Here is a 56,012-nt window from a genome sequence, read left to right on the forward strand (position 1 = left end):
CGCAGCCGTTCGTTTTCTTTCTGCAATCGTTTGAGTTCCCTGAGTTGGCCGGTTCCCATCCCGCCATACTGTTTGCGCCAGCGGTAATAGGTCTGCTCGGTGATGCGCACTTCGCGGATCGCATCCACCCGCGCCATCCCTTGCCCCGACAAGCACCTCAACCTGCCGCAGCTTCGTGACAATTTCTTCGGTTTGTGCCGCTTCGTTCCCATTCTGATCCTCCGTTTTCCTAAACATAACGGCGGACCACTTCACTGGGGGAGGATCAGCCCGCCGAAAACTCTCTACAACCGCTGGAAGCGATGGAGCGACAAGGGCGTGTTTGCGCGGATGATGGCAGGACTGGCTGCCGAGCACGCGGATTACAAGGCAGTCATGATTGACGCGACCTATCTGAAGGCCCACCGCACGGCGTCCAGCCTGGCAGTGAAAAGGGGGGCGTGGACGTCTGATCGGGCGAACCAAGGGCGGCATGAACACCAAGCTTCACGCCGTTACAGACGCCTCTGGCCGTCCGATCCGGGTCTTCCTGACCGCCGGTCAGGTTAGTGACTACACGGGAGCCAGGGCGCTCCTGAGGAGCTTGCCCGCGGCCGATTGGATGATTGCTGACCGGGGCTACGACGCCGACTGGTTCCGGCATGCCCTGAAAGACGAAGGGATACGTCCTTGCATCCCAGGCAGGAAGTCGCGTGACAAACTCGTTCGATACGACAAGCGCAGATACAAGCGACGCAACCGCATCGAGATCATGTTCGGCCGATTGAAGGATTGGCGGCGTGTCGCCACCCGTTACGGCAGATGCCCGAAGGTCTTCCTCTCAGCCATCGCGCTCGCCGCCGCCGTCATCTTCTGGCTCTGAAATTCAATGAGTCTGGAGCCTAGTCATCGGGATCGCACCAAGTTCCTTCCCTCTGCTCGCAGTGCGCAGCGGCTTGGGAGCCTGCAATGGAACCGCTGCGACTGGTGGGTTCCGCCTGCGCGGATTCTGTCTGGCGGCGGGATTCGGACTCGGAATCGCTGCGGTCGACGCTGTTCTGGGGGCGCTGTTCGGCTATGCCGGGGCGGGACTAGGTTGATGCAGATCGGACCTGGCAAACCTCGCGCCTTGATTATCGCAATCGGCACGTCACGGTCTATCGCACACCAAAACCCGTTCGGCCGAATGCAGACGCAGTTTCCGGGCAGCGCGGCAGACTCTTCCGCAAGAGCCTGTTCTGATGCGGAAATCCGCCGGAGATTTTGCCGCACGCCAGTGTGTATCGACATTGCCGTCAAACTGTCATATCGAGAGTGGATGCAGAAGTTTGCGCATATCCTTGCCATCATGTTTCTCGCCCTGTTTGCGGCGGGCAGCGTCGTGCATGCGGTCAGCGCGAATTCAATGGCGTTGGATATGGCTGCGGCAGCGGGGGAGGCAGACGTCATGCCCGATTGCCAAGGATGCGAAGCTGGCGACGCAGACACCGTCGACGCCGGCTCTTGTGACCTCGACTGCACAACGCCAGGCATTGCAGCGCTTGATACCGCTCCCGGGCCGCTGTTTGTGATGGTTCCTGCACGCCAAAATCGCCTGCTAGGCATGAGCCTGCCGTCGGGGCGGCGCGGGGCGCCGGACCCGAGTCCTCCAAGAACTCTCATCTGAGGTGACGTAGCGGTCGCGCTTTAGCGGGATCGCCGACGCGTACCGTTCTTTCCGGTCCCACTTTCAGGGCGCCGGAGCCGCATCATGGTCAAGCCAAGCAGACTTGGCCGTTTCAGACGGTAATCAGACGAGATTGAAACATGAAACCACTCCCCTGCTTCGCGCGTTCGCGCCGGTCTTTTCCTGCTGCGAGTGATGCTGCGGGTACCGCTCTCCCTTTCCGGGGCGTAACAGTCTTCGACCGTTTCTATGCCGAGAACAATTTGCAACAGGTCGAGACCTATGCCGATGAGCCGCTCCGCGACGCCTCACCGGATTGGCCGGCGCAGCTTCCTCCCAATGCGCCCCCCGAACCCAACCTTGTTGATGTCTGCCGCCACGAAGTGACCTTCACCGGCGGAATGATGGGCGGGATGACTGAGCGCCGGATGGGTTTTCCAGAGAGGGCCACATGATGGGCAACGGCATGATGGGGATGATGCATGGCGAGGGCATCTGGTTCGTCAGCGGCATCGCCGCGAAGGGCCACATCCTCGGCCCGGTGCAGGAGCCGGACCGGAGCCAAGTCGTCGCGATGACCAATGCCACGGCGTTCCTTCATCCGATCCACCCGCATTGCCATTCCTTCCGAGTGGTGAGCTGCAATGGACAGCCCATCCCCCACCGCGAATGGCAGGACACAGTGCTGTTGGATCCGCGCGATCGGGTCGAGATCGCCTTTGTCGCCGACAATCCCGGTGACTGGATCTTTCAGCGTCACATCGTCGAACACCAGTCGGGCAGGATGATGGAGGTGATCCGTGTTGCATAAGGAGATGAGCAGGGAACGATCTGGGACCTTCAAAACTCCCTCGGGCGCGGCTGGCGACGGACACCCGAGGAACCCCCGCCGGCGGGGGTTCCTCGCCATGGCAGGCGGTACTTGCATAGCAGTGCTTCTTCCGGGGCGCAGTGCGCAGGCCACCGGAAATGCGGCTCTGGCGATCGCCTTCAGCGGCCAATCGGTGATAGTGGCAGGGAACAGCGTTAGAACCGTTGATGTTTCAACGGGCACAGCTGCCGATCTCACGGCTCCCGAGCGGCGAATTCAAACGCTTGCCAATCACCCCTATCGCCCGGACCGGCTCTTTGCGGCACTGGAAAGTGGAGGCATCGCACGGTCAAATGACGGCGGGCGCTCGTGGCACTCCGCAGGAAAAGGGCTGCCAGAGGGGCAAGCCACTGCACTCGCCGTCGCTGCGGCAGCGCCCGACACGGTCTACGCTGCTGTTTCTGGCGATGGACTGTGGCGCAGCGAAGACGCGGGCAGGACCTGGAGCTTCGTCATGGACCGCCCCTGGATCGCGGAGGCCGAACAGGACGTTCTGGCGCTGGCCTCCGTCAATCTTGCCTCCGGCATGGGCGGGATTTGGCTCTATGCGGGGACCGAAACGGGCCTAACCCACGTGCCCGACTGCTTCTGCCGCTGGCAGGATGTGGTGGCGGGCGATGCGATGGATGCACTTGCCGCCGGGGCCGCACCGCCACCGGAAGCCCCGCTGCCTGAAGGTGAACCGGTTCTTGCTCTCGTTTCGGCTCATTCCGCGCCAGAGCAACTTTACGCAGCCCTGCCTTCCGGACTCTGGGCCTCCACAGACGGCGGCGTGATGTGGGAACGCAGATCCAGCCTGCACGCACGGGCGCTTGCCGCCGACCCTGCGGACCCGGGCAAAATCGCCGCCGCGACCGGCACGGAACTGACCCTAAGCCGCGACGGGGGCGCCACTTGGGCGACCCTTGCGGACCTTTGAGCAAAGGAAAGCTGGCATTGAAAAAGATACTTGCATTGACCCTGGGTGTAGCTGGCGCCGCCTCCCTCTTCACAGATCGAGACGCACCTTCACTATTTATGGCATCCGCTGCCACCCAAGAGGCTGAACCCGTCACTATCTGGCGCGCGCCCGGCTGCGGCTGCTGCGATGCCTATGCCGAATACCTCCGGAACAACGGCTTCGAAGTCGAGGTGATTGATGACCGGGATTTCGAAGAACGCTCCGTCCGGGCTGGGGTGCCTGATCGCGGGATCGGCTGCCACCTCGCGATGATCGGCGGTTATGCCGTCAGCGGGCTGGTGCCATCCGAGGTCATCGAACGCCTGGTGAAAGAGCGCCCGGAGATCACCGGCATCACCCTGCCAGGCATGCCCGCAAATGCTCCCGGCATGGCGCCGGAGAAGACCGGCACGCTGCGTGTCTACTCCTTCGGACCTGATGGCGTGGCGGTCTATTCCGATGAGTGATGCCGGGGAAATTTTGACAGAAACGATTGGCAGCGCGGCCGCTATCCTCGTGACGACGCTCCTGCCGCTGGCGGGGATCGCCGCTTTCGTCAGGGGCATCGTGGTCCTTTGCAGATATTTCAAGAGGTCGAAATGAACGGACAGGTTGGCGGACCCGGCACGGGTTCCATAGGCGACTGCATGGGCCAAATGATGGGTGGACAGATGATGGGCATGATGCTGGCAAGCGGCTTGGTCGTACTTCTCCTGATCACGGTTCTGGTGCTCGCCGCACTTGCACTCATTAAGTACCTGCGAGCGCCGTCGTGAGGATGCGTTTGCTGGCAATAGCGGGGCTGGCGATATCAGGCCTGGCCGCCGCGGCTGGAGCGGAGACCCGGCCGGCCGCACCGGAACCGGTCACTTTTCTCGGACAGATCATCGCCCCCGAACAGGTCGCGCTCGGCGAAGCACTTTATGCCGAAACCTGCGCGTCCTGCCATGGCTCCGATCTTGAGGGGGCGCCGGACTGGCGCCGCCGCAAAACAGACGGCCGCATGCCTGCGCCGCCGCATGATGAGTCCGGCCACACCTGGCACCATTCGGACCGGGACCTGTTCACTATTACCCGGCTTGGCGTCGGTGGAGTTGTTCCGGGCTACGAAAGCGACATGCCTGCCTATCAAGGTGTTCTGAGCGAAAGAGAGATTATCCAGATCCTCGCCTTCATTAAGAGTACATGGCCCGAGCATCAGCGTGCCGCTCAAGCCCGGGTCAGCGAGAGCGCAGGGGAGGGGTCATGAATTCGGACACGCAACGCCGGACCCGGCGCTATTCCCTAATAATGCTGCTGCCGCTGGTTCTGTTTGCCGGGCTTGGCTCGTTTTTCTCTTGGGGGCTCTTCAACAACGACGACCGGTTGCCGTCGGCCCTTATCGGGCGGCCGGCCCCGGAATTCACGCTACCGCCAATCGAAGGCCGGGAGGACGGATTTGCCTCGACCGACCTGGTTGGCCAAGTGTCGCTCGTCAATGTCTGGGCCTCCTGGTGCGTGCCCTGCCGGGCGGAGAACCCGCTGCTGGTCGAACTCTCTGAGACGGGCGAAGTGCCGGTCTACGGCATCAACTACAAGGATGCCGCTGACGAGGCACAGGCGTTTCTGGATGAGCTGGGCAATCCGTTCACCCGCATCGGCGCAGACCGCGACGGGCGCGTGGCCATCAACTGGGGGGTCTACGGCGTGCCTGAAACCTATGTGGTCGATGCCAGAGGCCGGATCGCGCGCAAGCATGTCGGACCGTTCAACCGGCAAATCCTGGAGACGGAAATCCTGCCGCTGGTGCGCAGGCTGCAAGAGGAGGCTGCACAATGAGACGGCGGCATTTTCTGACGGGCGCGATGGCACTGGCAGCCGGACCTGCCTTCGCACGACCCTTAATGCAGCTCCATGACAATCCGCGCCCGATGCTCTCGCCGCCTTTCGCGGATGGCCAGGGGCGTGCCCTCACGCTCGATCATTTCCGCGGCAGGGTTGTGCTGCTGAATGTCTGGGCAACCTGGTGCGCGCCCTGCCGCGAGGAAATGCCAACGCTTGACGCCCTCCAGGCCCGCCTTGGCGGTGATGACTTCCTTGTTCTGCCATTGTCCATAGACCGCGCCGGGATACCAGTGATCCGCCAATTTTATGAGGAAATCGGAATCCGGCATTTGGGCATGTATTTGGCCGAAGACATCCGCGCGATGATGGCAGTTGCGGCCTATGGTCTGCCGACAACTATCCTGATCGGCCGCAATGGGCGCGAGCTTGGCCGACTGGTTGGCCCTGCCGAATGGGACAGCCGGGACGCGGTCGCTCAATTTCAAACCATTATCGCGACAGGGGGAAACTGACCGATGAACGAAACACGTGATCTGACAGACCCGGTCCGGCCCAAAGGCTTCGGCCTGCCGCTTTCCCGCCGGAGGCTGGTGATCGCCGCCATCGCCGCCACCGGCGCTGGCATGGCTCTGAACTGGGGCTGGCTGACTGCGATCGGGGCAGCACCCCTGATCCTCAGCTTCGCCCCCTGCGCCGTGATGTGCGCCGCCGGGTATTGCGTCATGTGCAAGAGCAAGGGCCATGATGCGTGGAAAATGCCGAACGATGCGGCCAACGGCTGGAGCGACTGAATGCAGAAATCATCCGCCTCAATTCGCCACCGTCGCATTCGCCAGGCGCTTTGGGCCGCTATAGCCGCAGCCGTCGTTCTGTATAGCGGAGTCTTCCTCTGGCGCATGAGCTTTCCCCCCGGCCTGCCCGCCCCTGTTGTCACTGGCGAGGCCGCGATCCGCAACGCCTATTCCCTGACCGACCACACCGGGCGGGCCGTGACGGCGGAAAGTTATACCGGGCGCTGGCAGCTCGTCTTTTTCGGCTTTACCTACTGTCCTGACATCTGCCCGACGACGCTGGCCTATCTGGCCAGTGTCATGGACAGTCTCGGTCCGCAGGCCGAGCGCACTGTGCCGATCTTCGTCACTGTTGATCCGGCGCGGGACACGGCCGAGGTGATGGCCGACTATGTATCCGCCTTCCATCCGCGAATGGTCGGCTTGACCGGCACCGAAGCACAGGTAGCCGAGGCGGCCGGCAATTTCCGAGTCTGGTATGAACGATCCGAAGACGAGGCCGCGCCCGACGGCTATCTCATGGCCCATTCCGGCCACATTTATCTGATGCGCCCCGATGGACGTTTCGCGGACGTGTTCCGTGAAGGCGACCAGCCTGCCGAGGAACTGGCAAAACAGGTTCTTGCACGCATCAAAAACGAGGATCGATCCGAATGAAACAATTCCTGGGTGCGGCGTTCGTTGCCACTCTGCCAGCGTTGTCCTTGGCTGAGGTAGCTGTCACCGCCCCCTGGGCGCGCGCGACCATCATCGCCGGGCGGCCGGGCGCCGGATATTTGAGCCTGACAAGTGACATGGGCGACCGGCTGGTCTCTGTATCGAGCCCGATCGCAGGCGGCGTCATGCTCCACTCCGTCGCGTCGGGCGAGAATGGGGTCTCTCGCATGGTGCATCTCGACACACTTGACCTGCCCGAGGGTGAAACCGTGGTGCTTGCGCCCGGTGCCATGCACCTGATGCTGATGCAGCTCACGCACAAGCTCGAAGAGGGCACGAGCTTTCCGCTGACCCTGACTTTCGAAACTGCGGGCGAGATCACGGTTGAGGTGCCGGTTCTAGGCATCGCCGCCACCGGGCCGGAGGGCGCTGAATGAACCGCATGTTTTTTACCCTTGCGCTGCTATTTGTGCCGGCCATGGAGGCCGCCGCCCATCACCCCGGCGAGAAGATCGACAAGGTGATGGCCGAGCGGGAGCCTGCATTCGAGCCGGCTGACCTGCGCCGGACGCCGCAACTGGCATTGACAGATGCCAGCGGCGCGGCCGTCCAGATACACGATATGCAAGACAAGATCGTGGTTATTAGCTTCATCTCCAGGGCCTGCGGCGCCCCCTGCGCGGCGCAGCAGGCGCTTCTGAGAGAAGTTCAGGAGTCGGTGAATGTCACGCCAATGCGCGAGATGGTTGTTTTCCTGACTGTGGGCGCCGCCACTGATCCGGGCTGAGACGGCACGAACTGGAGCCGTGTCACCGCGGAAAACGGTACTGCGTCCGCCGCCGCGGCCTTCGCTGCCCTGTCAGAGGGTGGTAGAGATGCGCCTATGGTCCACGTCATCGCACGGGGCGGGCGTCATGCGGGCATTTTCCACGGAGTGGAGTTCGGCCGGGTCAACCTCGTTCTCTATATCAACGAGCTTACCAACGCGCCCTTGCCAGAGCCGGGTCTCCTGGACCGGATCCTTGGAATATTGAACTGATATCGGAGGCTGCACATGGCTGATCTGTCTCTCTTGGGAATGACCGCGGCCCTTCTGGCCGGAGCGATCTCCTTCGTATCGCCCTGTGTGCTGCCATTGGTGCCGGGCTATGTCTCCTATATTGCAGGGAGAACCACTGTTGAAGTTGCCGAGGAAGCCGGCCGCGCCAAAACGCTTTGGCTCAGCCTCTGCTTCGTGCTCGGGTTCTCGACCATTTTCATGGCGCTCGGGGCTTCGGCAACGGCCCTGGGCCAGGTGCTGCTGCGGTGGCGGTATGAACCCAATCTTGTTGGCGGCGGCATCGTGATCCTGTTTGGGCTGTTCATGATCGGCGCGGCGCGGATCGGTGCCATGGAACGGGATCTTCGGTTTCATCTCGACATCCCCGGCGGCAGGCCGACCGCGTCCTATCTGTTGGGCCTCGCGTTCGGCTTCGGCTGGACCCCCTGCATCGGCCCTATTCTGGGTGCGATCCACCGCCAGCGCGGCGAGCGCCACGGTTGGGCAAGGTGTCTTGCTTCTGGCGGTCTATTCTGCCGGACTCGGGGTGCCATTCATAATTGTTGCGGGTTTCACCGATCGGTTTCTCGGCCGAATGCGCGGCGCCAATCGGGTCGGCCGACGCCTGCATCAGGCCGCCGGTGCGGTTATGGTCGTGATGGGACTGGCGATGATGACCGGGAAGCTCACTGCTCCGTCCTACTGGCTGCTCGGTGTCTTTCCGGTCCTCGGGCGGATCGGGTAACTGCTAATTGATTGTCAAACGCCAATAGCCGACCCGGGGATCAAACCTGTTTGCAGCACAGCCACAAGTATCAGGCCGGGAACTCAGGTGCATTCGATTTGCATGAGGCGGCAGCCGTCCAGCCAGACAATCCATCGGTGATGGAGGGAAAATCCCGTGGCCGCCTCTGACTGAACCCCGGCTTGGGCTGGCAGGCGGATGTCAAATACCGGTGCTGAATAGAAAAAAACAAGAAGGCATCTTCCAGTTGCCGCCGACCCGGTGCACGATGGAGAGGCCTGGGGGACAGCCGCGGACTCCCCGCAGGTGCAGGCCGCGATTCTGCCGGACCCTTTGAAGGTGTCCGGCCGGCTGCCTTCATCCCCGCCCGGCAAGGAGTTTACCCACATGAAAATCGTGATGCTTGCGCGCAATTCTCAGCTCTATTCGCACAAGCGCCTGAAGGAAGCCGCCGAAGCCCGCGGGCATCAGCTCGACATGGTCGACACGCTGCGCTGCTACATGAATATCGCCACCCGGCGGCCGGAGGTCTATTACAACGGTCAGAAACTCACAGGGTATGATGCAGTGATCCCGCGCATCGGCGCTTCGGTCACCTTCTATGGCATGGCGGTGCTGCGGCAGTTCGAAATGATGGGCGTCTACCCCCTGAACGAAAGCGTGGCGATCGGGCGCTCGCGCGACAAGCTGCGCTCGATGCAACTGATGGCGCGCGACGGGATCGGGCTGCCGGTCACCACCTTCGCGCATGATCCCAAGCAGACCGAGGAGGTGCTGAAGCTGGCAGGCGGCGCTCCTATCGTGATCAAGCTTCTGGAGGGGACTCAGGGCATCGGCGTGGTTCTGGCAGATACCGACCGTTCGGCGAAATCGGTGGTCGAGGCCTTCCGCGGCGCGGGCGTCAACATTCTGATGCAGGAATTCATCAAGGAGGCCGGCGGCACCGATATCCGCGCCATTGTGGTGGGCGGCAAGGTGGTGGCGGCAATGAAGCGCACCGGCGCGGAAGGCGATTTCCGCTCCAACCTGCACCGCGGCGGCTCGGCCGAGGTGGTGCGGCTCACGCCAGAAGAGCGCTCGATCGCGGTGCGCGCGGCCAAGAGCATGGGGCTCAACGTCTGCGGTGTCGACATGCTGCGCGCCAACCACGGTCCAGTGATCATGGAAGTGAACTCCTCCCCCGGGCTTGAGGGCGTCGAGGTGGCGACCGGCAAGGATATCGCGGGAATGATTATCGAATACCTCGAGAAACACGCAAAGGAAGGCAAGACCAGGACGAAGGGCAAGGGCTGATGGCGGCACGCGAAGACTTCGCCATCGGCGGTGTGCGGATCGCGCCCGGCGGGCGCCAGACCGTGGACCTGCCGATCAGCGTGCTGTCTGACCACACGCCGGTCACCATGTCGGTGCATGTGCGCCACGGGCGCAAGTCCGGCCCGGTGGTGTTCCTGAGCGCAGGCATCCATGGCGATGAGGTGATCGGGGTGGAGATCATCCGGCGCGTGCTGAGCACGCCAGGGCTGGCTTCGCTCCGGGGCACGTTGCTGGCAGTGCCGATTGTGAATACCTTCGGCTTCCTTAACCATTCCCGTTACCTGCCGGACCGGCGCGACCTGAACCGGGTGTTTCCGGGCAGCACGGGCGGGTCCCTGGCGTCGCGCCTGGCAAATCAGTTCCTGAACCGGATCGTCGCCCGTTCAGATCTCGGAATCGACCTGCACTCTGCTGCAATCCACCGCACCAATTATCCGCAGGTGCGGATATCGCCCGGCGATGCGCGGATGGAGGAACTGGCCACCGTCTTTGGCGCGCCCATTGTGATGCGTTCTGCGCTGCGCGAGGGCTCGCTGCGGCAGGCGGCCAAGGACATTGGCAAGGACGTGCTGCTGTTTGAAGCGGGAGAGGGGCTGCGCTTTGACGAGCTGTCGGTGCGGGCAGGGGTGGCGGGCATCCTGCGGGTGCTGCGGCATCTGGGCATGCTGCCGGCAAAGGGCATTTCCAAACCGAAAGCGGCACCGCAATTCTGCCCCTCCAGCAAGTGGCTGCGCGCGCCAATGGGCGGGCTCTTGCGGATCTACAAGGCCGACGGTGAGCTGGTGCGCCGCGGCGAGGTTCTCGCCACGGTCTCGGACCCATTCGGCGAAAAGGAACAGCATATCGAGGCGCCCTTTGGCGGCATCATCGTCGGTCGCGCGGTGATGCCCGTGGTGAACGAAGGCGATGCGATCTTCCACCTCGGCCGCGTTGGCTCGGTCGCCCATGCGGAGGATGCGGTGGAGGATCTGAACGCGCAGCTCACGGATGATCCGATGTTCTACGAGGACGAGATCATCTAGCCACCTGCGGCTAACCCCATTGGCGACGCCATCCGGATTCCCAGTGGCTGTCCCCTTCTGCGAACGCACCGGTCGTCCGGCTCTCGCCAATGTTCTGCAAGTTCCGCCACCCCGCGTGCTGCCGCACTGTGTGGCCGCTCTGCCTCCACGGCGGGCTGCCGTCGCGCAGGTTCCAACCGCCGCTCCTCTGCGCAACCGGCCGCGGATGCCGTTCGGGAAGCCCGTGGAGGGATTCGCGGCATCCCTGCGGCGGCAGCGCCGACACCTGGCGCCGTCGCGTGTTGTATTTTGGCAACTATTCTAGTGCCGTGTTCGCACCCGCAATCGCTGCTGGGCTTCCCCGGCAGGAAGCGGGGCCGGGAAGTGCCTGAAAACGCTGGCAGCGATTTGAATTGAGCAAAACTTTTTTTATTCCCAAATTAAATTAATTATGCGCATTCATCTCATGCTCCTATCCCTCTATGCGGCAGCGATGCCTCCCTCCGGGAAAGAGGGATCCTCCAGTGGGAAAGGATGCACTCATGCACAAATCCAACATTTTGGCCGTGTCGCTTGCGGCGTTCATGGTAGCGACCCCCGTTTTTGCGCAGGGCACGATTCTCGGGATCGAGGATCTCGATGAACGTATCGAAGATATTCAGGAAGATGTCGCGGAGGAGCTGGCTGAAAGTGAGGACCGGGACCGTTTCGGCACCAATCAGTATGCGCAGGGATGGTCCGGCGGTTTCTCTTTCGGCTTCTCCGGCACTACCGGCAACACCGATACGGCGGATCTGGATCTTGCAGGACGGCTGCGCTACGGCAACGGGCCCTGGAACCATACTTTCGGGTTCGCCGGCGAATTTTCCGAGGACAATAACGTCCGCAACAAGGAAGAGGTCTTCGCCACCTACGACGTGAACCGCTACTTCACGGAGCACTTCTACCTGTTCGGTCTGGGCTCGGTGCGCTATGACGACTTCGACTCCAACCGGCTGGATGCCTTTCTCGGCGTCGGCCCTGGCTACCGCGTGATCAACCGGCAGAATCAGACCTGGCGGGTGCAGGCCGGCCCCGGCGTGCGCTACATCGAGGACCAGCAGCGCGTGGACAACACCGAGGCTGCAGGTATCGTCGGCTCCCGCTATTACTTCGCCTTCAGCGATAGCGTGAACGTGACGATGGACACCGATGTGCTGTTCTCCGACGAAGACACCGTGGTCACCAACGACCTTGGGGTGAACTTCAAGGTAACCGACAGGTGGGCAACCCGCGTTTCCTACCGCACCGATTGGGACAGCGATCCGCTGCCAGGTTTGAAAAGCACCGATAACAAGCTGGGTGTGTCCTTGGTCTACGGGTTCTGACCAGGCAATTTCCCGGGTTCACTTGGGGCGGAGCGATCCGCCCCCTTTTTTGCGGTGGGTACCGGCGCGCTCATGGGAAGGCTTCTATGCCGGAGAGCTTCAGTCTCGCATGCCATGTCCTCCGCCAGATCGCGCAAGGCGCGGGGATCCGTACCCTCATGCAATTCCAGCCGCAGCGCGGTGAGATTGGCCTGGTAGCGGCGGGCGAGGCGGGCGGGATCGGCATCTGCGGGCAGCTCACCCTCGGCCTGCGCAACAGCGAAGGCAGCGGTGATCTCCCTCAACATGCCGTCAAGGCAGCTCTGAGCGCGGGCCGCGATGGCCGGCACGGTGGTGCGGGTATCAAGCGCGGTGCGGACCAGCATGCAGGGCTGGTGGTTGCAGTCTTCCGCAGGCAGCTTGGCAAACTCCCGCAGGTTATCGGCCAGCCCTTGCAGGGGCGAGGGGGAAGCAGCGACGCGGGCGCGGAACTGGCTGCGGGCGGTCTCGAAATACCGCTCAAGCGCCAGCAGGCAGAGATTTTCCTTGCTCTGGAAGGCGGCGTAGATGCTGCCCGGTTTCAGGCGCAGCGCCGCTTCCAGATCCTTCAGCGAAGTTGCGTGAAACCCCTTGCGCCAGAACAGCAGCATGGCGGCCTCCAGCGCCGTATCGCGGTCATAGGGGGCAGCGCGGGGCATCTCGGGCATCTCCTTGACTGCTGGCGTGCGGCCCGTTCCGGGGCCGCCGCCATGGTCTTTGCGCCGACTGTCAGGCCGCTTTGTCTTCCTTCGACCAGGTGAATTTTTCAAACACCTTGTCCACCGGGGTGCCTGCCAGATGGTTGGTGTAGTTCGACATGATCTTCTGGCTGTAACCCAGGATCACTTCAAGGATGTTGCGCTTGCTGAAGCCTGCATCCAGGAAGTCCTGCACGTCCCTGTCTTCCAGGTTGCCCCGGTTGCGGATCACCTTCAGGGTGAAATTGCGCAGCGCGTCCAGCTTGGGGTCGGCCAGCGGCTTGCCTTCGCGCAGCGCGCTGATGATCGCGTCATCCACGCCCATGCTCTTGGCGATGCCGGTGTGGGCGGGCACGCAGTAATGACATTCGTTCTCGACGTTGATTGTCTGCCAGACCACGGTCAGCTCGTCTTTGCTGAGGCTGGAGTTCTGGAACAGCTCGTGCACGCGCTGGTAGGCCTCCAGCAGCTGCGGCGACTCCGCCATCACGGAATGCAGCCCGGGCACAAAGCCGAAGGCGGCCTTGCTCTTGGCCAGCAGCGGCTTGGCGTCTTCGGGGGCGGTTTCTTCGGTGTGCAGGGTGAAGTCCGTCATGTCTCTTTCCTTCGTGCAAGATTGCGCCCGGCCGGGCAGCTGGGCCTGGGCCGGGCGGGGGAATTCTCGGGTGCAGCCCGGGCGGGCTGCCCGCGCTCCCCGGGAGATAAGCAGGCATCGGCCCTGCTCAAGAGGGTGATTTGAGCGATAACTCAAACGTGTGCCGGAAGTGAGCGAGTGGCTCCCCAATCCAACCGGCCCGGGCGCGAAACAGGAATTTTCTCCCTCCCATAGCGTGATGGCCATTATGGCGCAGGCGCGGACCGAGACTATCGGGCGCAGCGGCCTCGGCGCGCCGGTTCAGCACCGGCGTAGTGTCAGCATCTGGTATGCCTTCCACGGCGACGCGCCCAGCGGCACCGTAATTGCCCAATATTCGGATACCTGCGGCAGGCGGGTGGGGGCATGAACCAAAGCGCCTTTACGCGGATTGTGCGGGAGGCCGCCACGCTGGACCCGTCGGGCGCCACGCGCGACGCGGCCTGCGGCACGCCGGCCTTTTTGGGGGGGCATAAGCACTGAACTCCTGCTGCATCCTGACCGGTTTGGCAGGGAGGAGGCCGCGCGCATCAACGTCCGCTTTCCAGCAGCGCTGTTTCCAGCGCATCTCTGGCTCGACCGGGGAGGCGGGCAAACGGGGCGGGCGTCAGCCGAGGTGTTCCGCCTGGGCCTGAAGCCAGGCACGCAGCGCGGTTGGATCGGGCCCACGCAGCGTGGCTGCGGTTGCGCCGGGGCCGATCTTGATGGCGATGCCGCCAAGCGCCTGCGCCGCGTCAAAAGCATCTTCGTCAGTGCGGTCGTCGCCGATCATCACGACGCGCCGCCCGGCAAAGGGCCGTCCGGACGCCATCCGGCGCAGTGCAACACCCTTGTTGGCGCCCTCTGGCTTCACCTCGACGATCATTTTTCCGGGCTGCACCACATAGCCGGGCACTGCCGCGGCAGCCTCCTCCGCGGCGGCAAGGCCTTGCGCCTCCGCTTCGGGTGCGCTGCGGAAGTGAAACGCGGCGGCGGGACCCTTTACCTCCAGCCAGGTGCCTTTGAATGCATGCTCCAGCGATCGGAACGGCGCCAGCAGCGCCTCCGGCGCGCCGGGAAGCGGCGGCGGCAGCGCGGCGTTGGGTGCGGCCTGCTCCAGGCCGTGCGTGCCCGCCCGCCACAGGCTGTCCGGGGTGCGGCTTGCCAAGTCCCGCAGGCTGCGTCCGCTGATGACCGCCACCGCGCCGCCCAGAAGGTCCGCGAGCGCCAAGAGCGCAGCGGCCGCCTCTGCCGGGAGACCCACGCTGTCCGGGTCGGGACGGATATCGGCCAGGGTGCCGTCAAAATCGACAAACAGCGCGTCGTCCCGCTTCAGCGCAAACCCCTCCAGCGCACCGCTCATTCCGGCGCCTCCCCGCTGCTGCCGGATGTGGTCACGGTCCGGTGTTTCACCGCGCTGGCCTCTTCCAGCGCGGTCAGGAAGCTGCGGCGCCACCAGGTGACATCCTTGCCGGTGACCCCACGGGCCAGCGCCGACCAGCGCTGCTTGCGCTCCTCCAGCGGCATGGACAGCGCACGGCTGATGGTCTCGGCCAGGCCTTCGACGTCATGCGGGTTAACCAGCAGCGCTTCCGGCATCGCCTCGGCGGCGCCTGCAAATTCCGACAGGATCAGCACGCCCGGGTCCTCCGGGTCCTGGGCGGCGACAAATTCCTTGGCGACCAGGTTCATGCCGTCGTGCAGCGGCGTCACCAGCGCAACGCGTGCCAGCCGGTAGAGGCCTGCCAGCACCTCGCGCGGGTAGTTGCGCGCGATGTAGCGTATCGGCGTCCAGTCGAGATCGGCATAGTCGCTGTTGATCCGTCCGGCGATGCGGTCGAGCTGCTCGCGCAGGTCCTGATAGGCATCGACATCCTCCCGCGAGGGCGGCGCGATCTGCAGCAGCGCGACATTGCCGCGCAGCTCGGCATATTCATCCAGCAGCCGTCCGAAGGCCTGCAGCCGCTGCGGCAGCCCTTTGGAATAGTCGATCCTGTCTGCGCCGATCACGAGCGCCCGGTTGTCCATGACCCGGCCCAGCCGTTCGGCACCGGAGCGCGCTTCCTCCGTCTCAAGGAAGCTCTCGATTTCCTCCGGGTCGATGCCGATCGGGAAGGCGGCGGCGCGGATTGTGCGTCCGAACACCCGCATCCAGCCATTGCCCAGGAGCTCAGCGTCGTGGAACTCGGCCATGTAGCGGGCGAAATTATCGGTATCGCGCGTGGTCTGGAAGCCGATCAAGTCGTATTCGGCCATCCCGTGCGCCAGCTGCGCGTGGTGCGGCAGCGCTGTGAAGACCTCAGGCGCGGGGAAGGGGATGTGCAGGAAGAAGCCGATCGGCCCGCGCACGTCATTGTAACGCAGCTCCCGGGCGAGCAGCAGGAACTGGTAGTCATGCACCCAGATGGTGTCATCCGGACGGGCGGTCTGTGCCAGAAGCCGGCCGAAGCGGCTGTTCACCTGCTGGTAGGCGTGAAAGGTCTCCTCCTCGAACTCCGCCAGATCGACCCGGTAATGAAACACCGGCCACAGGGTGCGGTTGGCATAGCCGAGATAGTAGTTCTCATATTCCTCTGCCGTCAGGTCGGTCAGGGCGAAATCAACGTTTTCTTCCGCGAACAGCCGGATGCCGCGCGGTTCTCTCACGGTTGTCTCCCCGGACCAGCCGAACCAGACACCGCCGCCGCTTTCGGTGAGTGCGTCCCAGAGTGCCACTGCCAGACCGCCCGCGCGCGGCGCGCCCGGGGTGGCGGTGCGGTTGGAAGCGATGATCAGCCGTCCCATTGCCCATGCCTCATCTTCAAAAGCCCTCCAAACCAATTACCTGTGCTTAGATAGGGGCGGAAAGCGCTTGCGTCACCCCCCGCGGTGCGCACAGCAGCGCGCGAGAATGCCGGCGCCGGTGCGACATGCTCGCCAGCGGGTGCCGGAATGGGCTAACATCCTGCCAGACATGCGGCAGGAAATCTGATGGTGAGACATGAAGAACCTTGGACTGATCGGCAATTGCAGCATCGCGGGACTGGTGGACGACAGGGGGGAGCTGGTCTGGCTTTGCCTGCCGCGGTTCGATGGGGTGCCCGTGTTCCATTCGTTGCTGGGCCACGGCAACGGCGCGCCCGGCGGCGGCGGTTTCGCCATCGAACTTGAGGGCTTCAAGTCCTCCCGCCAGAGCTACGACCGCAACACGGCGGTGCTGCGCACGGTGCTGAGCGGCGAGTCGGGCGAGGTGGAAGTCGTCGATTTCACCCCGCGCTTCGACAATTGCGGCCGCATGTTCCGCCCGCAGACCGTGGTGCGCCGGATCCGGGCGCTCTCGGGCTGGCCGCGCATTAAGGTCCGGCTGCGGCCGCGGTTCGACTGGGGGGCAACCGAGCCGGAGATCACCCGCGGCTCCAATCACGTGCGCTATGTCGGCAACGGCCATACCATGCGGCTGACCACCGACGCACCAATCGACCACGTGCTGGACGAGCATGTCTTCAATCTCGACCGGCCGCTGCATTTCGTGCTTGGCCCGGACGAAAGCCTGAGCGCGCACCCGGCTGAGCTGACCGAAAGCTTTCTGCGCGACACGTTGGACTACTGGCGCGACTGGGTGCGGCGGCTGGCGGTGCCCTTCGAGTGGCAGGACGCGGTGATCCGCGCCGCCATCACGCTGAAGCTGTGCAGCTACGAGCCGACAGGCGCCATCGTTGCCGCGGTGACCACCTCGCTGCCCGAAGCGCCGCACAGCGGCCGCAACTGGGACTATCGTTTCTGCTGGGTGCGCGACGCCTATTTTACCGTGCGGGCGCTCAATAGCCTGGCCGCAACCCGGACGCTGGAAAACTACTTCCAATGGCTGATGAACGCGGTGGCAGATGCCGGCGGGGGCCATATCCAGCCGGTGCTGGGCATCGGGCTGGAACGCCAGCTGAGCGAAAGCATCGCGCCCGGCCTGCAGGGCTACCGCGGGATGGGGCCGGTGCGCATCGGCAACCAGGCGCATGAGCATTTCCAGCACGACACCTACGGCGCGATCATCGTGGGTGCCGCGCCCGCCTTTTTCGACTGCCGTTTGCACATGCACGCGGGTGCCGATGCCTTCCGGATGCTGGAGGATCTGGGCGAGCAGGCCTGGAAGCTGCACGATCAGCCCGATGCGGGCATCTGGGAGCTCCGCACGCGTGCGCGGGTGCACACGTCCTCCTCGGTGATGTGCTGGGCCGCCTGCGACCGGCTGGCCAAGATCGCGGGTCATCTGGGGCTTTCCAGCCGCCAGACCTTCTGGCGCAAACGCGCCGATGCGATCCGGGATAAGATTCTGGAGCAGGCGTGGTCCGATAAACGCCAGGCCTTTGTGGAAAGTTTCGGAGGAGAGACGCTGGATGCCAGTGTGCTCCTGATGGGCGAGGTTGGAATGCTGCCGCCGTCGGACCCCCGCTTTGCCGCCACCGTGGACCGGCTTTCGGGCACGCTGGGGCGCGGCGCCTTCATGCTCCGCTACGAGGAGGCGGATGACTTCGGTGAACCCGAGGTCGGCTTTAACGTCTGCGCCTTCTGGCGGCTGGACGCGCTGGCCCGGATCGGCCGCACCGCCGAGGCGCGGGAGTATTTCTGCGACCTGCTCGACGCACGCGGGCATCTCGGGATGATGTCGGAGGATACCGACTTCCGCACCGGCGAGGCCTGGGGCAACTTCCCGCAGACCTATTCGATGGTGGGGATCATCAATGGCGCGATGCGGCTGTCGCGGCAGTGGGAAAACGAGCTCTGACAGTGATTCCAGGCGTGCCGCGCTCCTCCGGGTGCGGCGCGGCCGCGGGCCCGTGGCAAGGCCGGGCGGGCGCGGGCCTCAGCCCATCTGGCGGAAGTCGCCCGAATCCAGCACCGGCGCCACGTCCATCTCCTCGGCGTCGAGCATCGCCGCAACGCGCTCCAGAGCGGCCACCAGCATCGCCTGCTCCCAATCCTCCAGTGCCTTGAATTTGTTGACGTAGCGCTGCTGCAGAGGGTCCGGCGCTCCCTCGATCGTGCTGCGGCCCAGGTCGGTCACCACGATATTGGTCTGGCGGCGGTCGGTCTGGGATTTCTCGCGCACCACCATGCCGCGGGCGACCAGCTTGTCCACCAAGGCCGTCACAGTTGCCTGCGACACCCGCATCCGGGTGGAAATCTCCTTGGCCGTGGTCTGCCCGCTCTCCGCAACCACCTGCAGCACCCGGAATTGCACCGCGGTAAGGCCAGCGGATTTTGCCAGCTTGCGGCCGAACAATTCGGTTGCGCGCAAGATCCGGCGCAGGGCGATGAGGCTGCTGTCGATGCGGTCCATATGGTCTCCAGGAGGCTGAGAGCTTCGGGGCTGGGCGATTTTGCCAGAGTGCGCCTGCGCATTCAATCGCTACTGCAAAATATTATTATTTCAGATTGACGAAGCAACTTGAGTGCTGGAGGGGCCGTTTGCGCCATAAAAAGCAGCCTTTCTTCGACTTTATGCGACATTTTGCTTAGCCTATTGAAGAATTCAGGAGCGGGTGTTATTTAGCTTTCCGAACGAAATTGGAGGACGATGACAGATGCGGAACGCCCTGGAAGTGTTCGAGAAGCCTTTTCCTGAGCTGCGCAAGCCCACTGCGGCCGATGGTGCGGAGATCTGGGAGCTGGTGCGCAACTGTCCGCCGCTGGACCAGAACTCGATGTACTGCAACCTCGTGCAGTGCGACCACTTCCGCGATACCTGCGTGGTGGGCGAGCTCGAGGGCAAGATCGCGGGCTGGGTCTCCGGTTACGTGATCCCCCATGACCCCGAAACCGTGTTTGTCTGGCAGGTCGCCGTTTCGGAAGCGGCCCGCGGCACCGGTCTCGCGTCGCTGATGCTTCGTGAACTGGTGCAGCGCGATGCCTGCAAGGGCGTGCGCCGCATGCAGACCACCATCACCGGCGGCAATGAAGCTTCCTGGTCGCTGTTCCGCCGCTTTGCCGAATGGCAGCGGACCAAGCTGGATATCCAGCCCTACTACACCCAGAGCCTGCACTTCCGCGGGCGCCACGAGACCGAGAATCTGGTCTCCATCAAGCTGCTCGAAGAGGCCAAGCGCGCCGCGTGATCCCAGCAAGATCCCGGTGATCCAGCGTGTTCCCCCTGTGGCACCCGCCTGTTCTCAGCAGCCTTATCCCCCAAATCAAAGGTGATTTTATGACCTCCCCGATGTCCGACACCGGCAATGTTGCCATTTTCAAACGCCGTGAATCCGAGGCCCGCAGCTACTGCCGGAGCTTCAATACCGTCTTTACCAGCGCCAAGGGCTCCGAGTTGACCGATGCCAAGGGTGATACCTACATCGACTTTCTCGCGGGCTGCGCGTCTCTGAACTACGGCCACAACGACCCCGACATGAAGGCCGCGCTGGTTGACCACATCAGCAGCGATGGCCTGGCGCATGGTCTCGACCTGCACACCGACACCAAGGCGGATTTCCTGAGGGCTTTCGAGACCCACATCCTCAAGCCGCGCGGCATGGATCACAAAATCATGTTCACTGGCCCGACCGGCGCCAACGCGGTCGAAGCAGCACTGAAGCTGGCCCGCAAGGTGACCGGGCGCCAGAACGTGATTTCCTTCACCAATGGATTTCACGGCGTGACGCTCGGCGCGCTTGCCACCAGCGCCAACAGCTACCACCGCGGCGCGGCCGGCGTGACGCTGAGCGGCGTGACCCGGATGCCCTTCGACGGCTACTTCGGCGGCGGCATGGATACTGCCGACTACCTGGAGAAGATGCTCTCCGACAAGTCCGGCGGCGTCGATGCTCCGGCGGCGATCCTGCTGGAAACTGTGCAGGGCGAGGGCGGTCTCAACGCCGCGCGCCCTGAGTGGGTGCGCCGGGTGGCGGAGATCGCCAAGGCGCATGGCGCGCTGCTGATCATCGACGACGTGCAGGCCGGCTGCGGCCGCTGCGGCGGGTTCTTCTCCTTCGAGGAAATGGGTGTGATGCCCGACATCGTCACAATGGCGAAGTCGGTCTCCGGCTACGGCCTTCCGATGGCCCTGATGCTGGTGCGGGAGCAGCACGATGTCTTCGGCCCGGCCGAGCACAACGGCACCTTCCGCGGCAACACTCATGCCTTCGTGACCGGCCGCGTTGCGATCGAGAAATTCTGGGCTGACGGCACCTTCCGCGAGGAGCTGGCGGTGAAAGCCGACGTGCTGTCCGCAGCGCTGGCCGACACCGCCGCGATGATCCCCGGCGCGCGCCTCAAGGGCCGCGGGCTGATGCAGGGCATCGACGTGGGCTCGGGCGAGCTTGCCAGCGATATCTGCAGCCGGGCTTTCGAGATGGGCCTGATCATCGAAACCTCCGGCCCTGAGGACGAAGTGGTCAAGGTGCTTGCCCCCCTTACCACCCCCGAAGAAGTATTCACCAAGGGTCTGTCCATCCTCGCCGACGCTGTGCGCGGCGCCATGACGGCCACCAAACAGGCTGCGGAGTAACACCATGATTGTCAGAGATTTCAACAAGATCATCGAAACCGAGCGCGAACGCGTTGTGTCGGATGCCAAGTGGACCTCGGTCCGTATGCTGCTGGCCGACGACGGCATGGGCTTTTCGTTCCATATCACCTTTCTGGAGGCGGGCTCAGAGCATGAGTTCGAGTACAAGAACCACTTCGAAAGCGTCTACTGCGTGCAGGGCTCCGGCTCGATCACCGATCTCGCCACCGGCGAGACCCATGTGATCACCCCCGGCGTGATGTATGCGCTCGACAAGCACGACCGCCACATCCTGCGCGCCGAGGAGGAACTGGTGATGGCCTGCTGCTTCAACCCGCCGGTGACCGGCAAGGAAGTCCATCAGGCGGACGGTTCCTACGCTCTGGAAGACAGCTGAACAGGAGGCCCCGGCTAGATCCGGGGGGATTCATTCCGTGACAACTGAGACCCATACCGTCGAAAAGATCGGGGGTACCTCCATGAGCCGCGTGCGCGAGTTGCGCGACACGCTGTTCCTGGGCGGCGGCAAGGCCGCCGATCCCTATCATCGCATATTCGTGGTGTCGGCGTTTGCCGGCATCACCAACCTTCTGCTGGAACACAAGAAATCCGGCGCGCCCGGAGTCTATGCGCTGTTTGCGAGCAGCGAGGATGATCACGGCTGGCTCGACGCGCTGAGCCGCGTGGCCGAGGCCATGGGCAAGGCGCACAGCGAGGTGCTGGAGCATGCCGGCGACCTGGCAATGGCGGATGAATTCGTGCGCGAGCGTATCGAAGGTGCCCGCAGCTGCCTGTTCGACTTGCAGCGGCTGTGCTCCTACGGGCACTTCCGCCTGTCGAGCCACATGATGGTGATCCGCGAGCTGCTGTCCGGCCTGGGCGAGGCGCATTCGGCCTTTGTGACCGCGCTTTTGCTGCAGCGGGCCGGGGTGGACGCCCGTTTCGTGGACCTCAGCGGCTGGCGCGATGAGGCGGAGCACAGCCTGGAAGAGCGCATCACCGCAGGGCTGGACGGCATCGATCTCAGCCGCGAGCTGCCCATCGTCACCGGTTATGCGCAATGCACCGAAGGGCTGATGCGCGAGTTCGACCGAGGCTACTCCGAAGTGACCTTTGCCAATATCGCCGCCTGCACCGGCGCGCGGGAGGCGATCATTCACAAGGAATTCCACCTCTCCTCCGCCGACCCCAATCTGGTCGGCAGCGGCGCGGTCTGCAAGCTTGGCCACAGCAACTATGACGTGGCCGACCAACTCTCGAACATGGGGATGGAGGCAATCCACCCGAAAGCCGCCAAGACCCTGCGCCAGGCCGACGTGCCACTGCGGGTGACCAACGCGTTCGACCCCGAAGACCCGGGAACGCTGATCGACGACAGCCCGGCGGAGCGCCCGGGTGTGGAGATTGTCACCGGTCTGCCGGTCATCGCGCTGGAACTGTTCGAGCAGGATATGGTCGGGGTCAAGGGCTACGACGCCGCGATCCTCGATGCGCTGCAGCGCCACAAGGTGCGGATCGTCTCGAAAACTTCGAACGCGAACACCATCACCCACTACGTGGACGCGCCGCTTAAGACTGTGCGCCGGGTGGAGCAGGACCTGCTCACCCGCTATCCCTCCGCACATGTGCCGGTGCGCTCGGCCGCTATCGTCTCTGCCATCGGGCGCGACCTCAGCGGGCTCGGCGTGCTGGGCCGCGGACTTCTTGCGCTGGAGGCGGCGGGTATCGAGGTAATTGCCGCGCACCAGACGCCGCGCAACGTGGACGTGCAGTTCGTGATCCCTCGCGGCAATCTGAATGCTGCCATTAAGGCGCTGCACGAGGCGCTGGTGAACTCGGGTGAGGCTGCCAGTTCGGAGCCAAGGGCCAAAGCCGCCTGAGGCGCCTTCAGAAAACCCGCCCAACGCGGGCGCATCCCACCCCGGCTGAGGACATCGGCCGGGGTGTTTTCGCGCGGCCATAGACCCAGCGCGCTTGATCCGCTACCAATTGGCGGGCGCCCGGCCCAGCCGCGCGACCACCGGCCCCGAAGCAGGCAGGAGACGCCTTTGTCCTACAGAATTGCCATTGCCGGGTTCGGCCCGCGCGGCCTCGGCGCCCTGGAAGCGCTTCTGAAGCAGCTGCATGGCCAGGCTGCGGATCTCTCCATAGACATTTTCGAACCTGGGCCAGCGCCTGGTGCGGGGCCGAATTACGATCCGGACCAAAGCCCGCTCTGCCCTTTGAATCTGCCGCTGCGCGGCCTTTGGCTGCCCCGGGCGGAGCACTGCGGCAGCGCCTTTCGCGACTTCGCCGAATGTTTGCCCGAGGATGAACGCGACCCGGATGCCTTCCTGCCGCGGGCCCGCATCGGGGCGTACTTTGCCGACCGGTTTGCGCATCTTCGCGCGCATTTGCCCGGGAACTTCCGGCTCTCTCTCCATGACCATCGTGTGACCCGGCTGATGCCGGCTGACGGCGGGGCCGGCGGCTGGATGGCAGCGGCGGCCGGCGCCGAGTTCGGGCCCTATGACGAGGTGCTGCTTACCCTGGGCCAACCGGAGAGTGAAGCCGACGGGCAGCTCGCGCGCTGGCAGGCTCACGCCCGCGAGACCGGCGCGGCACTGCTCTCCGCATATCCGGCATCCCGGCTGCTGGCGGCAGCGGAATCCTGGCAGGGCAAGGTGGTCGCGGTGCGCGGGCTGGGGCTCTCCGCGTTCGACGTGCTGCGGATGCTCACGCAAGGTCTGGGAGGGCGTTTCACGGAGCAAGGCTATCTGCGGTCGGGCCGCGAGCCCGCCCGCATCTGCCCGTTCTCGCTCGATGGCCAGCCACCTGCGCCGAAGCCTGCAACGGCAGCGGTCGACGACCTCTTCAGGCCTTTGGCAGAGGAAACAAGGGTTTTCGAACAGAACCTGGAGAAGGCGCTTTCACTGGCACCGGGTCCTGCGCTGGACCTGATATGCGAGGCATTGCAAGCCCCGCTCGAACGCATTTTGGCCGGTCGGAGCACCCCTGCCGAAATCCGCGGCTGGCTGTGCGACGGGCAGGACACGCCGGCCGGGCGCGGTAGCGCTCCGGTGGCAGAATTTCTCGAAGACACTATCGCGATGGCGCGCGGAGATACGCCGCCGTCGCCCGGCTATGCCGCGGCGCAATTGTGGCAAAACTGGCTGGAAAGTTTCCGCGAGGTCTTTGCCGCCAGCGACCCGGAGAGGGAAACCGCCAAGGCAGTTGCGGGTTTCGATGGCAGGCTGATGCCCTATGCATACGGCCCGCCGGTGAGCGCGGCGGAGGAGCTTCTGGCGCTGATCCGCGCAGGCATCGCTGATCTGCGTGCGGTGGAGGACCCGGATGTGCGCCTTGTGCCGCACGGCTGGCAGCTGGCCGAGGGGGCAGACGAGATCACAGCGGAGGTGATGGTTGATGCGGTGCTCGCTGCCCCGGCAATCGCCCGCACCCGGGAGCCGCTGTTGCAGGAACTACTGGCGGCTGGCCTCTTGCACCCGGTTGACGAGGGGCTGGGCGCCGCGACCGGGGAGGGCGGCCAGGCCCTCAGCCGCGCAGGGGAACCGGTGGCGGGGTTATCTGTGCTGGGCCGGATGGCCAAAGGCAGCGCGGTCGCGGTGGATTCGCTGCACGATTGCTTTGGCGCCACTGCGGTAAACTGGGCCGAAGGCGCCGCCCGGCGCATCACTGCAGGCTGACTGTCTAGCCGCCGCTTTCCTTTTCCCGTTCCGGCGGCGGCTCCGCCTCCTGGTCATCGCCAAGAAACATAGCCACTGTTTGCAGCCCGTCAATCTCGTCGCAGGCAATCTTGATGACGGTCAGGATGGGCAGCGCTACCACCATGCCCATGATCGACCAGATCCAAGCGAAAAAAGCGACGCTGAGAAACACCACGGTGGTGTTCAAGTGCAGCCGCCGTGAAATCAGCATAGGGGTCACCAGCTGGCCTTCGATTGAGGTTAGCGCCATGTATGTGAGCCAGACCCCGGCGGCGGGCCAGATGCCCTCGATCGAAACGAAGGCCAGGATGCCGGCGATTGTGGCACCGAGAAGCGCCCCAATATAGGGCACAAAGTTGAACAGGAAGGCCATGGTGCCAATCATCAGCGGGTTGGGCATCCCCCATGCCATCATCGCAGCGGCCACGAAGACGCCGAGACCTGCGTTGATTGCGCAGATGCCGCCCAGGTAGCGCCCCAGCCGATCCTCAATATGGTGCACGATTTCTACCGCCCGGCGCTTGTCGCGGAAGTGGCCGATGCTTTGCACCGTTTTGCGCAGAAACATGTCGCCAGAGGCCAGCAGGAAGAACAGCAGTAGGATCGCGAACGCGATTTTGCCAAGGAGCGCGGGCGCCAGAGTGGCAACCAGCGCAGCGACGCTGTTGTCAGAGACGACTTCCACCTCAACAGTTTCCTCTGCCCCCTCAGGCTTGGGATCGAGGATCTCCGCGGTTGCCTTGGCAGCTTTGTCCACGGCTTCGAGCGGGCCGCCGCGGGTGGAAAGCTTGGCATCGATTTCCTCCACGACGCCGGGCAAATCGGAAATGAAGCGCGAAACCGGCTCGCTGAAGCGCAGGAGCGCAAAACCCACGGCGGCTACCATCAGGACCGTGAATATTGCCGCGGCGAGCATCGGCGGCACCCCCAGCCGGTCAAGCCAGCGTCGGGGGCGGTTCAGGACGAAAAAGCCAAGGAAGGCAGCCGTCACAGGGATCAGGAAATCGTTGGCCCAAACCAAAGTGTGGATCAGCAGGAGGATAAAAATGCCCAGCACTGCAAAGCGCAGCCCCTTCTGGATTGCCGGAGCGCTGCCCGCATCCGGGGCAGGGCGCGGGGCGGTCATTGGCTGCCGTCCCGTCCGGCGAAACTCGCGGGAGTACCCTGATGGAGGGAAAGAGCGAAGCATATCGCCATGGTAAACATCCTCCTGTCGCCGTGGCTCATTAGGGCGCAGATCAAGCGTCCTTGGGCTCGCCCAGTCTATCAGCTTTAACCGCGCCGCGCTGCCCCATCGGCTCGTCCGGACCTACGGTGGTGTCCGTTGCAGTCTGCGCTTCCATCTCCGAATTCAGTTCGGCGCCAAGCAGGACGATGAACGCGGAGATCCAGAACCACATCAACAGCACTACGGCCCCTGCAAGCGTGCCAAAGCTTTCGTTGTAGGAGCCGAAATTAGCGACGTAGAAGGCAAATCCGGCAGAGCCGATGATCCACAGAACGCAGGCCGCGATGGCCCCGACAGAGACCCATTGGAACTCTGGCTTGTCGCGCGACGGGCCATAGCGGTAGAGAACCGCCAGCCCGGCCATTGTCATCACCACCAGGACCGCCCAGACCGCGAGCGTTCCCAGGGTCTCAACGACCGGGCCGGCATCCAGCAAGGCTAGCGCCGACGGCACGGCAATTGTCGCCACCAAACCGAACAACAGCCCGATGATCAGAAACAGCGTCAGCGCCAGTGTTACGAAGGTCTTCATAAAAAAGCCGCGCTTTTCGTCTTCGTCATAAGCGACATTCATGCCTTCGATCAGGCTGTTCATCCCCTTGGAGGCAGAGTAGATGGCGATCAGGATACCCACGACCGCGGTCAGCCCCAGCCCGCCCTCGCGCGAGCCTGCAACCGCTGTGGCCTGGTCAGTGATGATTGTCATCACCTCCTGAGGCACCAATCCCGAGAGCTTGGAGATCTGATCGACGATCTGCTGCGGCTCAATGAGCAGCCCGCCGATGGCGAGGAGCGCGGTAATAGCGGGGAACAGGGCGAGTAACCCGTAGAAGGCAACGCCGGCGGCAATCAGGCTCACGTGGTCGCTGGTGATCTCGTCTTTCACCCGCAGCGCGATGTCTTTCCAGCCTTTCGGCGGGATCTGCTGCGGAGCTTCTGCGTGGCGGCCGCGGGCCATGGCGCTTCCCCCCTTGGTTAGTTGGCAGGGAGGCTGGCGGCATAACCGCCAGCCTCCATTGTTCGGGCTCAGGACGACAGTTTGCCGAGATTTTTCTCGTCAGCCTTCTTGCTGGCTGCATCGGCCACACGCTTGCCGGCCTTCTTGGCCTCGTCGGCCACGGCTTCGCCTGCGGATTTGTCGCCCGGCGCGCCGCTGTCCAGCTCCTCGCGCTTTTCCTTAGCGATGTCGCGGGCCTCGTCCTTGGCGGCTTCGGCCACGGCAAGGGCTTTCTCCTTCTCTTCGCGCAGGATGGCTTCGGCACGGGCGATCAGCTCGTCGCTGTGGGCGCCCATCAGCTCATCCTCTTTGCGGCTCCGCGGCAGCGCCCCGCCAATCGCGGCGCCCACGGCCAGCGCCAGTGCACCGGCGACCAGCGGCTGCCGCTCGAAGAAATCGCTGGCCCGCTCGGAGTGAGCCGACATGGCCGAAGCAGCGCGGCGGCGCGCGTCAACTGCGGCCTCGCGGGCGGCAATCACCCGCTCCCGCGCTGCTTCCGAGAGATTCTCGGTCCCCTCGGAGAGGCGGGCGCGCATACGGGCAGCCCTCTCACGCGCCGATTGCGCGGCCGCCGAAACCGACTCCGCGGCGGCGGAGGCGTGGCCCTTCGCGGCCGCTCCGGCCTCGGCTGCCTTGCCTTTGATGGCGGACGAGGCGTCGGATGCCTTGTCGGCTACGGCGGAACCTGCGGCGGCGGTCTTGTCACGGGCGGCCCCTACCGCGCCGGTCACGCTGTCGCGGGCAGCGGCGGCGTTGGCAGCGGCACGGTCCGAGAGGCTCTCGTCGTCCTCATCTTCCAGTGCCCAGGCCGGTACGCCCACGGAGCCGCCCTTGAAGCGCGGGTCGGGACGCGGGATCGGACGGCTGCCGCGGTAGGTTTGGCGGGTTTGCAATTCGTCGTCTTCAAGGTAACTGCCGCCTTGGCGGCCACTCGACATGCGGCCGCGGTAGCTGCGGTAATCGTCAGCCCCGCGCGTCTTGGGGCCGCCGCCAAAGATCATCCAAGCCAGCCCGATCCCGGTCAGCGCCACGGCGGCCGGATTTTCCTTCACCGTGCGGGTGATTGCCTGGCCCAGCTCGCCGCCGTGCTCACGCAGCTGATCGGTCACCTGCCGCACGACGCCATCCACCGAAAACCGGTCCTGGAGATGCTCCAGATTGCTGGAGAGTTGCGCCCGGTCCCGTTCGATCTCGCGTTCAATCTCCTGGGGGGAACGGTTGTCACTTGTCATTGTACGTCTCCTTGAGGGTTTGGGCGTCGCGCTTCACGTTTTCTGCGGTGCGCGTCGGCGCGAGACTGGAGAGTTTCAGATCGTTTGTGCCCTTGGCGGCCATAGCAAAGGCGATCACGCCGAAGAGTACTCCGACAATCAGTGCCGACCAGCCGGCATCAATGCCCGCTTCGGTAAGACCTGCCACGAGCGCGGCCGCGAGCACGTTCAGCGCAACGAGGGCGATCACTACGGCGCCAACGATCATGCCGAGCGCTATTGCAGCCCGGTTAATGTTGTCGCTGACTTCGGCACGGGCCAAGGCCAGCTCGTTGCGGATCAGCGAGCTGATATTGTTCAGTGCATCGGTCAGGATATTTGCGGCGCTGGGGCCGCCGGAGCCGTCTGTCTCACGCATCAGTTCTCTCCTCTGTTAATGGCCGGCGCCGGCGTGCCGGATTGCCGGGAAGCGGTCTGGGCGCTGCCTGGCGCGGCTGCGCTCATTGACTGGCTGCCGCCCTGGGTGCCGTAGCTGCTGGACTGGGCACTGCCCGCGGTACTTCCCTGGGCTCCGTATCCGCCGTGGCTTCCGTAGCTGCTGCCTTGGGAGCCACTGCCGCCGGGCTGGCCACTGTCGGATGCCTTGGCAAACCGGGCCGCAGCAAAGCCCAGAAGCGCGGCACTGCTGAGGAACATCACGGGATTCTTCCGCGCGAAGGACGACATCGAGTTAACCATGTCGCCGAGATCCTGATCCCGGATCGCGTCTGATACATCGGCAAGAGTGCCGGCGATCTGGCCAACTGCCCGCTCTTGCGGGGTGCCGGAGCGCATTTCCTCAGAGGCATCGCGGAGGGCGGAAGCGACGGATTTCACATCCTTTGCCACCCCTTCCTTAGCGGCATCGGCACGCGCCTGCGCTTCGTTCCGGGCGGTTTCCACAGCGTCCTGCGCCATCGCCTTGGCCGTCTCGGCGGCTTCATTGGCGGCGGATTTGATCTTGTCCTGTTCAGGCATTGTTCAGTCTCCTGTAATCACGCAATAAAGTTGAGCAGGGCGAGGACCACCACGACCACGCCAATGATGTAGAAGATGCTGTGCATATTGCTTTCCTCGCTGCAGAACCTGAAATCATGCCTTAGAAACCCGCTGACAGGCCTGCGAGTTCCCGCGCACGGCGGTTTTTCTGCGCGCTGGAGGCTGGTTCCGGCTGTTCCAGGGCATTCACAGCCGCGCCGGCGCCGCGCGCTTTACCGCATTGCCTATCAGCGGGCTCAGCACCAGCATCGCTGCCCGGGCGAATTGGGCGTCGAGCGCCAGAGTGCAGATGCCGCGCCCTCGCCGGCTGCTTCGCCGCTGGCCGCCATGAACCGGATTTCAGCACTGAAAGACGCGTTGCTTACGGACGGCTCGGCCGCAGGCTGTGCGATGGTAGGCCGGCCATCCTCTCGGGAGGCCAATCGGTCCGGTGATCCACCGTAACGTGCTGCCAGTTCCGCGAAAGCCGGTCTTCCCTTCCCAAATCCTGCGCCCGGTGCGGCAGACCGTGGTGGCGCCCACTGCTATTTTCCCCTCCGGTCCGAAGCCCCCCGGAACATGGAACCTACGGGGGTACGATGCTTCCTGCCCGCTGCAGCCGCGGTCCTCGCCAATGTGGCTTGATGCTGCCGCAACAGCACCTGCGCGCCTGCGGAATGCGCAAGCGGCCCGTGAAAAATCGCTGCCGGCCGCTTCGCCAGCGTTAAAAAAACCCTAAACACCGCCCGTGCTCAGGTTTCGTTAACGCTGATCCCCCGAAACTTCAGTATCTTTGCGGCGGCTGCGTCATGCGGTCCTGCATCTCGCGCCTTTGTGCGGGCGCGGGCGAAGATGTGGTGAAGTTTACGGGGTGAAGTTATGTCGAATATGCAAATGCCTGAATATCCGGCTGGCGGGCAGCAGCGTCCGCTGCTGCTGAACGTCCTTTCGGTGGACGACGATGAAATCGACCGGATGCGCCTGCGCAAGATCTGCCGCAGCGCTGGTCTGCAAATCGATTTCCACGAGGCCGCCAACCTTCAGGAGATGCGCCAGAAACTGGAGGACGAGTTCTTCGATCTGGTGTTTCTCGACCATAACCTCGGAATGGACACCGGCCTTGATGCGCTGAAGATCCTGGTCACGCATGAGGATCAGGTACAGGCGGTGCCGATCATGCTCACCAGCGCCACCAGCTACCAGATCGCGGTGGAGGCGATGCGCAAGGGCTGCGCCGACTACATCGTGAAGGAGCAGCTGACAGTGGACGCGCTGATCAAGTCGGTGACCTCCGCGATCGAACGGCGCGCGCTCTACGGCCAGCTCTCCAGCAGCCGCGCTTCGGAAAAGGAACTGAAACGCATCTTCGAACGCTTCATGCTGGGCTGCGGGCCAGAGATCCGGGTGCTGCTCAGCCGGACGCTGGCGGGCTTGCGGGTGATCAAGTCGCAGGCGCGCGCCGGGGAGGGCGCGGACCCGGTGCACCTGTCGGATTTCTCTGCGCTGGAGCGCAGCTGCAAAGACATGGTGATGTTTATGGATGACGTGGAAACCGTGGTGCACGACTGCCGTCTCGCGCTGGGCACCGCCGGGGCCCGCCAATTGCAGTGACGCCGCCGGGGAGGCTTGCCGGAACGCCGGCTGTTCCGTGCGGCCAGCCCGGACCCGATTTGCGGTGCCAGAAGGACGCAAAGAATGCCAGAAGGATACAGCGATGACCGCGCAGAACATTCTGATCGTCGATGACGATGCCGGTGACCGCAAACTGCTGCGCCGGCATCTTGGAAAGCTCTACCCCGATGCCCGTCTGTATGAGGCCGAAAACGGCCGCCAGGCTTTGGGTTTCACAGACACCGACGTGGACGTGGCTTTCGTAGACTACCTGTTGCCCGGCAGCACGGGGCTGGAGCTGATTGCGCACCTCAAGGCAGCCTGGCCGCGGCTCGTCCTTTTCGTGATCACCGGCCAGGGCGACGAGGAGGTCGCCAAGAGTGCCATTCTTAGAGGGGCCGACGACTATATTCCGAAATCGGCGATCACCGCACGCGCGCTGGAGCGGATGGTCAAGAACGCGTTGCAGGTGGCCGACATGCGCTGGCGCATCGAGGAGCACCGGAATGAGCTCCAGTTATTCTCTGACGTGCTGGTGCATGATCTGCGGGCGCCGGTCCGGGCCTTGCAGTTCCTCAGCAGTCAGATCCAGGAGGACTACACCGCCGGGGAGATGAAGGATGTCGCCCGCGGTTTCGAGCTGATCAAGAAATCCGTAGCGAGGATGTCTGACCTCATCGAGCGCCTGGCGTGCCATATCAATCCGCACAGCGAAGGCGCCGCTGAGGTGGTGACGGTGGACAGCCTGGTCGAAAGCCTGCGGGTGACGATGGTACAGGATATCGCGGAATCCGGCGCCCGCATTGAATGTAGGTCAAACGGTCTCTCGGTGCGCTGCTTCCCTCCCGAGATCACCCAGCTCCTGCAGAACCTGGTGGGCAATTCCATTAAGTACAGCGGCGGCCGCACGCCCCGCATCCAGATCAGCGCTGTGCCGGAGAAGGGCGGGGTGCGTATAACCGTGGCTGACAACGGCATCGGTGTGCCGGTCGAGTACCGCCAGCGGATCTTCGAGCCGTTCACGCGGCTGCAGCGTACCAGCGGCCTGCCCGGGACCGGCCTTGGCCTCGCGACCTGCGCCAAGATCGCCAAGCGCCACAATGGCAGCATCTGGTGTGACCCCCAGCCCGGCGAGGGCACGGCCATTCACTTCACCCTGCATCTGAAAGAGGAAGAGACGGAAACCGCGTGACCCGGCCTCCGGGCAGTGCAGCGCATAGTTGACCGGCGCAAGTGGATCAATCATCCTTGACGGGCGGACCGTGCCGCGCGGGCGCCTTTGCTGGCCCGTGGCAGATTCCCTCCGGAACTAGCCAGCATGGTTTGAAGGAGCGAAGACCGGACTCCCAGACATCCGGACTAAACGCAGAACGAACGTGAGGCCCGCCGCATGTGCGCCGCATCGCGGAAGAATTACCTGCACGGCACCCACCGGCTGCGCGGCCCCGCGCGGACGCTGGAGAAGGTCAGGCCGCATTTCGCCCGCATGGGCATCACCCGGATCGCCAACCTGACTGGGCTGGACCGGATCGGCCTGCCGGTTGTGATGGCCGCGCGGCCCAATTCCCGCTCAGTTGCGGTTTCGCTGGGCAAGGGGCTGACGCTTGCGGCTGCGCAGGCGTCCGCCGTGATGGAAGCGGCAGAGAGCTGGCATGCCGAGCGGATCAGCCTGCCGCAACGCTGCGCCCGCGCTGCGGACCTGGCAAAGGAGGGCCCGGTGGCTGATACCGCCCGCCTGCCGCGGGTGCAGGGCGGCAGTTTCGATCCGCAGCGTGCCATACTCTGGACCCGGGTGCAGGAGCTGAACAGCCGCACGCCCTGCTGGGTGCCCTCGGAACTGCTTGACACTGATTACACCGGTCCGCCCGCGGGAGGGCAGGGAGCGTTTCCGCGCAGCACCAATGGGCTGGCCTCCGGCAACGGCTATCTCGAGGCCGCCTGCCATGCCATCTGCGAACTGGTAGAGCGCGACGCTGCAACTCTCTGGCACCAGGCGCCGCCTGGGCCCCGGCTCGATCCTGCGACGGTGAGCGATCAGGCCTGCGCCGGGGTGCTGTCCCGGCTCGCCGCAGCGGGGGTAGAGGCCGGGATCTGGGACATGACCACCGATACCGGCGTTGCCTGCTTTCACTGCATGATCTGCGAGGGCGGCGGGCGGTCCGGCCACATCGGCATCGGCGATGGCTGCCATCCGGACCGGGGCATCGCGCTGCTGCGCGCTTTGAGCGAAGCGGCGCAGACCCGGCTGACCTATGTCTCGGGAGCGCGCGACGATCTGGATCCGGCGGATTTCACCGATGCGGCGATGGCCCGCCGGGCAGGCTATGTGCGTGGGCTGATCCGCGGCAGCGAGGCCGCGGCGCGGTTCGAGGAGGCGCCCAATTGGCAAAGCCAGACCTTCGAGGAAGACCTCGGCTGGCTGCTTGCACAGCTAAGGGCGGCGGGGTTCGGCCAGGTGCTTATGGCGGATCTGTCGCGGGGGGAGATCGGCATTGCCGTCGTGCGGGCGGTGATCCCGGGGCTGGAGGCGCCGCATGACGATCCGGACTTCCTCCCCGGTGCGCGCGCGCTCCGGGCCGGGGCGGCGGCGTGAGCGCGGTTGTTTTCTGCGGCCCCACGCTCGCGGCGGGGCGGGTGCGCAATCTGGTGGCGGCAGAGGTGCGCCCGCCAGCGCGCCAGGGCGACATCTATCGCGCCGCCTGTGAGGGGGCGACGGCCATCGGCCTGATCGATGGCTATTTCGACGGTGTGCCCTCGGTCTGGCACAAGGAAATCCTCTGGGCGCTGGAACAGGGCATCGCCGTCTTCGGCAGTGCCAGCATGGGCGCGCTCCGGGCCGCCGAGCTGGACCATTTCGGGATGATAGGCGTGGGGGCCATCTACGAAGCTTATGCAAGCGGGGCGCTTAGTGATGATGACGAGGTCGCGCTCCTGCACGGCCCCGAAGCGCTGGGCTTCCCGCCGTTGAGCGAGCCGATGGTAACGGTGCGCGCCACTCTCGACGCGGCCTGCAGGGCGGGGGTGCTGTCCGCGGAGGCAGCGGCGGAGCTGTGCGGTGCGGCCAAAGCGCTGTTCTACAAGGAGCGCCGATGGGAGCGGATCCTGGCAGCCGCGGGCGATGGGGCGGAGGTCTCCCGGCTTTCCGATTGGCTGCCTGCCGGGCGCATTGATGCCAAGGCCCGCGACGCTTGTGAAATGCTCGCGCAGATGGCGGCACACCTGGAGCAAGCCCCGGCTTTCTCACCGCCAGCCGAGCGGATGGAACGCACCCTGGCGTGGCAGGGCTTGACACGGCGGATGGCGGACCAGGTTCCGGGCGCGGGCGAACAGGCGGTGCTGGATGAATTGCGCCTTGATCCGCCGCGCTACGCTGCGCTTTTACCGCGCGCCTGCCTGCGTTTCTTTGCCGGGACAGGCCGCGCTGCGCGGCGCGCGGAGCCCGGCCGCACGGCGCTGCTTGAGGAAATGGCGCGCCACCGGGCAGCCGCGGGGCTGCTGCGGCGCCAGGACCTGCAGCGCTGGCTGTCGGAGAACGGGCTGGACGCGGCCAGTTACGAGGACCTGCTGCGCGGCTCGGCGCAGGCGGCACAGATGGGAGCAGAGGCCGGCGCGGAGCTCGGCCCGCATCTGCTGGCGGAGCTGCGGCTGTCGGGCGGCTATCCGGCCTTGGCGGCGCGGGCGGAGGCCAAGCGGCAGGCGGTCCGCGGCACTGGTGAAGAACCCTCTTTTGATCCGGCCGGTCAGCAAAGCCTGTTGCTCTGGTTCTTCGAGGAGCTCTGGGACATGGATTTGCCGCCGGACATCGGCGCCTATGCTGCCGGATTGGGAATGGCGAGCCGGGACGCGCTTTGCCGGCTGATTGCGGAAGAGTACCGCTTCCGCCAGTTTCAAGCCGGGCAGGCGGCCCGGAGCAGCGGCTGAGCCGGGCAGCAGGGAGGGGGAGAGACATGAGCGACGAGAGCGGCGGCGAGGCCCCGGGCACCCGCTTCCTTCTGTTCCCCCAATCCCCCTTTCTGACGGAAGAGCCAGTGCTGGAGCTGATCGAAATCTCTGCGCCCCCGGGCACGGTCGGGCCGGGGCCGTCGGACCCGCGCATGTATGCGGTCGATCCCCTGGGCAAGACAGTGCCATACGGTGCGCTAATCGCAGGCCCCGCCGGGCCGCAGATGTACCTGCCGCCCTGGGGCGGCCCGCGGGGCCCGGCCGCCGCTCCCGATGCAGAAGGGCACTTCCTGCATGTCACCCCGGACGATCCCGGCTTTGAGGCCGCGCATCTATTCGCGTCGGCGCATTTCACCCTGGACGTCTGGGAATTCTATTTCGGGCATGAGCTTCCCTGGCATTTTGCCCGCGATTTCGACCGGCTGGAGCTGTCGCTGCTGCCGGGACTGGACAATGCCCACATCGGCTGGGGCTTCCTGGAGACCGGCGGCAGCCATGAACATGGCGGCGAATACCGGCCCTACAGCCTCAACTTCGACGTGGTCGCGCATGAGATCGGCCATGCGATAATCTACAGCGTCGTCGGCATGCCCAGCGAGGAGACGGCTCCAGGCGAATATTACGGTTTCCACGAATCCGCCGCCGACATGGTGTCGCTATTGGCGGCGCTGCATTTCGGCTCGGTGATCGAGGTGCTCTTGGAGCAGACCCGGGGCAATCTCTATACCTTCAACCAGCTGAACCGCTTTGCCGAACTGTCCGAAAACGCGCAGATCCGCATGGCGGCCAATACCAGGGTGCTGTCGGAGTTCGCTGGCGGCTGGAGCAGCGAGCATGCGCTGTCGGAACCGCTGACCGGGGCGCTGTTCGATATCCTGGTCGATATCTTCCACGAACGCCTGCTGGTGCACGGGCTGATCACGCCGGAGATGGAGGACCTCTCTGACCACTTGGAAGGCAGCCCGGAGTATGGCGCGGTAATGCAGGCGCAGTTCGATGCGCGTTATGCCCTTGACCCCGAGGGCTTCCGTATTGCCCTGATCGAGGCCCGCGACTTCATGGGCTCCTACCTGGCCGGGGCCTGGCAGCTGCTGGAGGCGGACTGTCTCAGCTATGCCGCGGTGGAGGAGGCCTTGCTTCACGTGGATCGCGAGATCACCGGGGGCGCCTTTGCAAGCATCATCGAAGGCAATTTCCGGATGCGCGAGATCGGCCTGGTACGGCCCGGCCCGCGGCTGGCGGACGGGGGGGAGGACAGCCACGCGCATTCGGTGCGCGTCCGCGTGCCGGAGTAGGTGTTTGCAATAACCTTTGTTTTATGCCCGTTTTTGTGGCATTTTTTAGGAATAGGTTTTTCCCGCCGCGGCAATTGCAGCCCGGGGTGCGGCAGGGGACAGCCCGTTAGTATGTTTGTGTTCCTTTAGCCACGGAGTGAGTACGGTGGCCGAATCCTTACTCAGTTTTTCTGAAGTGCTTCTGTTTGGGCGTGTTGTGGAAGATCTCGAAATTGCCGGCGGGGAAGCGGACCTGCCAGTGGCTCAGGCGGGCAGTGCCGAACATATCGGCAGCCTGCAGGGGTTGAAGGTTAGTGAACAGGCGGTGGCGCCCGGCGACAAGATCCTGCTCACAGGGCAGAAAGACGAGAAGAACAACGGGCTTTACACGGTCGGCGGCGGGCCGGGGAACCCCTGGGAGGATCAGCAGAGATACCCCAAGAAAACCGTCGTCAAGGTTGAGCGCGGGCCGCAGAAGGGCTTCTGGCTGCAGACCCGCAAGCTTGGCGGGGACAAGCAGAAATTCAAGCAGGTGCGCAAACGCCGGGCGCTGGGCAAGAACCGGCTTCTGGAGGATCAGATCGCCGGAAATGCGGTGCTGGCGCGGATCTACGGCTTTGCTTATGAGGGCAGCTACTACGAGCTGCCGGAACCCACGGTATTCATGGTCCATGGCAAAGGTAAAAAGGCCTACACCCGCAGCGGCGCGTTTTCGCGGGCGCCGCTCGATCCGTCGGACTCGGGCGTGGCCTCGGCGGAGTATCAGGTCGCTGACGGCATCCGGGTCTGGGATTACGACAAGGCGGATTACACCATCCGCATGGACGTAATGACCGGCATGCTGGAGCAGGTGCTGCTGGATGTCTATTTCGGAAGCCCCGGGCCGGGCATCAGCGGCGCCAAGGTGAGCGGCGCCAAGGTCAGTGGTGCGAAGGTCAGCGGCGCGAAGGTGAGCGGCGCGAAAGTAAGCGGCGCCAAGGCCCGCGGCAGCGACTGATCCGGCCGCCACCGCGGATCGGGGCGAGGAAACCGGGGTGCCGTTTCTAAAAGCCCGCTTTCTTCAGTCCTTCGACAAAGCGTTCGGTATCCTCCGGCAGCTTGTCAGGCTGCACCTGCGCCCAGCGTTCGAGCGAGAAATTCGGATGTGCCGCGCGGTGCCTGCGCGCCATTTCCCGTGCCTTGTCGATCTGGCCAAGCTGGGCATAGCTCGCCGCAAGCATGCGCTGGCCCTCGGTCGGGTTATTCATCCGGTTCAGCGTGGCAATTACCGCGTCATATTGGCCAAGGTTGTAGTAGGCCCCGCCCAGGTGCCACAGGTACTGGTCGGGGAAATAGGGGTTGAGCCGCATTGCTTGCTGCAGATGGCTGATCGCGGCCTCATTGTCGCCGGAATGGGCCAGCGCGTCGGCATAGTCCGAGCGCAGATCGGCGTCGTTCGGATTGAGCGCCAGCGCCCGCTGGTAGGCGCTGAGCGCGGCTTCATGGTCCTTCCTGTAGAGGTGCACAAACCCCAGTTCGCCAAAGCCGCGCGCATCGGTCGGGTCGAGATCCACGGCGCGTTGGGCGTACTCCAGCGCCGTGTCCAGCGCGTGGTCGGCATCGGGTGCCCAGGAATAGCGCCAGTCTATATTGAGCGTGCGCGACAGCGCGGCGGAAGCGCGGGCATATTGCCCGTCCCGCTTCAGCGCTTTCTGGTACAGAGATTGCGCCGCGCGATTGTCCTGCCGTGTGTAGCGGAAGATGTACTGCTGCCCGCGCAGCACGAAACCGTATGCGGCAAGGTCCGCGGGCACCGCCTGCGCCATGCGCTGGCGCTCCTGCGCCTCAATCAGCACCGCGGCGGAGGAGACGATGGCCTCAGTCACCTCGTCCTGGATCGCGAAAATGTCGCTGATGCTGCGGTCGTAACGCTCGCCCCAGATTGAGCGTCCGGCCTCGGCGTCGATCAGTTCGGCAGTGATACGCAACCGGTTGCCCTGGCGCCGCACGCTGCCGCGGGCCACGTAGCGCACCCCCAGCTTGCGCGCGGCTTCCTGGGGCGGCATAGACTGCGCCTTGAAAAAAAAGGCGGAGTTGCGTGCGATCACGAAGAGGTTCCGGAATTTCGACAGATTAAGGATGATATCGTCCGTCAGCCCGTCCCCGAACCAGTTGTCCGCAGTGTCCTCGCCCAGGCTTTCGAAGGGCAGCACCGCGACCGAGGGCACCTCGCGGGGGGGCGGCGCAGCGAGCAGCGCACCGGGCCGCACCGTGGCCGCCATCGCCGCGCCCTCGACCTCGCTGCGGACGCAATATGTGGGCACTGGGCGGGCGATGTTCTTGAGCGCCTGCGCCCCGAGGAACTCGTACCCGAAGCGCAGCTTTTCGCGGATCTGCTCGTAGACTGCCTCGCTCACGAAAACGCGGCCGGGTTCGGCGATTTCCTGCAGCCGCGCTGCGATATTGACGTTGTCGCCGTGAATGCCGCGGTCGTCCTTCAGAATCTCGCCCAGGTGCACTCCGGCGCGGAAGCGGATGTGCTGGGCCGGCGGGCGGCTTTCATTGCTGCGGGCGGCGATGCGGTGCAGCTCGACGCCGAAGCGCACCGCATCCGCGGCCTTGCCGAACAGCGCCATCACCCCGTCGCCGCGGATCGAGACAACGTGGCCAGAATGCTCCTCGCAGGCGCTTTCCAGTTCGACCAGCAGCGATTTCAGGGTGGAGTAGGTGTCGATCTCGTTATAGCTCATCAGCCGGGCGTAGCCGACCACGTCGGCAAACAGCACCGCGCCCAATTCGCGCCGAATTGAAGTGTCTGCGCTGCACACTTTTTCGCTCTCCGTTCCTGCCCGTCCCGCACAGGCCGACCCGGCAGGCCGCCTCTGGGCAGGCAGGTTTTGCTGGGTGAACGTTTCACCGTCCGGCCGGTTGGGGCCGGGCGGGCCTTCGCTGTCAGTCCAGAGATAGAGCCGTGCTGCCGGGAGGCCAGCGCCGATTGCGGCCGGTAGCGACATCGATATCCGTTGATTGCCCGCGCCGGGGCGCCAGCGGCGGTACTGAAAATTCATAATATCTACGCAGGGTTGCTGCGTTTTGCCCGCAGCTCTCGCGCTGCGGGCATTGCGGTCAGCTATGGCCTTTCCACGGCACCAGCCAGTGCTCGGCCTTCCGCATCAGGATGTCGATGCCGTAGCCGATGATGCCGATCAGCACGATGCCCATGATCACGATGTCGGTGAGCTGGAACTTCGATGCGGCAATGATCATCATGCCCGCGCCCTTCTGCGCCGCCACCAGTTCGGCCGCAACAACCGTGCCCCAGCAGACCCCCATCGCCACCCGCGCACCGGTGAAGATCTCGGGCAGGGAGTTAGGGATGATGACATGGCGCATGATCTGCCATTTCGAGGCGCCCAGCGAATAGGCGGCGTGGATCTTGGTGATGTTGACGCCGGAGACGCCCGCCCGTGCCGCGATAGTCATGATCCAGAGCGCGGCGAGGAACAGGAGCACGATCTTGCCGGTCTCCCAGATGCCAAACCAGATGATTACCAGCGGGATCAGCGCCAAGGGGGGAACGGGGCGCATGAATTCGACGATCGGGTCGAACCAGCCGCGGAACCAGCCTGAGAGCCCCATGGCATAGCCAAGCGGTATGCCGACCAGCGCCCCGGTTACGAAACCGACGAGCACCCGCAGCAGCGACCAGCCCAGATGCTGCCAGAGCGAGAAGTTCTGATAGCCCTCGGAGGCGATCTCGAAGAAGCGTGCAACCACGGTTTCCGGCGCCGGCAGCCAGATCGGGTTCATCTGCATCCCGTCCGACGGCGTGAAGCTGATTGCACCCTTGCCGGTGAGGGTGACGGTGCCGGCCCCGGTTTCTACTGCTCCGCCCGGACTGATCGGCTGCCCGTCGATGGCGACGACCTTCGCGCCTTCCTGGCGCTTGGCCTCGTCGTTGCGGTCGAAGATCAGTGTCGAGGAGCGCGAAGCGGCGGCGGCCAGTGCATCGTCCTTGGCAAAGCCGTTCCCCGGCGGCACCTCGAAGCGTGGATTTTCCTCCCCGAAGCCTGCGACCCGCACATGGACGGTGGCGTCGTCGCGGGCGCCGTCCGCGTTCTCCAGCGTGTAGGTGAACTGCGTTTCGCCGCTGAACGGCCCCGGCACATGCAGCGGAAACAGCGACGACCCGGTGAAGGCGGCCCAGATCACGAAGATCACCAGCACCGAGATCACCGAGGCCGCGCGGTCCGGCCGCACGGCGCTTTCGTCACCGAAGGTCACGGTCTTGAGGCTGGTGAAGTCATGCCGGGCCTCCATGCCGCGGCGGATCAGCCGGACCAGGAAGAAGGCGCCCGCAAACAGCGCCACGTAGAACAGTAGGACGTTCATGCCACTTGCTCCGTCCGGCCCATGATTTCCTCTTCCATCTCCCAGATCATCGACAGGATCTCGTCCCTTGTCTCGGCAAAGCCTTCCGATTTCTTCACTTCGCGCAGGTCGGCGTTCACGCCGCGCTCCGCAAAAGGCAGCTGGTATTCGCGGTGGATGCGCCCGGGCCGCGGCGCCATAACGATCAGCCGCTCGCCCAGCAGCAGCGCCTCCTCTACTGAATGGGTGATAAGGATGATGGTCTTGCCGGTCTCCTTCCAGAGCTTCAGCACCAGGCCCTGCATCTTTTCCCGCGTGAGCGCGTCGAGTGCGCCCAAGGGCTCGTCCATCAGGATCACGTCCGGCTCATTGGCCAGGCAGCGCGCCAGCGCGACCCGCTGCTGCATGCCGCCCGACAGTTCGTAGACGGCCTTGTCCTTGAAGCCGCCTAGGCCCACGATCTCGAGAAGGTGGTCGGAGATCCGGTCCCGCTCGGCCTTAGGAGTGCCCTTCATGCGGGGCCCGAACTCGACATTTTCGCGCACGTTCATCCATTCGAACAGGGCGCCCTTTTGAAACACCATGCCGCGTTCGGCGTCGGGGCCGGTTACAACATGGCCATTGAGTTCTACCGTGCCTGCGGTCGGAGCGAGAAACCCCGCCAAGATATTGAGCAATGTGGTCTTGCCGCATCCCGACGGGCCCAGCACCGACAGCAGCTCGCCCTCTTCAAGGCTCAGCGATACATCCTTCAGCGCCTGCACCGAGCTGCCGTTGGGCAGGTCGAAGCGCATGGACAGGTTCTTGATGTCCAGTCCTGACATAATCATCCCTTCAAATTTGCAGCCGTTCGGAGGCGGCCCCGCCACGGGACCGCACCCTTGCGGTGGCGTCGGGCCTCAGCTGCCGTTTGCGGCGCTCAGCGGCTGGGTGTTGACGGCGTTTTCATAGCTGTCCAGCGCGCTTTCGATGCTGCCCGCCTGGACAAAGACATCAGCCACACCCTTCATGAACTCCTGCGCGCCGCCGCCCAGCCACTTGTCCGACAGCTGCTCCTCGACCGAGGGGAAGGTGAAGGTGGCGATGGTGGCCTCGGCGTCGGCAAGGTCCATGCCGGCGTCCTTGGCGATCACCGGCAGCATCTCGTCCTTGCTGTCGCCCGCGTTCCATTTCGCGTTGGCCTCGGCGGTCACCTTGAGGAACTTGGACAAGAGCTCCGTCTCTCCCGCAACAAAGGCAGACGGCGCGCTGGTGACATCGAAGACCAGAATTCCCAGCTCTTCCTTTTCTGCGCCGGTCAGCAGCACGTTGCCGTATTCCTTCATCCGGCGCAGCGCGCCGCCCCAGCCGCAGACCATGTCGAGGTTGCCTTGTGCAAAGGCGGCGGCACCATCGGCGGGCGCCATGTCGACGATCTCCATCGAGCCCACGTCAACGCCGAAATGCGCCATCTGCGACAGGAAGCCATAATGCGCGGCGGTGCCGATCGGCACGCCGACCTTCTTGCCCGCCAGCTCGCCCGCGCTGGTCTTGTCGATCTCCAGTTCTTCGGCCACCACGCAGTTGTCGTTGTCGGAATAGCTCACCGCCACGTCGACCACCTGCAGATCCTGCCCGGCGGAGGTGGCCACGACGAAGGGCGGCACCCCCTGGCTGACCGCGATCTGCACATCGCCCGAGGCCATCGCCGCGGACATTGCGGTGCCGGTGTCAAACGAGACCCAGTTGATATTGACGCCCATTGCCTCTTCGTAGTGGCCCTGGGCCTTGGCGTATTGGAAGGGCATCGGCCATTCCAGGAAATAAGCGACGGTGATTTCCTCGGCGGCAAAGGCGGCCGGAGCGGCGGCCAGCGCGGCGGTTGCCGATACCGCGGCTTTGAGCGTGGTTTTGAACATCAGAATTCTCCCTTGCTGGTTTATGGTCCGGTATTGGCTCCGGTCTTGTTTCCCGCGCGGGGTTGCCGGCGCAGGCTTGCGGCGCCAGGCGCCGGGGCGGAAGGCGGTCGCTGGCCCGGGCGTGGCATACGGGTCCGGGACTGCGCGTCCTCGTGCCCAGAGTGCCGGCGGCAGCGGTGCGGGCTGTATAGCCACTTGCAATAACTCTTAGTTCCAACTGGCCTGACGCGGCGGCTGAAAGCTGTCGTATTTGATACCATTATAGCGTGACTTCGCCGCCGCCGCAGCAGCGGTGTGCAATCGGGTCCGCGCACGGCGGGCATTGCATTTCACCGCTGGTAAACGACGGCGCACGCGGGTCCCGCACGCCGCCTGCAGCCTGCCGGAATGCGCCATATGCGACAGCGGAGGACAGGCGCGGAAAATCCGGGTAGACCGGTGCCGTTGCCGGAAAATTACGCAGGCAAAAGCCGGACGGTGCCGCTTTGCCGCCTTCAGCCTGCCTCCGGTCCGCCGCCCAGCCGCCGCTCGGCCGAGCGCGCGTGGCCCTCCATGCCCTCCACCCGGCTGATGCTGGCGGTGCGCCTGGCCAGCTCCTGCGCTGCGCCGGGGCTGCTGCGCTGCCAGGTCACGGTCTTGATGAACTTGTGGACCGACAGCCCGCCGGTATAGCGCGCCGCTCCGCTGGTGGGCAGCACGTGGTTGGGGCCGGAGGCCTTGTCGCCGAAGGGCACTGTGGTTTCCGCCCCCAGAAACAGCGAGCCATAGCACGTTAGACGCTCCAGCCACCAGTCCAGGTCCGCAGCCTGCACGTGCAGATGCTCCGGCGCGTAAGTGTCGGCCACCTGCGCCGCCTCCTCGCGGGTATCGCACAGCACGACCTCGCCGCGCTCGGCCCAGGCGGTGGCGGCGGCGGTGGCGTTGGGCTCGGGCAAGGTGGCGGCGAGCCGCGGCACCAGCGCCATCACCTCCCGCGCCAGCGCCAGATCAGTCGCTACCAGCCAAACCGGACTGTCGGCGCCGTGTTCGGCCTGGCCGGCCAGATCCCAGGCGACGGTTTCGGGATCGGCGGTTGCGTCAGCGATCACCAGCGAGTCGGTGGGACCTGCAAACATGTCGATGCCGACCTGGCCGAACAGCATCCTTTTGGCCTCCGCCACATAGGCATTGCCGGGGCCTGCGAGGATATCGGCCGGCCGCGCCCCGAAGAAGCCATGCGCCATTGCGGCGATGCCCTGCACACCCCCGAGGTTCAGGATCACGTCCGCCCCGGCCAGGTCCATCGCATAGAGGATCGCGTCGGGAATGCCGTTGCCGGGGCGGGGCGGCGAGACCGCGGTGATATGCGGCACGCCTGCAACCTTGGCTGTGGTGATGGTCATGAGTGCGCTGGCCACATGGCTGTAGCGCCCTCCCGGCACGTAGCAGCCCACGCTGGATACCGGGATCTGCTTCTGCCCCGCCAAATGGCCGGGAAACAGCTCCACTTTGCAATCGCTTATGGTCGCCCGCTGCGCCTCGGCAAAACGGCGGATGTTGCCATGGGCAAATCGGATGTCTTCTTTGAGTGCGTCCGGCACCCGGGCGCAGGCCGCTTCCCGTTCGGCGGGCGTGACCGTGATGCGCCCGGTCCACTTGTCCAGCCGTTCGGCATATTCGCGGACCTCCGCCTCGCCGCCTTGAGCGATGCGGGCGAGCATGATGGCCACAGTGTCGCGAATATCCGCGTTCTCCGCCGCAGGGCGCGGACCCGCCTTCTTCAGATAGGTAACTGTCATCAAATTTCCTTTCTTACCGAGGGATCGGCTCAGGCGCGCAGGCGGCTGTGATTGGGATCATATGGGCAGGGAGGGATCACCCGGGCGGGCACCAGGCAGCCGCAGAGGTCCAGCTGCATCGTGCTGCCGGGAGCGGCGTATTCCGGCCGCATATAAGCGAGCGCGAGGTTTTTCCCCACCCGGTGGCCCCAAGCGCCCGAGGTCACCGTCCCCGCCACATCGCCACCCGTCATCAGCGAGGCTCCCGAGGGGGCGGGGGCGTGGGTGCAGCCGACCTCCAGCGCCGCCAGTCTCCGCCGGGGGCCGTCCTGCTGGCGTTCCGCCAGCGCCACCCTGCCGACGAAGTCCCCTTTCTCCAATGCGACGAAGCGGTCCAGCCCGGCTTCGAACGGGTCGAATTCGGTCAACAGATCGGCCTTCCAGTGCAGGAAGCTCTTCTCCAGCCGCATCGCCTCCGCCGCGCGGGCGCCGAACAGGCCCAGTCCATGCCCCGCGCCCGCCTGCCGCAGGGCCAGATAGGCCGCATGGAGCGAGGCATTCGGCACGTGGATTTCATAGGCAAGCTCGCCTGAGTAGCTGACGCTCATCACCGTGGCGGGGGCGATGCCCACGAAACATTCCCGCACGCTGAGCCAAGGGAAGGCCTGTGCGGTCCAGTTGCCTCGGGCGCAGGCGGAGAGGATCTCGCGCGCCCTTGGGCCTGCCAGCACCAGCGCAGTCTGCGCTTCGGTCAGGCTGCGGATCTGCACATCCTCGTCCGGGCGGATGTGCTGGCTCAGCCAATCCAGATCGTGATCCTCGCTTGCGGCGGCGGAACCGTACCAGATGCGCGCGGGCCCGCGCTCGGAACCAGGCAGCCGCGCCAACGTTGCCTCGCTCTTCACCATGCCCTGATGGGTCAGCATGTAGCCCAGCCGCAGCCGGCCGTCCTGACGGGGCAGCGGCGTGCAGAACATACGGTCAAGGAAGGCCTCCCGGTCGGCGCCGGTGATCTCCAGCCGGTTGAAGCCGTTCACCTCGCTGAGACCCGCGGCATTCTGCACCTGCTTCACCTCAGCTGCGATGACATCGAACTCGGCGCCGAAGGTGAACCCGGGTGTCGCCTCGAACTCCCAGTCAGGCTTAAAGAAATCCGCCCGCTCCCAGCCGTTCAACACCGCAAATTCCGCGCCTGCGGCCCCCAGCACCGGGGTCAGCGGCGTGGTGCGGGCGGGGCGGCCGGCCGGGCGGTGCTCGTGCGGGACATGGAAGCGGAACTCGTTCTGGTAGTCCTCCACCGCCTTCAATGCCGTCAGCTCGGCATTTGCATGGCGGCCGAAGCGGCGCGGGTCGAGGCACCAGGTATCGACGCAGGCCTCGCCATGCACGATCTGCTGCGCCAGCAGCCAGCCGTGGCCGCCGCCCTCACCCAGCCCGGCGCGCAGGCCGATGATGCAGAAGGCATTGCGCTTGCCCGGCGCCGGCCCGACCAGCGGCGCGCCGTCGATGGTATAGGTGATCGGCCCGTTCACCACGCTACGGATGCCGGTCTCGCGCAGGGCGGGCATGCGGGCAAAGGCGCCGTCCATCACCGCCATCACCCGCTCCAGGTCATCGGGGCAAAGCGCATTGGTGAAATCCGGGTCGATCCCATCCATGCCCCAGGTCTTGCAGCCCTGCTCGTAGAAGCCGATCAGCAGGCCGTCTTTTTCCTGCCTGGAATAGAAGTCGCTGACCGGGCAGCGGATCAGCGGCAGCCGGGATCGTGACCGGGCGATTTCGGGAATGTCCCCGGTCAGGAAATACTGGTGCTCCATCGACGCTACGGGGTGATGCACGCCCATCATCGCGCCGATCTCGTTCACCCGGTAACCGCCGGCATTCACCACCACATCGCAATCGACATCGCCGCGCGGGGTGTGCACGGTCCAGGTGCCGTCCCGCCGCTGGCTGAGGCCGGAAACCGGCGTGTGGCGGTGCACCTCGGCGCCCGCCTTGCGCGCCCGCCGGGCGAGTGCCTGGCACAGCTGGGCCGGGTCAATGTCGCCGTCGAGCGGATCCCACAGGCCGCCCGCCAGCCCCTCCGGCGAAAGCAGCGGGTGGCGGCGGGCGCACTCGGCGGCATCGATCACCTCGAATTCCACCCCCACGCCCCGCGCCATCGAAGCAAAATGCCTGTAGCCCTGCATCTGCGCTTCGGTCCCCGCAAGCCGGATGCCGCCGTCACCGTGGTGGTAGCCGACGGGATATTCAGGGTCCTCTGACAGTTCCTTGTAGAGCGCGATGGAGTGGGACTTCAGCGCCACCAGTGTCTGATTGGTGCCGAAATTCGTCACCTGGGCGGCGGAGTGCCAAGTGGTGCCGCTGGTGAGTTCGTCGCGCTCCAGCAGCATGACGTCATGCCAGCCTTCCTGCGTGAGGTGGTAGAGAGTGGAGCATCCGGCGATGCCGCCGCCGATCACGACAGCGCGCGTGCGGGATTTCAAAGTGCGAAAGGTCATGGCGCGTGCTTTCTTGGCTTGTGCTGCCGCAAGGACAGCACAGACCCAGCGTAAGCCAAGTCAATTTCACCCTCTTCGAAATCATGCGAGCCTTGCTTGCAGAAAGTCGGAGCAAACCGGGCGGCGCCTAGTCTTCGAGATGGAAACTGTCCCGCAGCCAGGGAAAATCCGCGTGCAGCGGCTGGATCGCATGGCTGGAGAGCAAATCGCGCAGCTTCTGATCCACCAGCGCCAGCACCGGCGGCGCACAATCCGGGCTTGCCACCAGCACGATCGAGCGGGCAAAGCTGCGGCCCGGGAAGCGCACCACTTGCAACCGCGGCCGGAACCGGCGGGCGCGGGCGTATTGCAGAGGCGTGGTGATGGTCCAGCCGGCGCCGCTTGCCACCATTGCCATCAGGGTCTGGTTGTTGGCGCATTCGAAGCGGTTGGGCAGGCTGACCCCGGTCCGTTGCAGCTGCGCCTCGATCTGGCGCGCGATCATCAGCCGGGCCGAAAACCGCAGGAAAGGCAGCGGTGTGCGGCCGTGCAGAACGTCCGATGGGTCGTGTGCAGTGCCCGCAGGCAGCACCATCACGAAAGGATCGCGCAGCATCGGCCGTGCCTCCAGCCCGTGAAACCGCTCTTGCGGGTCGCTGGCCAGCCCTGCGTCTAGCTGGCGGTTCTGCAGCAGATCCAGCACGCCGTGGCTGCTGTCGGTGTGATAGCGGAAATCGCATTTCGGCAGGGCTTCGGCCAGATAGACCGCCAGTTCCGGCGCGATATCGCTGTCGAAATCGTCAATCAGCCCCAGCCGCAGCAGCCGGGTCTCCGCAAGGTTGCCGGCCGAAACCTCGGCCTTGGCCTTGCGGATAGCCAGGAGCGCCTCGTCGATGTTGCGAAGGAAGCGCGCGCCCGCGGGAGTCAGCACCATCGGCCGCCGGGAATGGTCGAAGAGCGCCGCTCCCAGGTGGTCTTCGAGGTTGCGCAGGTGATGCGACACGGTGCTGACCGACAGGCCGGTCTCACCCGCCACCGCCTGCAGGGAGCCCTTTCGGGCACAGATTTGGAACATTTCAAGCCATTGCAGGCTCAGCTCTTTGCGTTTCATCGGCCGCCGCATCCCCTTCCTGCCTCGCGGTGATGCTGCCAGACTTCTGCCGCGCCCGCCACGGGTTTACAGGGAATGGAAAAGCCGGGCTGGAGATCCGGCAGGAGGGCTGGCGATCGGAAAGTGGCGGCAGAGCCCAGGCTGCTTTCTCGCCGGAAATACCATTGGGTGAATGCGCTGCCGGGCGCAGAGGGGCGCAGCCCCCTTTGGGCCGGGCCGCTGCGGGCGCGCAGGGTTTTCTGGAAAAATCCGCTAAACCAGCTATACTTCCTCTCCATGCCAGATGATCCCGCCTGCCGGGCCGCTCCGGTCCGTGGGCTGCGGGGAAAGGGGGGCGGGATGCTGATTGCGGTCGTGCTGGTCCTGATTGTTGCAGGATCCGTCGTGTTCCATCTTCTTAGTCCGTGGTGGTGGACACCGATCGCGTCGAACTGGGATTATATCGACAATACGCTGGTCATCACCTTCTGGATCACCGGCGCGGTTTTTGCAGCGGTGGTGCTGTTCATGGCCTATTGCGTCTGGAAATACCGCCACCGCCCTGGCCACAGGGCTGCGTTCGATCCCGAGAACAAGCGCCTGGAATGGATACTCTCCGGGATCACCGCCGTGGGCGTGGCGGCGATGCTTGTGCCGGGGCTGTTTGTCTGGAAGCAGTTTGTCACGGTGCCCGAGGACGCCGCCGAGGCCGAGGTTTTCGGCCAGCAGTGGAGCTGGGCCTACCGGCTGCCGGGCGCCGACGGGCGGCTCGGGATGGCGGATGCGGAATGGGTGAGCCCCGAAAATCCTCTCGGCATCAGCCCGCATGACCGCTTCGGCCGCGATGACGTGATTGTCGAGGGCGGCGGCATCCACCTGCCCGTGGACCGGCCGGTGAAGCTGCTGCTGCGGTCGGTCGACGTGCTGCACAATTTCTACGTGCCGGAGTTCCGCGCCAAGATGGACATGGTGCCGGGCATGGTGACCTACATCTGGTTCACGCCGACCCGCACCGGCGAGTTTGAGGTGCTCTGCGCCGAGTACTGCGGGACCGCCCACGCCTTCATGCGCGGTTGGGTGACCGTGGTGGAGGCCGAAGAATACGAGGAGTGGCTGCAAGGGCAGCTGACGTTTGAGGACTACGCCAGCCAAACTCAGAGCGGGGAAACAACCCGCGTCGCCCGGCGATAGGGGCGTGCTGGCCGGGCGCATTATTGCCCGGCTGAGGCAGGGGCTGGAGAAGAGCCGCGAGCATGGCGAAGCGCCCGTCCGTTGGGGGACGGCCGGGCGCGGCGCAGCCAGGATCGCATGGAGCTGGCCTGAACGCCCCCCGGGAGGACCGCAATGACCGACTATCTGCCTGAACCGGACAGCAGCCTGCCGCCGCGCGAGGTGCCCGATGTGATGCCGCCGCATGCGCATGGCTGGATCGGCAGGTATGTCTTCTCGCAGGACGCCAAGTATATCGCCATCCAGTATTCCGGCACCGCGGTGGCGATCGGGCTGGTGGCGCTGGTGATGTCCTGGCTGATGCGGCTGCAGCTCGGCTTTCCCGGCGTCTTCGACTTCATCACGCCCGAGGCCTATTACCAGTTTGTCACCATGCACGGGATGATCATGGTGATCTACCTGCTCACAGCGATCTTCCTCGGCGGTTTCGGCAACTACCTGATCCCCCTGATGGTCGGGGCGCGGGACATGGTGTTTCCTTTTGTCAACATGCTCAGCTACTGGGTTTACCTCCTTGCAGTCCTGGTGCTCGTGGCGAGCTTCTTCGTGCCCGGCGGGCCGACCGGCGCGGGCTGGACGCTCTATCCGCCGCAAGCCGTGCTTTCGGGCACTCCGGGCGGCCAGCAGGCCGGGATCGTCCTGATGCTGGTTTCGCTTATCCTTTTCATCATCGGCTTCACCATGGGCGGGCTGAACTATGCCGTGACCGTCTTGCAGGCCCGCACCCGCGGCATGACGATGATGCGGCTGCCGCTCACCGTCTGGGGCATCTTCACCGCAACCGTGATGGCGCTGCTCGCGTTCCCGGCGCTGTTCGTCGCCTGCGTGATGATGCTGTTCGACCGGCTGCTGGGCACGTCGTTCTTCATGCCGACGCTGGTGGAGCTGGGCGAGAAGCTCAGCTATGGCGGCGGCAGCCCGATTGCCTTCCAGCACCTGTTCTGGTTCTTCGGACATCCGGAGGTCTATATCGTTGCGCTGCCTGCTTTCGGCATCGTCTCCGACCTGATCGCGGTGCATGCGCGCAAGAACGTCTTTGGCTACCGGATGATGGTTTGGGCCATCGTCATCATCGGCGCGCTCAGCTTCATCGTCTGGGCGCACCATATGTACGTCTCCGGCATGCACCCGTGGTTTGGCTTCTTTTTTGCCACCACCACGCTGATCATCGCCATTCCGACGGCGCTCAAGGTCTACAACTGGGTGCTGACCCTGTGGAAGGGCGACATCCACCTGACCCTGCCGATGCTGTTTGCTCTGGGTTTCATCGTGACCTTCGTCAACGGCGGGCTCACCGGGCTGTTCCTTGGCAACGTCGTGGTCGATGTGCCCTTGTCGGACACGATGTTCGTGGTTGCGCATTTCCACATGGTGATGGGGGTGGCGCCGATTATGGTGATCTTCGGCGCGGTCTACCACTGGTATCCCAAGATGACCGGCCGGATGCTGAACGAGGCCATGGGGCGCATCCATTTCTGGGTCACTTTCCTCGGCGCCTATGCGGTGTTCTTCCCGATGCATTACGTCGGGCTCGTCGGCGTGCCGCGGCGCTATTTTGAGATTGGCGAACCCGCTTTCCTCACCGCGCCGGTCGATGGGCTGAATGCGTTTATCTCGGCCGCGGCGCTGCTCGTAGGGGCAGTGCAGGTCCTGTTCCTGTTTAACCTGTTCTGGAGCCTGCGGCACGGGCAGGCGGCGGGCCCCAACCCCTGGCGCGCGGCGTCGCTGGAGTGGCACACGCCCGCGACGCCGCCCGAACACGGGAATTGGGGGGACGATCTGCCCAATGTCTACCGCTGGGCCTATGACTACAGCGTGCCAGGCGCGCCTGAAGACTACCTGGCGCAGAACGATCCCTGGGTGCCCGAGGGCGCGGGGAGGCAGCTGTGAGCGTCATCATCGCCTTCCTTGCGCTGGTGGCGCTGGCGGCGGGGTTGTGGCTGTCGCGCCAGCGGCTGGCGGCGCGGCCCTGGCTGGAGACGGGGATCGCGCCAATTGCGGGCCATGGTCCGGGCCGGGCGCCGGGCGTCGTCTTTGTCGGCGTGCTGGTGGCGGTGATCGGCGCGCTGTTTGCAATGCTCGGCAGTGCCTTCGTGATGCAGATCGAGGAGACGCCCTGGGAGCTGGTGCCGCTGCCGGGGCAGGTCTGGGCCAATACCATGCTGCTGCTGCTGGCAAGCGGCTTCCTGCAATTTGCCGTCGCCTGCGCGCGCGCAGGCCGGGCGCGCTGGCTGCGCGCGGCTCTGGCGGCCGCGGTGCTCGCGACGCTGGCGTTCCTGGCCGGGCAGCTGCAGGTCTGGGCCGCGCTCACCGCCGGGGGCTACCGGCTGGACGGGGCACCGGCAGCGAGCTTCTTTTACCTGATCACCGGGCTGCACGGGCTGCACATGGCTGGCGGCCTCCTTGCGCTCGCGGCGCTCTGGACCCGGCCCGCGGCCGCCACTGCCAGACTGCTGCCCGGGGTGAGGCTGTGCGCGATCTACTGGCATGCGCTTCTGGCATTCTGGCTTATGCTCTTTGCCTTGCTGCAGGGCTGGGGCAATGCCTTTCTGGCGTTGTGCCGCGCGGCTGTGACCTGAACGGGGGAGAGTTGAGGAGGAGACGTGATGGACCATCCAGTGCAAGGCCAGAAGCACACCCTGGCGCGCCAGGGCCACAGCGGCTTTGCCGCAGATTGGAGCTCGGACCAGCGGGTCTTCAAGCGGGTCTCCTGGGGAAAGGCGATGATGTGGATTCTCTTGGTGAGCGACACCTTCATCTTTGCCTGCTTCCTGGTCGCCTATCTAACCGCCCGCAGCTCCACCACCGTGGAATGGCCCAACGCCAGCGAGGTCTTTGCCCTGCACATCGGCGGCCAGGACTTGCCGCTGATCCTGATCGCCATCATGACCTTTGTGCTGATCTCCTCCTCCGGCACCATGGCGATGGCGGTGAACTGCGCCTACCGCAAGGCGCGCAAAGCGACGGCGGCGCTGATGCTGGCCACCGCTGCGCTTGGCGCGACTTTTGTCGGCATGCAGGCGTTTGAATGGACCAAGCTGATCTCCGAAGGCGTGCGCCCCTGGGGCAACCCCTGGGGGGCGGAGCAGTTCGGCGCCAGCTTTTTCATGATCACCGGTTTTCACGGCACCCATGTCACCATCGGAGTGATTTTCCTGCTGATCGTCGCGCACCGGGTCTGGCGCGGCGATTTCGACCGTAACCAGCGCAGTTGGATGTCGCAAGGCAACGGCGATTACGAGGCCGTCGAGATCATGGGGCTCTACTGGCACTTCGTCGACCTGGTCTGGGTCTTCATTTTTGCATTCTTCTATCTGTGGTAGGAACCCGCTATGACGCATGCACCGCAAACCGCCGATACCGCGCAGAGCGCGCATGACGACGGCCAGCAGCACCCGATCCGGCTCTATCTCTTGGTCTGGGGGCTTCTGTTCCTGCTCAGCGCGGCCTCCTACTATGTTGACTATGCCGGGTTTCAGGGGCTGCTGCGCTGGAGCCTGATTCTGACTTTCATGGCCCTGAAGGCGGGCCTGATCATTGCTGTCTTCATGCATCTGGCCTGGGAGCGGCTGGCGCTGAGCTATGCGATCCTGCTGCCGCCGCTGGCAATGCTGGGACTCTTGGCGATCATGGTGATCGAATCCGGTTACACCGCCGGCACGCGGGTGGAGCGGCTGGGGCAGGGGGCGCAGCTACTGCAGCCGGAGTAACCTTGCAAGACCGTTACCGTCGGGCTGCGGGCATTGCGGCCCGGATGGTTTCCAGATGCGCCTGCATCGCCCGTTCCGCCGCCGCGGCATCGCCCGCGGCGATCGCTTCGACCACCGCTTCGTGCTGGGCACAATGCACGGTCTGGAACTCGCGCGGGGCCAGGCGGCGATAGGTCTGCTCCCATCCGCGCTGCCAGGCTGCACGCCGGCGTGCGCCTGAAAGGTAAGCCAGGACTCCCGCCAGCACCGGATTGCCCGCGACCGTCGCGATGGCGCGGTGGAACCGGTCGTCGGCCTGCTCGCAGGCGCTGGGCGTGGCAGCTGCACGGCCCTCGCTTAACCGCGCGCGCAGGAAGGCCGCATCTGCCGCATCCGCACGCCGCGCCGCCTCTGCCGCCACCGGGGGTTCCAGCAGCAGCCGTGCCTCAATAATGTGGGACGGGGTGGCGCCTTCGATCAAGGCGTGGCCGCTCACCGGCAGATGCCGGGGCCGGGGGCCGGTGAAGGTGCCCTGGCCGTGGCGGCGCCAGATTTCGCCCGTACGCTCCAACTCATCGAGGCACAGCCGCAGGTTTGCACGGCTGCAGCCGAGCTCCGCCGCCAGCAATCTTTCACCGGGCAGCCGGACGCCTGCCCCTGCCGCATGCTGCGCCAGATAGGCGCGCAGCCGGGCGGTGGCGGATTTGCGCGACAGCCGGGGCATCGCCGGCTCCTTTTTCAGACCAGTTTGCATACCAGTAGCCCGGAATGGCAGAGCCTGGCCAGATCAATCGCGGATGAAGGACTCTGCCATGCAACTGACGGAAATCGCGCTGCTTGTTGCCGCCGGAGCGGGCGCAGGGGTGCTCAACGCGGTCGCGGGTGGCGGCACTTTCCTGACCTTTCCGGCCCTCATCTGGCTGGGCATTCCGCCAGTGGCGGCCAATGCCACCGCGACTCTGTCAGCCCTGCCGGGCTATGCAGGGAGCGCTTGGGGCTTCCGCCATGATCTCAAGGCCGAAGGGGCCCTGAGCCTGCTTGCAACCGCACTGATCGCGGCGCTGGGCGGGCTGGCCGGGGCGGGCCTGCTGATCGTCACCCCGGGCGAGGTCTTCATCGGCGTGGTGCCCTGGCTGCTGCTCGCGGCGACCTTGCTGTTTGCTGCCGGCCCCGGGCTCCTGCGCTGGGCCCGCCGCTTCGGCAGCGCGGCAGCGGGGCCGGTCACCTCTGCCGCGGCGATCTTTGCGGTGTCCGTCTATGGCGGGTATTTCAACGGCGGGCTTGGCATCGTGCTGCTCGCGGCCTTTGGTCTTTTGGGCTATGTCAGCCTGCACGGGATGAACGGGCTGAAGACCCTGCTCTCGGCGGTGTTGTCGCTGATTCCGGCGGCGACCTTCGCCATGGCCGGCATGATTGCCTGGGAGCAGGCGATGGTACTGGCGCTGGCAACCGCGGCGGGCGGCTTCGGGGGCGCGTGGATCAGCCGCCGCATTCAGCGCACGCATCTGCTCCGTGGCTTCGTCACCCTCACCGGCGCGGGACTGACGCTGGCGTTCTTCCTGAACTGAGACGCTGGCGTCCATAGCCGCGGCCTCCGCCTGCTGGCAGGAGGCCGCGGCCCGGTAGCAACGGGCCGCTAACAGCGGGGTCAGTGCGTGTCGAACCGGCCCGCGTTCATCACCTTTACCCAGGCCGCGATGAACTCTTTGACGAAGGTTTCGCGTGAATCATCCTGGGCATAGACTTCGGCCAGCGCCCTGAGCTGCGAGTTGGAGCCGAACACCAGGTCCGCCCGCGTTGCGGTCCAGCGCAGCTCACCGCTGCTGACATCACGGCCTTCATAGACGCCGTCATCGCTGGCCGGTTTCCACTTCGTGCTCATGTCCATCAGATTACGGAAGAAATCCGTGCTCAGCGTGCCGGGCTTGTCAGTGAAGACCCCATGGCGGCTGCCGCCATGGTTGGTGCCCAGTACCCGCAGGCCGCCAACCAGAACGGTCATCTCCGGAGCGCTGAGCCCGAGGAGCTGCGCCTTGTCCACCAGAAGCGCCTCCGCCGGGGCCTCCAGCGGCTGCTTCTGGTAGTTGCGAAAACCGTCGGCGAGCGGCTCCAGAGGCGCGAAGGAGTCCGCATCGGTCCATTCGGCGCTCGCATCGGTGCGGCCCGGGGTGAACGGCACCTCCGCCGGGAATCCCGCGTCTCTCGCGGCGGCTTCGATGGCGGCGCTGCCGCCCAGCACGATAAGGTCCGCCAGCGAAACCTTCTTGCCGCTGGACTGGGCGCTGTTGAAACCGTCCTGCACCCGCTCCAGCGCGCTCAGTACCTTGGAGAGCTGCTCCGGCTCGTTCGCCTCCCAGTCTTTCTGCGGGGCGAGGCGGATGCGGGCGCCATTGGCCCCGCCGCGCATGTCCGAGCCGCGGTAGGTGGAGGCCGAGGCCCAGGCTGCTTTGACGAGGTCCGGGACAGAAAGCCCGGTGGAAAGGATCTGCTTCTTCAGCTCCGCCACATCCGACGCCTCGATCAGCGGATGGTCTACCGGCGGCACCGGGTCTTGCCAGATCAGGTCTTCCTGCGGCACTTCGGGCCCGAGGTAGCGCGATTTCGGCCCCATATCGCGGTGGGTCAGCTTGAACCAGGCGCGGGCGAAGGCATCGGCAAACTTCTCCGGGTTGGCGTGGTAATCCCGCGCGATCCTCTCATAGACCGGGTCCATCCGCATCGACATGTCGGCGGTGGTCATCATCGGCGGATGCCTCTTACTGGGATCGTGGGCGTCCACCACCATGTGCTCCGGCCTCACGTCCTGCGCCTGCCACTGATGCGCGCCCGCGGGGCTTTGCACCAGCTTCCACTCGTAGCCGAAGAGCACGTCGAAATAGCCCATGTCCCAGGTGGTCGGGTTGGGTTTCCAGGCGCCCTCGATGCCGCTGGTGGTGGTGTCGGCGCCGTTGCCCTTGCCGTGGGTGTTGAGCCAGCCCAGTCCCATATGCTCCATCTCGGAGCCCTCGGGCTCCACGCCCACCAGATCCGGGCTGCCCGCGCCATGCGCCTTGCCGAAGGTATGGCCGCCCGCAACCAGCGCCACGGTTTCCTCGTCGTTCATTGCCATGCGGGCGAATGTCTCCCGCACGTCCTTGCCCGAGGCAATCGGGTCCGGGTTGCCATCGGGTCCTTCCGGGTTCACGTAGATCAGGCCCATCTGCACCGCGGCCAGCGGGTTCGCGAGGTCACGTTCGCCCGAGTAGCGGCTGTTGGGCTTGTCGCTGGTGGCGAGCCACTCGGTCTCCGACCCCCAGTAGACGTCCTCCTCCGGCTCCCAGACATCGACGCGCCCGCCGGCAAAGCCGAAGGTCTTGCCGCCCATCGATTCGATGGCGCAGTTGCCGGCGAGGATCATCAGGTCCGCCCAGGACAGTTTGTTGCCGTATTTCCGCTTGACCGGCCACAGCAGGCGCCGCGCCTTGTCGAGGTTGCCGTTATCCGGCCAGGAGTTCAGCGGCGCAAAGCGCTGGCTGCCCGACCCGCCGCCGCCGC

Annotated in this window: 54 protein-coding genes and 3 pseudogenes (1 of these 57 running past the window's edge); 37 read left to right on the forward strand and 20 right to left on the reverse strand. The window is 64.9% G+C overall.

Going from position 1 to position 56,012, the window contains the following annotated elements; all coding sequences use genetic code 11:
- A pseudogene (locus ACOHWE_RS09435) lies at positions 1–212 on the reverse strand (transposase); the annotation flags it as partial.
- Positions 213–270: 58 nt separating this feature from the next.
- Between ACOHWE_RS09435 and ACOHWE_RS09440 the strand changes: the two are divergent.
- The 19 genes and pseudogenes from ACOHWE_RS09440 to ACOHWE_RS09530 all read left to right on the forward strand — a co-directional run.
- Positions 271–862: pseudogene (locus tag ACOHWE_RS09440) on the forward strand (IS5 family transposase); the annotation flags it as partial.
- Positions 863–1,108: 246 nt separating this feature from the next.
- On the forward strand, positions 1,109–1,645 hold the full coding sequence (locus ACOHWE_RS09445) for a hypothetical protein (RefSeq protein ID WP_420665933.1): 537 nt from the start codon (positions 1,109–1,111) through the stop codon (positions 1,643–1,645).
- A 140-nt stretch (positions 1,646–1,785) separates the two neighbouring features.
- Positions 1,786–2,100: a hypothetical protein gene (locus ACOHWE_RS09450; RefSeq protein WP_420665934.1), complete on the forward strand. Its 315-nt coding sequence runs from the start codon at positions 1,786–1,788 to the stop codon at positions 2,098–2,100.
- On the forward strand, positions 2,097–2,456 hold the full coding sequence (locus ACOHWE_RS09455; RefSeq protein ID WP_420665935.1) for a multicopper oxidase domain-containing protein: 360 nt from the start codon (positions 2,097–2,099) through the stop codon (positions 2,454–2,456). Before ACOHWE_RS09450 ends, ACOHWE_RS09455 begins: the two co-directional genes overlap by 4 nt.
- 514 nt (positions 2,457–2,970) lie before the next feature.
- Entirely contained in the window at positions 2,971–3,435 is a 465-nt protein-coding gene (locus ACOHWE_RS09460) for a beta propeller repeat protein (protein ID WP_420665937.1), read from the forward strand.
- Between the two features lie 98 nt (positions 3,436–3,533).
- The gene (locus ACOHWE_RS09465) at positions 3,534–3,923 is read left to right on the forward strand and encodes a DUF411 domain-containing protein (RefSeq protein WP_420665939.1); all 390 of its coding nucleotides are present in this window, start codon (positions 3,534–3,536) and stop codon (positions 3,921–3,923) included.
- Between the two features lie 132 nt (positions 3,924–4,055).
- Entirely contained in the window at positions 4,056–4,232 is a 177-nt protein-coding gene (locus ACOHWE_RS09470) for a hypothetical protein (RefSeq protein WP_420665940.1), read from the forward strand.
- Positions 4,233–4,234: 2 nt separating this feature from the next.
- Positions 4,235–4,705 carry a c-type cytochrome gene (locus ACOHWE_RS09475; RefSeq protein WP_420665941.1) on the forward strand — a complete coding sequence of 157 codons (471 nt, stop codon included), beginning with the start codon at positions 4,235–4,237 and terminating at the stop codon, positions 4,703–4,705.
- The gene (locus tag ACOHWE_RS09480; RefSeq protein WP_420665942.1) at positions 4,702–5,274 is read left to right on the forward strand and encodes a DsbE family thiol:disulfide interchange protein; all 573 of its coding nucleotides are present in this window, start codon (positions 4,702–4,704) and stop codon (positions 5,272–5,274) included. The genes ACOHWE_RS09475 and ACOHWE_RS09480 overlap by 4 nt, the downstream gene beginning before the upstream one ends.
- Positions 5,271–5,792, forward strand: a complete 522-nt coding sequence (locus ACOHWE_RS09485) for a TlpA family protein disulfide reductase (protein WP_420665944.1) — start codon at positions 5,271–5,273, stop codon at positions 5,790–5,792. The genes ACOHWE_RS09480 and ACOHWE_RS09485 overlap by 4 nt, the downstream gene beginning before the upstream one ends.
- A 3-nt stretch (positions 5,793–5,795) precedes the next feature.
- On the forward strand, positions 5,796–6,071 hold the full coding sequence (locus tag ACOHWE_RS09490; protein ID WP_420665946.1) for a hypothetical protein: 276 nt from the start codon (positions 5,796–5,798) through the stop codon (positions 6,069–6,071).
- On the forward strand, positions 6,072–6,728 hold the full coding sequence (locus tag ACOHWE_RS09495) for an SCO family protein (protein WP_420665947.1): 657 nt from the start codon (positions 6,072–6,074) through the stop codon (positions 6,726–6,728).
- Positions 6,725–7,165 carry a copper chaperone PCu(A)C gene (locus ACOHWE_RS09500; RefSeq protein WP_420665949.1) on the forward strand — a complete coding sequence of 147 codons (441 nt, stop codon included), beginning with the start codon at positions 6,725–6,727 and terminating at the stop codon, positions 7,163–7,165. The genes ACOHWE_RS09495 and ACOHWE_RS09500 overlap by 4 nt, the downstream gene beginning before the upstream one ends.
- The gene (locus tag ACOHWE_RS09505; protein ID WP_420665951.1) at positions 7,162–7,515 is read left to right on the forward strand and encodes a hypothetical protein; all 354 of its coding nucleotides are present in this window, start codon (positions 7,162–7,164) and stop codon (positions 7,513–7,515) included. The genes ACOHWE_RS09500 and ACOHWE_RS09505 overlap by 4 nt, the downstream gene beginning before the upstream one ends.
- Before the next feature lie 96 nt (positions 7,516–7,611).
- Positions 7,612–7,767, forward strand: coding sequence for a hypothetical protein (locus ACOHWE_RS09510; RefSeq protein ID WP_420665952.1), 156 nt, complete (start codon positions 7,612–7,614; stop codon positions 7,765–7,767).
- 15 nt (positions 7,768–7,782) lie between these two features.
- Positions 7,783–8,512 (forward strand): annotated as a pseudogene (locus ACOHWE_RS09515) (cytochrome c biogenesis CcdA family protein).
- A 387-nt stretch (positions 8,513–8,899) separates the two neighbouring features.
- Positions 8,900–9,805, forward strand: coding sequence for a 30S ribosomal protein S6--L-glutamate ligase (rimK, locus tag ACOHWE_RS09520; protein WP_420665953.1), 906 nt, complete (start codon positions 8,900–8,902; stop codon positions 9,803–9,805).
- A complete protein-coding gene (locus tag ACOHWE_RS09525) occupies positions 9,805–10,848 on the forward strand; it encodes a succinylglutamate desuccinylase/aspartoacylase family protein (RefSeq protein ID WP_420665954.1) in 1,044 nt (347 codons plus the stop codon). The genes rimK and ACOHWE_RS09525 overlap by 1 nt, the downstream gene beginning before the upstream one ends.
- 563 nt (positions 10,849–11,411) lie before the next feature.
- Entirely contained in the window at positions 11,412–12,194 is a 783-nt protein-coding gene (locus ACOHWE_RS09530) for a DUF481 domain-containing protein (protein ID WP_420665956.1), read from the forward strand.
- Here the strand turns inward: ACOHWE_RS09530 and ACOHWE_RS09535 are convergent.
- The 4 genes from ACOHWE_RS09535 to ACOHWE_RS09550 form a co-directional block, all read right to left on the reverse strand.
- Positions 12,182–12,871, reverse strand: coding sequence for a TetR/AcrR family transcriptional regulator (locus tag ACOHWE_RS09535; RefSeq protein WP_420665958.1), 690 nt, complete (start codon positions 12,869–12,871; stop codon positions 12,182–12,184). The genes ACOHWE_RS09530 and ACOHWE_RS09535 overlap by 13 nt on opposite strands.
- 70 nt (positions 12,872–12,941) lie before the next feature.
- Positions 12,942–13,505, reverse strand: a complete 564-nt coding sequence (locus ACOHWE_RS09540; protein WP_420665960.1) for a carboxymuconolactone decarboxylase family protein — start codon at positions 13,503–13,505, stop codon at positions 12,942–12,944.
- 646 nt (positions 13,506–14,151) lie between these two features.
- Positions 14,152–14,886 (reverse strand): trehalose-phosphatase, encoded by a 735-nt coding sequence (otsB, locus tag ACOHWE_RS09545; protein ID WP_420665962.1) that lies wholly within the window; start codon positions 14,884–14,886, stop codon positions 14,152–14,154.
- A complete protein-coding gene (locus tag ACOHWE_RS09550; RefSeq protein WP_420665964.1) occupies positions 14,883–16,307 on the reverse strand; it encodes an alpha,alpha-trehalose-phosphate synthase (UDP-forming) in 1,425 nt (474 codons plus the stop codon). Before ACOHWE_RS09550 ends, otsB begins: the two co-directional genes overlap by 4 nt.
- Positions 16,308–16,503: 196 nt before the next feature.
- Here ACOHWE_RS09550 and ACOHWE_RS09555 point away from each other — a divergent pair, with 196 nt between their 5' ends.
- Positions 16,504–18,282, forward strand: a complete 1,779-nt coding sequence (locus ACOHWE_RS09555) for a glycoside hydrolase family 15 protein (RefSeq protein ID WP_420665965.1) — start codon at positions 16,504–16,506, stop codon at positions 18,280–18,282.
- 78 nt (positions 18,283–18,360) lie between these two features.
- Here the strand turns inward: ACOHWE_RS09555 and ACOHWE_RS09560 are convergent, their stop codons facing one another.
- Positions 18,361–18,837, reverse strand: coding sequence for a MarR family winged helix-turn-helix transcriptional regulator (locus ACOHWE_RS09560; RefSeq protein ID WP_420665966.1), 477 nt, complete (start codon positions 18,835–18,837; stop codon positions 18,361–18,363).
- A 244-nt stretch (positions 18,838–19,081) separates the two neighbouring features.
- Here ACOHWE_RS09560 and ectA point away from each other — a divergent pair, with 244 nt between their 5' ends.
- From ectA to ACOHWE_RS09585, 5 genes are all read left to right on the forward strand, one after another.
- Complete coding sequence (gene ectA / locus ACOHWE_RS09565; RefSeq protein WP_420665968.1) at positions 19,082–19,612, forward strand: diaminobutyrate acetyltransferase; 531 nt, start codon at positions 19,082–19,084, stop codon at positions 19,610–19,612.
- 89 nt (positions 19,613–19,701) lie between these two features.
- A complete protein-coding gene (gene ectB / locus ACOHWE_RS09570) occupies positions 19,702–20,997 on the forward strand; it encodes a diaminobutyrate--2-oxoglutarate transaminase (RefSeq protein ID WP_420665969.1) in 1,296 nt (431 codons plus the stop codon).
- A 4-nt stretch (positions 20,998–21,001) separates the two neighbouring features.
- On the forward strand, positions 21,002–21,394 hold the full coding sequence (locus tag ACOHWE_RS09575; RefSeq protein ID WP_420665971.1) for an ectoine synthase: 393 nt from the start codon (positions 21,002–21,004) through the stop codon (positions 21,392–21,394).
- A 37-nt stretch (positions 21,395–21,431) separates the two neighbouring features.
- Positions 21,432–22,877: an aspartate kinase gene (locus ACOHWE_RS09580; protein ID WP_420665972.1), complete on the forward strand. Its 1,446-nt coding sequence runs from the start codon at positions 21,432–21,434 to the stop codon at positions 22,875–22,877.
- A gap of 168 nt (positions 22,878–23,045) precedes the next feature.
- Positions 23,046–24,683, forward strand: a complete 1,638-nt coding sequence (locus tag ACOHWE_RS09585; RefSeq protein ID WP_420665973.1) for an FAD/NAD(P)-binding protein — start codon at positions 23,046–23,048, stop codon at positions 24,681–24,683.
- 4 nt (positions 24,684–24,687) lie between these two features.
- Here the strand turns inward: ACOHWE_RS09585 and ACOHWE_RS09590 are convergent, their stop codons facing one another.
- The 5 genes from ACOHWE_RS09590 to ACOHWE_RS09610 form a co-directional block, all read right to left on the reverse strand.
- Positions 24,688–25,830, reverse strand: a complete 1,143-nt coding sequence (locus ACOHWE_RS09590; RefSeq protein WP_420665974.1) for an AI-2E family transporter — start codon at positions 25,828–25,830, stop codon at positions 24,688–24,690.
- Between the two features lie 112 nt (positions 25,831–25,942).
- Complete coding sequence (locus ACOHWE_RS09595) at positions 25,943–26,890, reverse strand: YihY/virulence factor BrkB family protein (protein WP_420665975.1); 948 nt, start codon at positions 26,888–26,890, stop codon at positions 25,943–25,945.
- Positions 26,891–26,958: 68 nt separating this feature from the next.
- Positions 26,959–28,161, reverse strand: coding sequence for a DUF3618 domain-containing protein (locus ACOHWE_RS09600; RefSeq protein ID WP_420665976.1), 1,203 nt, complete (start codon positions 28,159–28,161; stop codon positions 26,959–26,961).
- Positions 28,151–28,558, reverse strand: coding sequence for a phage holin family protein (locus tag ACOHWE_RS09605; protein WP_420665978.1), 408 nt, complete (start codon positions 28,556–28,558; stop codon positions 28,151–28,153). The genes ACOHWE_RS09600 and ACOHWE_RS09605 overlap by 11 nt, the downstream gene beginning before the upstream one ends.
- Entirely contained in the window at positions 28,558–29,157 is a 600-nt protein-coding gene (locus ACOHWE_RS09610) for a hypothetical protein (RefSeq protein ID WP_420665979.1), read from the reverse strand. The genes ACOHWE_RS09605 and ACOHWE_RS09610 overlap by 1 nt, the downstream gene beginning before the upstream one ends.
- 894 nt (positions 29,158–30,051) lie before the next feature.
- Here ACOHWE_RS09610 and ACOHWE_RS09615 point away from each other — a divergent pair.
- The 6 genes from ACOHWE_RS09615 to ACOHWE_RS09640 all read left to right on the forward strand — a co-directional run bounded on the left by ACOHWE_RS09615 (position 30,052) and on the right by ACOHWE_RS09640 (position 36,981).
- Positions 30,052–30,768 (forward strand): response regulator, encoded by a 717-nt coding sequence (locus ACOHWE_RS09615; RefSeq protein WP_420665980.1) that lies wholly within the window; start codon positions 30,052–30,054, stop codon positions 30,766–30,768.
- Positions 30,769–30,871: 103 nt separating this feature from the next.
- Entirely contained in the window at positions 30,872–31,960 is a 1,089-nt protein-coding gene (locus tag ACOHWE_RS09620; protein ID WP_420665982.1) for a sensor histidine kinase, read from the forward strand.
- A gap of 198 nt (positions 31,961–32,158) precedes the next feature.
- Positions 32,159–33,361: a YcaO-like family protein gene (locus tag ACOHWE_RS09625; RefSeq protein WP_420665984.1), complete on the forward strand. Its 1,203-nt coding sequence runs from the start codon at positions 32,159–32,161 to the stop codon at positions 33,359–33,361.
- Positions 33,358–34,689 carry a TfuA-like protein gene (locus ACOHWE_RS09630; protein ID WP_420665986.1) on the forward strand — a complete coding sequence of 444 codons (1,332 nt, stop codon included), beginning with the start codon at positions 33,358–33,360 and terminating at the stop codon, positions 34,687–34,689. The genes ACOHWE_RS09625 and ACOHWE_RS09630 overlap by 4 nt, the downstream gene beginning before the upstream one ends.
- A gap of 26 nt (positions 34,690–34,715) precedes the next feature.
- Positions 34,716–36,005 (forward strand): gluzincin family metallopeptidase, encoded by a 1,290-nt coding sequence (locus ACOHWE_RS09635; RefSeq protein ID WP_420665987.1) that lies wholly within the window; start codon positions 34,716–34,718, stop codon positions 36,003–36,005.
- Between the two features lie 196 nt (positions 36,006–36,201).
- Positions 36,202–36,981 carry a hypothetical protein gene (locus ACOHWE_RS09640; protein WP_420665988.1) on the forward strand — a complete coding sequence of 260 codons (780 nt, stop codon included), beginning with the start codon at positions 36,202–36,204 and terminating at the stop codon, positions 36,979–36,981.
- 46 nt (positions 36,982–37,027) lie between these two features.
- On the opposite strand, the gene ACOHWE_RS09645 is transcribed toward ACOHWE_RS09640, so the two are convergent.
- The 7 genes from ACOHWE_RS09645 to ACOHWE_RS09675 form a co-directional block, all read right to left on the reverse strand.
- Positions 37,028–38,791, reverse strand: coding sequence for a tetratricopeptide repeat protein (locus ACOHWE_RS09645; RefSeq protein ID WP_420665989.1), 1,764 nt, complete (start codon positions 38,789–38,791; stop codon positions 37,028–37,030).
- 298 nt (positions 38,792–39,089) lie between these two features.
- Entirely contained in the window at positions 39,090–40,355 is a 1,266-nt protein-coding gene (locus tag ACOHWE_RS09650; protein WP_420665990.1) for an ABC transporter permease, read from the reverse strand.
- Positions 40,352–41,158: a taurine ABC transporter ATP-binding protein gene (locus tag ACOHWE_RS09655; RefSeq protein WP_420665991.1), complete on the reverse strand. Its 807-nt coding sequence runs from the start codon at positions 41,156–41,158 to the stop codon at positions 40,352–40,354. Before ACOHWE_RS09655 ends, ACOHWE_RS09650 begins: the two co-directional genes overlap by 4 nt.
- Positions 41,159–41,233: 75 nt before the next feature.
- A complete protein-coding gene (locus ACOHWE_RS09660; RefSeq protein WP_420665992.1) occupies positions 41,234–42,232 on the reverse strand; it encodes a taurine ABC transporter substrate-binding protein in 999 nt (332 codons plus the stop codon).
- A 494-nt stretch (positions 42,233–42,726) separates the two neighbouring features.
- A complete protein-coding gene (hisD, locus tag ACOHWE_RS09665; RefSeq protein ID WP_420665993.1) occupies positions 42,727–44,010 on the reverse strand; it encodes a histidinol dehydrogenase in 1,284 nt (427 codons plus the stop codon).
- A 29-nt stretch (positions 44,011–44,039) separates the two neighbouring features.
- Complete coding sequence (locus ACOHWE_RS09670; protein WP_420666444.1) at positions 44,040–46,475, reverse strand: GcvT family protein; 2,436 nt, start codon at positions 46,473–46,475, stop codon at positions 44,040–44,042.
- Positions 46,476–46,617: 142 nt separating this feature from the next.
- Positions 46,618–47,580, reverse strand: coding sequence for a LysR family transcriptional regulator (locus ACOHWE_RS09675; protein WP_420665994.1), 963 nt, complete (start codon positions 47,578–47,580; stop codon positions 46,618–46,620).
- A gap of 339 nt (positions 47,581–47,919) precedes the next feature.
- On the opposite strand from ACOHWE_RS09675, the gene ACOHWE_RS09680 reads away from it, so the two are divergent.
- From ACOHWE_RS09680 to ACOHWE_RS09700, 5 genes are all read left to right on the forward strand, one after another.
- Positions 47,920–48,750 carry a cytochrome c oxidase subunit II gene (locus tag ACOHWE_RS09680; protein WP_420665995.1) on the forward strand — a complete coding sequence of 277 codons (831 nt, stop codon included), beginning with the start codon at positions 47,920–47,922 and terminating at the stop codon, positions 48,748–48,750.
- A gap of 153 nt (positions 48,751–48,903) precedes the next feature.
- Positions 48,904–50,679: a cbb3-type cytochrome c oxidase subunit I gene (locus tag ACOHWE_RS09685; RefSeq protein ID WP_420665996.1), complete on the forward strand. Its 1,776-nt coding sequence runs from the start codon at positions 48,904–48,906 to the stop codon at positions 50,677–50,679.
- Positions 50,676–51,368 (forward strand): cytochrome c oxidase subunit 3, encoded by a 693-nt coding sequence (locus ACOHWE_RS09690; RefSeq protein ID WP_420665997.1) that lies wholly within the window; start codon positions 50,676–50,678, stop codon positions 51,366–51,368. Before ACOHWE_RS09685 ends, ACOHWE_RS09690 begins: the two co-directional genes overlap by 4 nt.
- 27 nt (positions 51,369–51,395) lie before the next feature.
- Positions 51,396–52,112 carry a heme-copper oxidase subunit III family protein gene (locus tag ACOHWE_RS09695; protein ID WP_420665998.1) on the forward strand — a complete coding sequence of 239 codons (717 nt, stop codon included), beginning with the start codon at positions 51,396–51,398 and terminating at the stop codon, positions 52,110–52,112.
- A 9-nt stretch (positions 52,113–52,121) separates the two neighbouring features.
- Positions 52,122–52,499, forward strand: coding sequence for a cytochrome C oxidase subunit IV family protein (locus ACOHWE_RS09700; RefSeq protein ID WP_420665999.1), 378 nt, complete (start codon positions 52,122–52,124; stop codon positions 52,497–52,499).
- Positions 52,500–52,512: 13 nt separating this feature from the next.
- Here ACOHWE_RS09700 and ACOHWE_RS09705 read toward each other — a convergent pair whose 3' ends face one another.
- The gene (locus ACOHWE_RS09705) at positions 52,513–53,202 is read right to left on the reverse strand and encodes a FadR/GntR family transcriptional regulator (RefSeq protein ID WP_420666002.1); all 690 of its coding nucleotides are present in this window, start codon (positions 53,200–53,202) and stop codon (positions 52,513–52,515) included.
- A gap of 88 nt (positions 53,203–53,290) precedes the next feature.
- Between ACOHWE_RS09705 and ACOHWE_RS09710 the strand changes: the two genes are divergently transcribed.
- On the forward strand, positions 53,291–54,046 hold the full coding sequence (locus ACOHWE_RS09710; protein ID WP_420666003.1) for a sulfite exporter TauE/SafE family protein: 756 nt from the start codon (positions 53,291–53,293) through the stop codon (positions 54,044–54,046).
- An 80-nt stretch (positions 54,047–54,126) separates the two neighbouring features.
- On the opposite strand, the gene katG is transcribed toward ACOHWE_RS09710, so the two are convergent.
- Positions 54,127–56,012, reverse strand: the 3' portion of a protein-coding gene (gene katG, locus ACOHWE_RS09715) for a catalase/peroxidase HPI (protein ID WP_420666004.1). Its footprint extends 328 nt past the window's final position; only the last 1,886 of its 2,214 coding nucleotides appear in the window; its start codon lies beyond the right edge, outside the window; the stop codon is at positions 54,127–54,129.

Origin of the sequence: Cribrihabitans neustonicus, assembly GCF_048820895.1 — a bacterium.
Taxonomy (GTDB): Bacteria; Pseudomonadota; Alphaproteobacteria; order Rhodobacterales; family Rhodobacteraceae; genus Cribrihabitans_A; species Cribrihabitans_A neustonicus.

Bases quoted from the DNA above. Each gene is read 5' to 3' on its own strand.
- otsB (WP_420665962.1), bottom strand. From the start codon at position 14,886: ATGAGCGGTGCGCTGGAGGGGTTTGCGCTGAAGCGGGACGACGCGCTG.
- ACOHWE_RS09710 (WP_420666003.1), top strand. From the start codon at position 53,291: ATGCAACTGACGGAAATCGCGCTGCTTGTTGCCGCCGGAGCGGGCGCA.
- ACOHWE_RS09705 (WP_420666002.1), bottom strand. From the start codon at position 53,202: ATGCCCCGGCTGTCGCGCAAATCCGCCACCGCCCGGCTGCGCGCCTAT.
- ACOHWE_RS09595 (WP_420665975.1), bottom strand. From the start codon at position 26,890: ATGGCCCGCGGCCGCCACGCAGAAGCTCCGCAGCAGATCCCGCCGAAA.
- ACOHWE_RS09600 (WP_420665976.1), bottom strand. From the start codon at position 28,161: ATGACAAGTGACAACCGTTCCCCCCAGGAGATTGAACGCGAGATCGAA.
- ACOHWE_RS09700 (WP_420665999.1), top strand. From the start codon at position 52,122: ATGACGCATGCACCGCAAACCGCCGATACCGCGCAGAGCGCGCATGAC.
- ACOHWE_RS09655 (WP_420665991.1), bottom strand. From the start codon at position 41,158: ATGTCAGGACTGGACATCAAGAACCTGTCCATGCGCTTCGACCTGCCC.
- ectB (WP_420665969.1), top strand. From the start codon at position 19,702: ATGACCTCCCCGATGTCCGACACCGGCAATGTTGCCATTTTCAAACGC.
- ACOHWE_RS09450 (WP_420665934.1), top strand. From the start codon at position 1,786: ATGAAACCACTCCCCTGCTTCGCGCGTTCGCGCCGGTCTTTTCCTGCT.
- ACOHWE_RS09485 (WP_420665944.1), top strand. From the start codon at position 5,271: ATGAGACGGCGGCATTTTCTGACGGGCGCGATGGCACTGGCAGCCGGA.
- ACOHWE_RS09610 (WP_420665979.1), bottom strand. From the start codon at position 29,157: ATGCCTGAACAGGACAAGATCAAATCCGCCGCCAATGAAGCCGCCGAG.
- ACOHWE_RS09560 (WP_420665966.1), bottom strand. From the start codon at position 18,837: ATGGACCGCATCGACAGCAGCCTCATCGCCCTGCGCCGGATCTTGCGC.
- ectA (WP_420665968.1), top strand. From the start codon at position 19,082: ATGCGGAACGCCCTGGAAGTGTTCGAGAAGCCTTTTCCTGAGCTGCGC.
- ACOHWE_RS09615 (WP_420665980.1), top strand. From the start codon at position 30,052: ATGCCTGAATATCCGGCTGGCGGGCAGCAGCGTCCGCTGCTGCTGAAC.
- ACOHWE_RS09530 (WP_420665956.1), top strand. From the start codon at position 11,412: ATGGTAGCGACCCCCGTTTTTGCGCAGGGCACGATTCTCGGGATCGAG.
- ACOHWE_RS09470 (WP_420665940.1), top strand. From the start codon at position 4,056: ATGAACGGACAGGTTGGCGGACCCGGCACGGGTTCCATAGGCGACTGC.
- ACOHWE_RS09660 (WP_420665992.1), bottom strand. From the start codon at position 42,232: ATGTTCAAAACCACGCTCAAAGCCGCGGTATCGGCAACCGCCGCGCTG.
- ACOHWE_RS09550 (WP_420665964.1), bottom strand. From the start codon at position 16,307: ATGGGACGGCTGATCATCGCTTCCAACCGCACCGCCACCCCGGGCGCG.
- hisD (WP_420665993.1), bottom strand. From the start codon at position 44,010: ATGACAGTTACCTATCTGAAGAAGGCGGGTCCGCGCCCTGCGGCGGAG.
- ACOHWE_RS09685 (WP_420665996.1), top strand. From the start codon at position 48,904: ATGACCGACTATCTGCCTGAACCGGACAGCAGCCTGCCGCCGCGCGAG.
- ACOHWE_RS09480 (WP_420665942.1), top strand. From the start codon at position 4,702: ATGAATTCGGACACGCAACGCCGGACCCGGCGCTATTCCCTAATAATG.
- ACOHWE_RS09605 (WP_420665978.1), bottom strand. From the start codon at position 28,558: ATGCGTGAGACAGACGGCTCCGGCGGCCCCAGCGCCGCAAATATCCTG.
- ACOHWE_RS09635 (WP_420665987.1), top strand. From the start codon at position 34,716: ATGAGCGACGAGAGCGGCGGCGAGGCCCCGGGCACCCGCTTCCTTCTG.
- ACOHWE_RS09540 (WP_420665960.1), bottom strand. From the start codon at position 13,505: ATGACGGACTTCACCCTGCACACCGAAGAAACCGCCCCCGAAGACGCC.
- ACOHWE_RS09455 (WP_420665935.1), top strand. From the start codon at position 2,097: ATGATGGGCAACGGCATGATGGGGATGATGCATGGCGAGGGCATCTGG.
- ACOHWE_RS09490 (WP_420665946.1), top strand. From the start codon at position 5,796: ATGAACGAAACACGTGATCTGACAGACCCGGTCCGGCCCAAAGGCTTC.
- ACOHWE_RS09535 (WP_420665958.1), bottom strand. From the start codon at position 12,871: ATGCCCCGCGCTGCCCCCTATGACCGCGATACGGCGCTGGAGGCCGCC.
- ACOHWE_RS09675 (WP_420665994.1), bottom strand. From the start codon at position 47,580: ATGAAACGCAAAGAGCTGAGCCTGCAATGGCTTGAAATGTTCCAAATC.
- ACOHWE_RS09625 (WP_420665984.1), top strand. From the start codon at position 32,159: ATGTGCGCCGCATCGCGGAAGAATTACCTGCACGGCACCCACCGGCTG.
- ACOHWE_RS09525 (WP_420665954.1), top strand. From the start codon at position 9,805: ATGGCGGCACGCGAAGACTTCGCCATCGGCGGTGTGCGGATCGCGCCC.
- ACOHWE_RS09620 (WP_420665982.1), top strand. From the start codon at position 30,872: ATGACCGCGCAGAACATTCTGATCGTCGATGACGATGCCGGTGACCGC.
- ACOHWE_RS09695 (WP_420665998.1), top strand. From the start codon at position 51,396: ATGGACCATCCAGTGCAAGGCCAGAAGCACACCCTGGCGCGCCAGGGC.
- rimK (WP_420665953.1), top strand. From the start codon at position 8,900: ATGAAAATCGTGATGCTTGCGCGCAATTCTCAGCTCTATTCGCACAAG.
- ACOHWE_RS09555 (WP_420665965.1), top strand. From the start codon at position 16,504: ATGAAGAACCTTGGACTGATCGGCAATTGCAGCATCGCGGGACTGGTG.
- ACOHWE_RS09460 (WP_420665937.1), top strand. From the start codon at position 2,971: ATGGACCGCCCCTGGATCGCGGAGGCCGAACAGGACGTTCTGGCGCTG.
- ACOHWE_RS09505 (WP_420665951.1), top strand. From the start codon at position 7,162: ATGAACCGCATGTTTTTTACCCTTGCGCTGCTATTTGTGCCGGCCATG.
- ACOHWE_RS09575 (WP_420665971.1), top strand. From the start codon at position 21,002: ATGATTGTCAGAGATTTCAACAAGATCATCGAAACCGAGCGCGAACGC.
- ACOHWE_RS09465 (WP_420665939.1), top strand. From the start codon at position 3,534: ATGGCATCCGCTGCCACCCAAGAGGCTGAACCCGTCACTATCTGGCGC.
- ACOHWE_RS09590 (WP_420665974.1), bottom strand. From the start codon at position 25,830: ATGACCGCCCCGCGCCCTGCCCCGGATGCGGGCAGCGCTCCGGCAATC.
- ACOHWE_RS09475 (WP_420665941.1), top strand. From the start codon at position 4,235: ATGCGTTTGCTGGCAATAGCGGGGCTGGCGATATCAGGCCTGGCCGCC.
- ACOHWE_RS09500 (WP_420665949.1), top strand. From the start codon at position 6,725: ATGAAACAATTCCTGGGTGCGGCGTTCGTTGCCACTCTGCCAGCGTTG.
- ACOHWE_RS09510 (WP_420665952.1), top strand. From the start codon at position 7,612: ATGGTCCACGTCATCGCACGGGGCGGGCGTCATGCGGGCATTTTCCAC.
- ACOHWE_RS09495 (WP_420665947.1), top strand. From the start codon at position 6,072: ATGCAGAAATCATCCGCCTCAATTCGCCACCGTCGCATTCGCCAGGCG.
- ACOHWE_RS09650 (WP_420665990.1), bottom strand. From the start codon at position 40,355: ATGAACGTCCTACTGTTCTACGTGGCGCTGTTTGCGGGCGCCTTCTTC.
- ACOHWE_RS09680 (WP_420665995.1), top strand. From the start codon at position 47,920: ATGCTGATTGCGGTCGTGCTGGTCCTGATTGTTGCAGGATCCGTCGTG.